This is a genomic window from Tenacibaculum soleae (assembly GCF_001693415.1).
Classification (GTDB): domain Bacteria; phylum Bacteroidota; class Bacteroidia; order Flavobacteriales; family Flavobacteriaceae; genus Polaribacter; species Polaribacter soleae.
Window position 1 is genome coordinate 576,715 of record NZ_MAKX01000001.1, and the last position, 57,671, is coordinate 634,385.

General features: G+C 30.0%; 57 protein-coding genes (1 of these 57 running past the window's edge). 25 read left to right on the top strand and 32 right to left on the bottom strand.

All coding sequences use genetic code 11. The annotated features are described in order from the left end of the window. Positions 1 to 10: 10 nt before the first annotated feature. Positions 11 to 1,066, top strand: coding sequence for a magnesium/cobalt transporter CorA (corA, locus tag BA195_RS02575; RefSeq protein ID WP_068702129.1), 1,056 nt, complete (start codon positions 11 to 13; stop codon positions 1,064 to 1,066). A gap of 71 nt (positions 1,067 to 1,137) precedes the next feature. Here the strand turns inward: corA and BA195_RS02580 are convergent, their stop codons facing one another. From BA195_RS02580 to BA195_RS02620, 9 genes are all read right to left on the bottom strand, one after another. Further along, positions 1,138 to 2,112, bottom strand: coding sequence for a succinylglutamate desuccinylase/aspartoacylase family protein (locus BA195_RS02580; protein ID WP_068702131.1), 975 nt, complete (start codon positions 2,110 to 2,112; stop codon positions 1,138 to 1,140). Then, positions 2,102 to 2,977: a 30S ribosomal protein S6--L-glutamate ligase gene (gene rimK / locus BA195_RS02585; RefSeq protein ID WP_068702133.1), complete on the bottom strand. Its 876-nt coding sequence runs from the start codon at positions 2,975 to 2,977 to the stop codon at positions 2,102 to 2,104. The genes BA195_RS02580 and rimK overlap by 11 nt, the downstream gene beginning before the upstream one ends. Beyond that, on the bottom strand, positions 2,977 to 3,414 hold the full coding sequence (locus BA195_RS02590; protein WP_068702135.1) for an ATP-dependent zinc protease family protein: 438 nt from the start codon (positions 3,412 to 3,414) through the stop codon (positions 2,977 to 2,979). Before BA195_RS02590 ends, rimK begins: the two co-directional genes overlap by 1 nt. Before the next feature lie 144 nt (positions 3,415 to 3,558). Beyond that, positions 3,559 to 4,047: a hypothetical protein gene (locus BA195_RS02595; protein ID WP_068702137.1), complete on the bottom strand. Its 489-nt coding sequence runs from the start codon at positions 4,045 to 4,047 to the stop codon at positions 3,559 to 3,561. After that, positions 4,040 to 5,155 (bottom strand): NTP transferase domain-containing protein, encoded by a 1,116-nt coding sequence (locus BA195_RS02600; RefSeq protein ID WP_068702139.1) that lies wholly within the window; start codon positions 5,153 to 5,155, stop codon positions 4,040 to 4,042. The genes BA195_RS02595 and BA195_RS02600 overlap by 8 nt, the downstream gene beginning before the upstream one ends. Further along, complete coding sequence (gene moaC / locus BA195_RS02605) at positions 5,148 to 5,624, bottom strand: cyclic pyranopterin monophosphate synthase MoaC (protein WP_068702141.1); 477 nt, start codon at positions 5,622 to 5,624, stop codon at positions 5,148 to 5,150. Before moaC ends, BA195_RS02600 begins: the two co-directional genes overlap by 8 nt. A gap of 85 nt (positions 5,625 to 5,709) precedes the next feature. Further along, positions 5,710 to 6,948, bottom strand: a complete 1,239-nt coding sequence (locus BA195_RS02610; RefSeq protein ID WP_068702143.1) for a molybdopterin molybdotransferase MoeA — start codon at positions 6,946 to 6,948, stop codon at positions 5,710 to 5,712. 72 nt (positions 6,949 to 7,020) lie between these two features. Next, positions 7,021 to 8,013, bottom strand: a complete 993-nt coding sequence (moaA, locus tag BA195_RS02615) for a GTP 3',8-cyclase MoaA (RefSeq protein ID WP_084443027.1) — start codon at positions 8,011 to 8,013, stop codon at positions 7,021 to 7,023. Positions 8,014 to 8,080: 67 nt separating this feature from the next. Further along, positions 8,081 to 9,850 (bottom strand): MutS-related protein, encoded by a 1,770-nt coding sequence (locus tag BA195_RS02620; protein ID WP_068702148.1) that lies wholly within the window; start codon positions 9,848 to 9,850, stop codon positions 8,081 to 8,083. 75 nt (positions 9,851 to 9,925) lie between these two features. Between BA195_RS02620 and uvrC the strand changes: the two genes are divergently transcribed. Both uvrC and BA195_RS02630 read left to right on the top strand, forming a co-directional pair. Next, positions 9,926 to 11,719, top strand: a complete 1,794-nt coding sequence (gene uvrC / locus BA195_RS02625; RefSeq protein ID WP_068702150.1) for an excinuclease ABC subunit UvrC — start codon at positions 9,926 to 9,928, stop codon at positions 11,717 to 11,719. Next, positions 11,719 to 13,902: a patatin-like phospholipase family protein gene (locus BA195_RS02630; RefSeq protein ID WP_068702152.1), complete on the top strand. Its 2,184-nt coding sequence runs from the start codon at positions 11,719 to 11,721 to the stop codon at positions 13,900 to 13,902. Before uvrC ends, BA195_RS02630 begins: the two co-directional genes overlap by 1 nt. Positions 13,903 to 13,959: 57 nt before the next feature. On the opposite strand, the gene BA195_RS02635 is transcribed toward BA195_RS02630, so the two are convergent. From BA195_RS02635 to BA195_RS02660, 6 genes are all read right to left on the bottom strand, one after another. Then, positions 13,960 to 15,501 carry an Rne/Rng family ribonuclease gene (locus tag BA195_RS02635; RefSeq protein ID WP_068702154.1) on the bottom strand — a complete coding sequence of 514 codons (1,542 nt, stop codon included), beginning with the start codon at positions 15,499 to 15,501 and terminating at the stop codon, positions 13,960 to 13,962. 298 nt (positions 15,502 to 15,799) lie between these two features. Next, entirely contained in the window at positions 15,800 to 16,090 is a 291-nt protein-coding gene (locus tag BA195_RS02640) for an HU family DNA-binding protein (RefSeq protein WP_068702156.1), read from the bottom strand. A gap of 172 nt (positions 16,091 to 16,262) precedes the next feature. Then, on the bottom strand, positions 16,263 to 17,498 hold the full coding sequence (locus BA195_RS02645; RefSeq protein WP_068702158.1) for a DUF4302 domain-containing protein: 1,236 nt from the start codon (positions 17,496 to 17,498) through the stop codon (positions 16,263 to 16,265). A 5-nt stretch (positions 17,499 to 17,503) separates the two neighbouring features. Beyond that, a complete protein-coding gene (locus tag BA195_RS02650; RefSeq protein ID WP_084443028.1) occupies positions 17,504 to 18,376 on the bottom strand; it encodes a zinc-binding metallopeptidase in 873 nt (290 codons plus the stop codon). Between the two features lie 19 nt (positions 18,377 to 18,395). Further along, positions 18,396 to 19,976: a RagB/SusD family nutrient uptake outer membrane protein gene (locus tag BA195_RS02655; RefSeq protein ID WP_068702162.1), complete on the bottom strand. Its 1,581-nt coding sequence runs from the start codon at positions 19,974 to 19,976 to the stop codon at positions 18,396 to 18,398. A 19-nt stretch (positions 19,977 to 19,995) separates the two neighbouring features. Further along, a complete protein-coding gene (locus BA195_RS02660) occupies positions 19,996 to 23,316 on the bottom strand; it encodes a SusC/RagA family TonB-linked outer membrane protein (protein ID WP_068702164.1) in 3,321 nt (1,106 codons plus the stop codon). A 219-nt stretch (positions 23,317 to 23,535) separates the two neighbouring features. On the opposite strand from BA195_RS02660, the gene mutY reads away from it, so the two are divergent. The 4 genes from mutY to gldD are packed head-to-tail and all read left to right on the top strand — an operon-like array spanning position 23,536 to position 26,909. Continuing rightward, complete coding sequence (gene mutY / locus BA195_RS02665) at positions 23,536 to 24,576, top strand: A/G-specific adenine glycosylase (protein WP_068702166.1); 1,041 nt, start codon at positions 23,536 to 23,538, stop codon at positions 24,574 to 24,576. Between the two features lie 39 nt (positions 24,577 to 24,615). Further along, a complete protein-coding gene (locus BA195_RS02670) occupies positions 24,616 to 25,047 on the top strand; it encodes a single-stranded DNA-binding protein (RefSeq protein WP_068702167.1) in 432 nt (143 codons plus the stop codon). 19 nt (positions 25,048 to 25,066) lie between these two features. Then, positions 25,067 to 26,368, top strand: coding sequence for a gliding motility-associated protein GldE (gldE, locus tag BA195_RS02675; RefSeq protein WP_068702169.1), 1,302 nt, complete (start codon positions 25,067 to 25,069; stop codon positions 26,366 to 26,368). Continuing rightward, positions 26,361 to 26,909 (top strand): gliding motility lipoprotein GldD, encoded by a 549-nt coding sequence (gldD, locus tag BA195_RS02680; protein ID WP_068702172.1) that lies wholly within the window; start codon positions 26,361 to 26,363, stop codon positions 26,907 to 26,909. The genes gldE and gldD overlap by 8 nt, the downstream gene beginning before the upstream one ends. A 1-nt stretch (position 26,910) precedes the next feature. Here gldD and BA195_RS02685 read toward each other — a convergent pair whose 3' ends face one another. From BA195_RS02685 to BA195_RS02695, 3 genes are all read right to left on the bottom strand, one after another. Beyond that, a complete protein-coding gene (locus BA195_RS02685; protein WP_068702173.1) occupies positions 26,911 to 27,693 on the bottom strand; it encodes a hypothetical protein in 783 nt (260 codons plus the stop codon). A gap of 73 nt (positions 27,694 to 27,766) precedes the next feature. Then, positions 27,767 to 28,813: a COX15/CtaA family protein gene (locus tag BA195_RS02690; RefSeq protein WP_068702175.1), complete on the bottom strand. Its 1,047-nt coding sequence runs from the start codon at positions 28,811 to 28,813 to the stop codon at positions 27,767 to 27,769. 85 nt (positions 28,814 to 28,898) lie between these two features. Continuing rightward, positions 28,899 to 29,390 (bottom strand): cation transporter, encoded by a 492-nt coding sequence (locus tag BA195_RS02695; RefSeq protein WP_245662309.1) that lies wholly within the window; start codon positions 29,388 to 29,390, stop codon positions 28,899 to 28,901. Between the two features lie 89 nt (positions 29,391 to 29,479). Between BA195_RS02695 and BA195_RS02700 the strand changes: the two genes are divergently transcribed. Next, positions 29,480 to 30,352 (top strand): DMT family transporter, encoded by an 873-nt coding sequence (locus BA195_RS02700; protein ID WP_068703892.1) that lies wholly within the window; start codon positions 29,480 to 29,482, stop codon positions 30,350 to 30,352. 12 nt (positions 30,353 to 30,364) lie between these two features. Here the strand turns inward: BA195_RS02700 and BA195_RS02705 are convergent, their stop codons facing one another. From BA195_RS02705 to BA195_RS02715, 3 genes are all read right to left on the bottom strand, one after another. Continuing rightward, the gene (locus BA195_RS02705; protein WP_068702179.1) at positions 30,365 to 30,580 is read right to left on the bottom strand and encodes a hypothetical protein; all 216 of its coding nucleotides are present in this window, start codon (positions 30,578 to 30,580) and stop codon (positions 30,365 to 30,367) included. 141 nt (positions 30,581 to 30,721) lie between these two features. Next, on the bottom strand, positions 30,722 to 32,770 hold the full coding sequence (locus BA195_RS02710) for a M16 family metallopeptidase (protein WP_068702182.1): 2,049 nt from the start codon (positions 32,768 to 32,770) through the stop codon (positions 30,722 to 30,724). Positions 32,771 to 32,791: 21 nt separating this feature from the next. Continuing rightward, positions 32,792 to 34,105 carry a M16 family metallopeptidase gene (locus BA195_RS02715; RefSeq protein ID WP_068702184.1) on the bottom strand — a complete coding sequence of 438 codons (1,314 nt, stop codon included), beginning with the start codon at positions 34,103 to 34,105 and terminating at the stop codon, positions 32,792 to 32,794. 204 nt (positions 34,106 to 34,309) lie between these two features. Here BA195_RS02715 and rplU point away from each other — a divergent pair, with 204 nt between their 5' ends. From rplU to atpG, 14 genes are all read left to right on the top strand, one after another. Then, a complete protein-coding gene (rplU, locus tag BA195_RS02725; protein ID WP_068702188.1) occupies positions 34,310 to 34,795 on the top strand; it encodes a 50S ribosomal protein L21 in 486 nt (161 codons plus the stop codon). A gap of 22 nt (positions 34,796 to 34,817) precedes the next feature. Further along, positions 34,818 to 35,078 (top strand): 50S ribosomal protein L27, encoded by a 261-nt coding sequence (gene rpmA / locus BA195_RS02730; RefSeq protein ID WP_068702190.1) that lies wholly within the window; start codon positions 34,818 to 34,820, stop codon positions 35,076 to 35,078. A gap of 355 nt (positions 35,079 to 35,433) precedes the next feature. Next, positions 35,434 to 36,900: a DUF5687 family protein gene (locus BA195_RS02735; protein ID WP_068702192.1), complete on the top strand. Its 1,467-nt coding sequence runs from the start codon at positions 35,434 to 35,436 to the stop codon at positions 36,898 to 36,900. A gap of 26 nt (positions 36,901 to 36,926) precedes the next feature. Then, positions 36,927 to 37,622, top strand: coding sequence for an ABC transporter ATP-binding protein (locus tag BA195_RS02740; protein ID WP_068702194.1), 696 nt, complete (start codon positions 36,927 to 36,929; stop codon positions 37,620 to 37,622). A gap of 147 nt (positions 37,623 to 37,769) precedes the next feature. Then, positions 37,770 to 39,989 (top strand): type IX secretion system periplasmic lipoprotein PorW/SprE, encoded by a 2,220-nt coding sequence (gene porW / locus BA195_RS02745; RefSeq protein WP_068702196.1) that lies wholly within the window; start codon positions 37,770 to 37,772, stop codon positions 39,987 to 39,989. Between the two features lie 23 nt (positions 39,990 to 40,012). Beyond that, entirely contained in the window at positions 40,013 to 40,420 is a 408-nt protein-coding gene (locus BA195_RS02750) for a bactofilin family protein (RefSeq protein ID WP_068702198.1), read from the top strand. Beyond that, positions 40,389 to 40,619, top strand: a complete 231-nt coding sequence (locus BA195_RS02755) for an AtpZ/AtpI family protein (RefSeq protein WP_068702200.1) — start codon at positions 40,389 to 40,391, stop codon at positions 40,617 to 40,619. The genes BA195_RS02750 and BA195_RS02755 overlap by 32 nt, the downstream gene beginning before the upstream one ends. Then, the gene (locus tag BA195_RS02760; protein ID WP_068702202.1) at positions 40,612 to 40,992 is read left to right on the top strand and encodes a DUF6168 family protein; all 381 of its coding nucleotides are present in this window, start codon (positions 40,612 to 40,614) and stop codon (positions 40,990 to 40,992) included. Before BA195_RS02755 ends, BA195_RS02760 begins: the two co-directional genes overlap by 8 nt. A gap of 123 nt (positions 40,993 to 41,115) precedes the next feature. Next, entirely contained in the window at positions 41,116 to 42,237 is a 1,122-nt protein-coding gene (atpB, locus tag BA195_RS02765; protein WP_068702204.1) for a F0F1 ATP synthase subunit A, read from the top strand. A gap of 53 nt (positions 42,238 to 42,290) precedes the next feature. Then, complete coding sequence (gene atpE, locus BA195_RS02770) at positions 42,291 to 42,482, top strand: ATP synthase F0 subunit C (protein ID WP_068702206.1); 192 nt, start codon at positions 42,291 to 42,293, stop codon at positions 42,480 to 42,482. 89 nt (positions 42,483 to 42,571) lie between these two features. Next, complete coding sequence (locus BA195_RS02775) at positions 42,572 to 43,069, top strand: F0F1 ATP synthase subunit B (protein WP_068702208.1); 498 nt, start codon at positions 42,572 to 42,574, stop codon at positions 43,067 to 43,069. Between the two features lie 8 nt (positions 43,070 to 43,077). After that, positions 43,078 to 43,635, top strand: coding sequence for an ATP synthase F1 subunit delta (gene atpH, locus BA195_RS02780; protein ID WP_068702210.1), 558 nt, complete (start codon positions 43,078 to 43,080; stop codon positions 43,633 to 43,635). Positions 43,636 to 43,656: 21 nt separating this feature from the next. Next, positions 43,657 to 45,237, top strand: a complete 1,581-nt coding sequence (gene atpA / locus BA195_RS02785) for a F0F1 ATP synthase subunit alpha (protein ID WP_068702212.1) — start codon at positions 43,657 to 43,659, stop codon at positions 45,235 to 45,237. A 69-nt stretch (positions 45,238 to 45,306) separates the two neighbouring features. Next, on the top strand, positions 45,307 to 46,167 hold the full coding sequence (atpG, locus tag BA195_RS02790) for an ATP synthase F1 subunit gamma (protein WP_068702214.1): 861 nt from the start codon (positions 45,307 to 45,309) through the stop codon (positions 46,165 to 46,167). Between the two features lie 198 nt (positions 46,168 to 46,365). Here atpG and dxs read toward each other — a convergent pair whose 3' ends face one another. Next, the gene (dxs, locus tag BA195_RS02795; protein WP_068702216.1) at positions 46,366 to 48,138 is read right to left on the bottom strand and encodes a 1-deoxy-D-xylulose-5-phosphate synthase; all 1,773 of its coding nucleotides are present in this window, start codon (positions 48,136 to 48,138) and stop codon (positions 46,366 to 46,368) included. A gap of 256 nt (positions 48,139 to 48,394) precedes the next feature. Between dxs and rsmI the strand changes: the two genes are divergently transcribed. Beyond that, entirely contained in the window at positions 48,395 to 49,066 is a 672-nt protein-coding gene (gene rsmI, locus BA195_RS02800) for a 16S rRNA (cytidine(1402)-2'-O)-methyltransferase (protein ID WP_068702218.1), read from the top strand. Here rsmI and BA195_RS02805 read toward each other — a convergent pair whose 3' ends face one another. The 5 genes from BA195_RS02805 to BA195_RS02825 all read right to left on the bottom strand — a co-directional run bounded on the left by BA195_RS02805 (position 49,067) and on the right by BA195_RS02825 (position 52,218). After that, positions 49,067 to 49,765: a hypothetical protein gene (locus BA195_RS02805; RefSeq protein ID WP_068702221.1), complete on the bottom strand. Its 699-nt coding sequence runs from the start codon at positions 49,763 to 49,765 to the stop codon at positions 49,067 to 49,069. Positions 49,766 to 49,770: 5 nt separating this feature from the next. Continuing rightward, complete coding sequence (locus tag BA195_RS02810; RefSeq protein ID WP_068702222.1) at positions 49,771 to 50,409, bottom strand: hypothetical protein; 639 nt, start codon at positions 50,407 to 50,409, stop codon at positions 49,771 to 49,773. A 3-nt stretch (positions 50,410 to 50,412) separates the two neighbouring features. Next, the gene (locus BA195_RS02815) at positions 50,413 to 51,069 is read right to left on the bottom strand and encodes a hypothetical protein (RefSeq protein WP_068702224.1); all 657 of its coding nucleotides are present in this window, start codon (positions 51,067 to 51,069) and stop codon (positions 50,413 to 50,415) included. Positions 51,070 to 51,209: 140 nt separating this feature from the next. Further along, positions 51,210 to 51,878 carry a hypothetical protein gene (locus BA195_RS02820; protein WP_068702226.1) on the bottom strand — a complete coding sequence of 223 codons (669 nt, stop codon included), beginning with the start codon at positions 51,876 to 51,878 and terminating at the stop codon, positions 51,210 to 51,212. A 1-nt stretch (position 51,879) separates the two neighbouring features. Further along, complete coding sequence (locus BA195_RS02825; RefSeq protein WP_068702228.1) at positions 51,880 to 52,218, bottom strand: PadR family transcriptional regulator; 339 nt, start codon at positions 52,216 to 52,218, stop codon at positions 51,880 to 51,882. A 145-nt stretch (positions 52,219 to 52,363) separates the two neighbouring features. Here BA195_RS02825 and BA195_RS02830 point away from each other — a divergent pair, with 145 nt between their 5' ends. Next, positions 52,364 to 53,413: a ferredoxin--NADP reductase gene (locus BA195_RS02830; protein ID WP_068702230.1), complete on the top strand. Its 1,050-nt coding sequence runs from the start codon at positions 52,364 to 52,366 to the stop codon at positions 53,411 to 53,413. A 174-nt stretch (positions 53,414 to 53,587) separates the two neighbouring features. Further along, positions 53,588 to 54,280, top strand: a complete 693-nt coding sequence (locus BA195_RS02835; RefSeq protein ID WP_068702232.1) for a LysE family translocator — start codon at positions 53,588 to 53,590, stop codon at positions 54,278 to 54,280. On the opposite strand, the gene mgtE is transcribed toward BA195_RS02835, so the two are convergent. The 5 genes from mgtE to BA195_RS02860 all read right to left on the bottom strand — a co-directional run. After that, entirely contained in the window at positions 54,267 to 55,616 is a 1,350-nt protein-coding gene (gene mgtE / locus BA195_RS02840; RefSeq protein WP_068702235.1) for a magnesium transporter, read from the bottom strand. The two genes, BA195_RS02835 and mgtE, sit on opposite strands and share 14 nt — an antisense overlap. A gap of 75 nt (positions 55,617 to 55,691) precedes the next feature. Continuing rightward, positions 55,692 to 56,495, bottom strand: a complete 804-nt coding sequence (rsmA, locus tag BA195_RS02845; protein WP_068702237.1) for a 16S rRNA (adenine(1518)-N(6)/adenine(1519)-N(6))-dimethyltransferase RsmA — start codon at positions 56,493 to 56,495, stop codon at positions 55,692 to 55,694. Between the two features lie 43 nt (positions 56,496 to 56,538). Beyond that, a complete protein-coding gene (locus BA195_RS02850; RefSeq protein WP_068702239.1) occupies positions 56,539 to 56,733 on the bottom strand; it encodes a hypothetical protein in 195 nt (64 codons plus the stop codon). 1 nt (position 56,734) lies between these two features. Then, entirely contained in the window at positions 56,735 to 57,064 is a 330-nt protein-coding gene (locus BA195_RS02855) for a DUF4286 family protein (RefSeq protein ID WP_068702241.1), read from the bottom strand. 75 nt (positions 57,065 to 57,139) lie between these two features. Further along, on the bottom strand, positions 57,140 to 57,671 hold the end of the coding sequence (locus BA195_RS02860; protein ID WP_068702243.1) for a tetratricopeptide repeat protein. It continues 1,247 nt past the right edge of the window; only the last 532 of its 1,779 coding nucleotides appear in the window; its start codon lies beyond the right edge, outside the window; the stop codon is at positions 57,140 to 57,142.

Sequence of the window (57,671 nt, forward strand, 5' to 3'; positions counted from 1 at the left end):
ACTTATTTAAATGAGAAAATCTAAATTTAAAAGCAAAATAGGTCTTCCTCCTGGAACAATTACTTATACAGGTACAAAAGAAAATACTCAGTTATTTATTAACACCTTTGATTATACAAAAGATAGTTTAGAGGAAAAAAAAATAAATAAAATTGAAGCTTGTTTTAGTTATAAAGAAACAGATACTACTACCTGGATAAATATAAACGGACTTAATAACACAGAGTCTATTCAAAAAATCGGAAACTATTATAAACTACATCCTTTAATATTAGAGGATATTGTGAATATAAATCAGCGTCCAAAAATAGATGAATATGACGATTATATTTTTGTAGTTTTTAAAATGTTGTACTATGATACAAACCAACATTTAAAAGTAGAACACATTAGTATTATACTTGGTGATAAATATGTACTCTCTTTTCAAGAATCTGAAGAAGATGTTTTTGATGGTATCAGAGAACGGATTAGAGCATCAAAAGGTATTATAAGAAGCAATGGTTCTGATTATTTATTATATGCTTTAATGGATGCTGTGGTAGACAATTATTTTTTAATTATAGAAACCATGGGTGAGAAAGTCGAAAGTTTAGAAGAACTTTTGTTTACAAATCCCAATAACGATACTGTTAAAGAAATACAGGCGTTAAAAAAAGAAGCTTTAAAAATTAGACGCTCTATTTTTCCCTTAAGAGAGATCGTTAGTAAACTTGAAAAAGCTGAAAGTAAACTAGTAAAATCTAAAACGCTAAATTATTTTAGAGATTTATATGACCACACAATTCAGGTTATTGAAACCATAGAAATATATAGAGATATGTTGTGGGGATTGATGGACATGTACATGACAAGTGTTAGTAATAGGATGAACGAGGTAATGAAAGTATTAACTGTAATTTCTACCATATTTATTCCATTAACTTTTATTGCAGGTATTTACGGGATGAATTTTGATAATATTCCAGAATTACATTATGAGAACGGATATTATATTTTGTGGGGCTTTATGATTTTTCTTTTCTTTGGATTGTTATATTTCTTTAAAAGAAAAAAATGGTTTTAAAGCTACTTCCAATCATATTATAAACTTTGATAATTTATAATGTGATTGGAGGTAGGTGCCAATTGTAAGTTTTACAAGTTGTCGTTGGAAACAACAGATTGCTCTATACTTAAATGAAACAAAGCATCTCCTTTATTTACGATAGGTGTTTTATTGATGCAAAAAATATGGCCATTAAATGGCGCATAAACCACTTTTTTAAATTCACCAAAAGGGTCTTGAATAATACCTAAAATCTCTTTCTTTTTTACAAAGGTTCCGTTTTTTGCAACTACTTTAAACATCCCAGAATCTGATGCGCGTAACCATTTTGCTTTATGTACAAAAACGGGAGTAGCCCTAACGGTAATTTCACCTTTAATCATACCTAGATGAATCAATATATTTTTTGTTCCATTTACACCTTCATTAATAATAGTGGGATTTAAATCTTTTGATTTTCCACCTTCAAAAAGCAAAACAGTTTTACCCATTTTATGTAATGTATCTCTTAAAGATTTTTTTATGTTGTTAGAAAAAACAATCATTGGCGGATTAAAAACTTTCGCCAATTCTAAGGCCTTTTCATCACCCTTGCTACATCTTATTTGCGCAATATTGTCTCGATCACCACCACCAGTATGAAAATCTATTACATAATCTACAAAAGGCGCTATTTCTTTGGTAAATTGATAGGCAAACTGACTGGCTAATGAGCCATTTACAGTTCCAGGAAACATTCTGTTTAAATCCCTTCCGTCAGGAAACTCTCTAGTTTGAATTAAATACCCAAAAATATTAAAAACAGGAATACAAATTATAGTTCCTGTTTCAGGTTTGTTAATACCTAAACTGATGATTTCCCTAATAATTCCAACACCATTAGTTTCATCACCATGAATACCCGCAAGTAATAAAACTACAGGGCCTGGCTTGTTAGAGCGCTCAATAATTATAGGAACACTTACAGTTGTTCTGGTATGTAATTTGGCAATTTTTAAATCTAAAACAGTGCGTTGCCCTTTGGGTATTTCTTTCCCTAAAAGAACAAAAGGTTTATTCAACATTTAATTCTAAATAACGTATAATTTCTTTAGCAATATCTTTTCCTGTAGCAGTTTCAATTCCTTCTAAACCTGGAGATGAATTAACCTCTAGTACCAAAGGTCCTTTAGATGATTGCAGCATATCTACACCAGCCACACCTAAACCTAACGCTTTTGTTGCTTTTAAAGCTGTTTTTTCTTCTTCATCTGTTAATTCTATGATAGATGCATTTCCACCTCTGTGTAAGTTAGAGCGAAATTCTCCTTCTTTTCCTTGACGTTTCATAGCTCCAATAATTTTACCGTCTACTACAAAAGCTCTTATATCTGCTCCGCCTGCTTCTTTAATAAATTCTTGAGCAATTACTCTTGCTCCTAAGCCGTTAAAAGCTTCTAATACAGACGTTGCTGCATTTTTTGTTTCTGCTAAAACAACTCCTAAACCTTGAGTACCTTCTAATAATTTTAATACTAAAGGAGCGCCACCTACAGATTCTACAACATGTTCTACATCTTTTGTGTAATTCGTAAAAACAGTTTTTGGTAAACCAACACCAGCTCTTGCTAAAATTTGTAAACTACTTAATTTATCTCTAGATCTTACCAAGCCAATAGACGAAACAGCACTAAAAATTTTCATCATTTCAAATTGACGAATTACAGCTGTACCATAAAAGGTTACCGAAGCACCGATTCTAGGTATAATCGCATCGATATCATCTAAATATTCTCCTTTATAAAATATTTTAGGTGCTTTTTTTTCAATTTCAATATTGCATTTTAAGTGATCTACGACCAAAACTTCATGACCTCTTTTCTCAGCGGCTTCAACTAGCCTACTTGTAGAGTATAATTTTGGGTTTCTAGATAAAATTACAATTTTCATTATTCTTTATATTTTAATTTGTGAGATAAATTCTTTTTTGCTGTGTCTATAATAAATTTTTTATTCAGAAATTTCCTACCTAATAATATCGGAAACTTCATATCCTTTCTTTCTGTTAAAGTTAAGTGGATTGGGAATAATGTATTAAAAATAAATATTTCAGTTTTAATTAAAAAACGTGTTTCAGAAATCCCGTTCGAGCTTTTAACAACTTTAGAGGTATAATTTTTTGTTGTAAATTCCTTATTATTATACAAGGAATGTTCTGGGTCTAATAATGTAAATTTAATAAAATTATCTCCATCAATTTTAATTTCTTCAATTTTTGTACAGTGTATAGAGGATGTATATGCACCTGAATCTATTTTTAAATCTATTCCCGAAAGAGATAATTCAGGAAAATCAGCTTTGTCTATCCTACCAATTACAATTTTCATTTTTATATAAAATATGAATAGTAAAATTACTAATAGTTATTGATAAAAAAATATAAAATTTTCATCAAAAATTAGTGCTATTTATTGTTATTTATTTTCCATTTGAAACATTTAAAATTACACTGTTTTATAAGTATCGTGTTTTTAAAATAACTTGTCAACTGATTTCGTGTAATAATCAATACTTAATTTATCTGCTACATATTTTGCTGTTTCTATAGCATCTTTTTCTAATTTATGAAATGAAACTTTAAAACGATCATTGTTTTTATCCCAAATAATTACTTCGTAAATATCATTATTGTTTAAATAAATAGATACGTAAGTAAGGTCACTTATATTTTGCCATTTTCCGTAACCTAAAGGGCCAACAGAATAGTATTTACGATATGTTTTCGCTTTAAGATTAAAATGATGATTATTTACAACAGAAGCTAACAATGCAAGTGTTATAACATAAATTTCCATTTCTAGAACATGTAAAAAGGAAATGGTATAATTTTCGATAGTTGATATTTGGGTGTTGATAAAAAACTTCACTAAAATAAAAACGGCAAAAGCATAAAGAATGGCAGCCATAAACCGAAAGATAAAATGTTTTTGGCCGCCTTTTATTATTACTAATTTACTCATAGTTTTTAATCTCTTTTTTAGCAATATTAAATTCTTCAGGAGTATTAATATTTCTAATTAAGTTATCATCTACTTGGATAATCTCAATGTCTGCATTAATTAACATTTTTCGTGGGCAAGAATATCCTTGAGCTAAGTATTGTAATAATTTAGTGTACGCCTTTGGTTCGTATATGGTAATTAAAGGCTCTGGAAATTCTTTGTTTTTACCTTTAATTGTTGTGGCTATTTTACTTGGATTCCGTTTTTGTAATAATAATTGAATCAAGGCTTCATTTACAAAAGGAATATCAGTAGCTAAAACTAACCAAGCCGAATTTGGATTTTTTTGAAAAGCAGAACAAATTCCGCCAAAAGGGCCAAGGTTTAAAAAAGTATCATGTATTTCATCGTTTTTTTCTGAGTTTTCGCGTACAGAAAAATAGGTTTTCAAATTATTGTTTTCAAGTAATTCTTTAACATATAATTTTTGAGGTTTCCCGTAATAATCTAACTCAGATTTATCGGTTCCCATTCGGGTACTTTTTCCGCCAATTAAAACCAATCCGTTTACAGGAGCAATATGTTCTTTTATTAAATTTTCAATGTGATTTGTAATATCATTAATATCATTAATGTTATAACTTGTAATGTTTTTTATCTGTGGAAATTTTTCAACCAAACATTCAAAAATTTTGGTATCAGGATTTAGTTTTACAATAAATTGGATGTTGGTAATTTGATCTAAGCGTTTTTTGATAGATGCTTCTTTTTCATCATCTAAAATTAAAATTTGTTTGGCACCTTGATAATGATTACCGTTGATAAACACAAAATCATGATTTACAAATTGCAAGCGTTGTTCAAATTTATTTATTATTGATGTTGTGTTTATTTGCACATTTCCTTCGTGATGAAAAGTATATTCAGTAAAAACATTATCAGCAGCATTTTTAGCATGTGATGCATCAAAATATGCTAAATTATAGTTCGATAATTTTGTAGATACTTTTGTAACTAAATCCGCAATCACTCCACATTTAGTTCCTAAAATAGCAACCTCATTTACGGCATAAGTATCATTTTGTTTTTTAGTAATATTTGCGTGTTTTTGATGCTTTTTACCCATTGTTAATATCTGATTTACCACCTGTTTTTGTTACTAATTTTATTTCTTTAATTACCATTTTTTGACTGATGGCTTTACACATATCATAAATTGTTAAACAAGTTGCCGAAGCGCCCGTTAGAGCTTCCATTTCAACTCCTGTTTTACCTTCGATAGTTACTTTACAAAAAACTTCTAAATTTTCGTTATCAATAATTTCAATGTCAATATCAACGCCATTAATTAATAAGGGGTGACACATCGGAATAATATCAGATGTTTTTTTTACGGCTTGAATCCCTGCAATAATTGCGGTTTGAAAAACAGGGCCTTTTTTGGTGATTAAATCATCATTTTTAAAATGAGAAACTATTTCAGCGCCTAAAAACATGGTTGCTTTTGCAATCGCAGTTCGTTTGGTGATTTTCTTATCAGAAACATTCACCATTTTAGGTTGATTCTGCTCGTTTATGTGGGTGAATTTGTTCATTTTTTATATGCTATGATTCTCGATACGCTTTTATTTCCATTATCATTTCAATAAAACCACTCGAACTGACAATTGTATAGAGAAGTTATCTTTTATATCTAATTATAGGATAAACACTTCCTTGTTTAAATTCGTTTTTTGTTGTTTTTGGTAGTTCTAAAAATCCATCAGCTTTTGTTAAACTAGCTAAATCACCAGAACCATTTCCTCTTATTGGAGTTGCAAATACTTGTCCGTTTGTATTTTCAATTTTAACTTGTAAAAAGTAAGTTAAGTTGGGTTTAAAGTTTACATCTTCAGTTAAAATAGCTGTTTTTTCTTCGGATGAAATTCCGATAGATTTTTTTAACCACGGATAAAAATACACTAAACAATTTACAAAAGTTGAAACCGGATTGCCAGGAAAAGCAAAGGCAACTGTTTTGTTTTTTTTATTCTGATAAACATGCTGCTCACTAATGTTTAAAGCATCACTGGTACCAAACCAAAAAGGTTTTCCGGGTCTTTGAGCAACTTTATGAAACAACTTTTTAACGCCTAATTCACTTAAAACTTCGGGTAAAAAATCGAATTTACCTTTACTTACTGCACCGCTAAAAAGCAATACATCATACTGTTGTAAATAGTTGTTTATTTTTTCTTTTAAAATGGTTTTATCATCGGTAATATGTGCAGTTTCAGAAAAAATGTTTAATTCTTTTAATAAAGCAACTAAAGTATAAACATTACTTCTGCGAATTTGATGGGCTAACGGATTTTCATCAACTTCAACCAATTCATCACCCGTAGAAATAATCATCACTTTGGGTTGTTTGGCAACTTTTATCATCGATTTTCCTACGGTGGCTAAAACTCCAATTTCAGCAGGAGAAATAACAATGTTTTTGTGTATTAAAAGTTGTCCTTGAGTTTTATCAGACCCTTTAACATGAATGTTTTGTTTGTCTTTTATAATATCAACAGTAATGGTGGCAATACCGTTGTTAATAATTACATCTTCATATCTAATTACGGTATCACAATTATTGGGTAATACAGCACCGGTCATTACTTCAATGCAATTTTCACTTTTTTGCATTGTTAATTGCTCGCTTCCGGCAGGTTGAATACCTTCTATGTTAAAATTTCGTTGCCCTTTTTTAAAATAAGAAAAGTTGATGGCAATTCCGTCCATTGCTACACGATTGAATGGCGGAAAATCTCTATCAGCAACAATATCTTCTTTTAAAATTCGACCAACTGATTGTATAAACGGAATTTCTTCTGTTCCGAAATCTTGGGTTTTACTTAATATTATATTTTTTGCTTTTTGTACTGAAATCATATTCTTGATGTTATTATGAAACAAGTTCAGAATAACGTATTGTTATATTTTTAAATTAATTGACACATTAAGTTACCCACCAATAGTACTCATACTTTCAGTAACACTTCCTTTTTTACGGTTTGCTTCGGCTACAAAACCATTTTCAGGTTTTTCTTTTATTAATGATAAAAAGAGTTCTTTTAAATTATCATTACTTGCGCCTTTTCTTATAAAATCACGTAAATTAAAAACACCATCATCAAATAAACAATTTTTAAAAGTACCAGTTGAGGTAATTCTTATTCGATTACAATCGTTACAAATTGTACGTGTAAATGCAGGAATAATTCCGATGCTACCTATGTGATTTTCAATAGAAAAATTTCTAGAAGTAGATGATTTTTCTGAAACTATATTTGTTACAGAATATTCAGATTTTATTTCTTCTAAAATTTTGTGGTAATTCCAATTTTCACCAATTTCTCGCTGTCCTTTTCCATTAAAAGGCATTTCTTCAATAAAACGAACGGCAATATTTTTATCTTTAGTCAATCCAACAAAATCATTAATTTCATCAGTATTAAAACCTGATTGTACCACAACGTTTAGCTTTAAATTTAATGAACTTTGTTCTAATAATTCAAAAGTTTTATACACTTCTGGAAATACATCGCGGCGAGTAATTTTTGCGAATTTATGAGTGTCTAAACTATCAATACTTAAATTTATGTTTTTTATTTTCTCTAATTTTTCTAAAGTTTCAATATGATTAGCAACTAATGCTCCGTTTGTAGTAATATTAATCACCTCTAACAAGTCGTTATAAGATAACATGTCTAAAAACGACATAAAATCTTTACGAGCAAAAGGCTCGCCACCAGTTAGCCTAACTTTATTAACACCTAACTCGGTAAGCACGCGAATAACTCGGTACATTTCTTTATAGGTGAGTAACTCTTTTCGTGGTACAATATCAATGCCGTTAGCAGGCATACAGTATTGACAACGTAGGTTACAACGATCGGTAACAGCAAGTCGCACATAGTTAATTTGTCTGCCAAAATTGTCGATAAGTTTGCTCATCTAACAAATATACGGTTTAATGCTGCAATTTTTTCATGTCATTTATCATAGTTTACGAGAAACAAAATTAAATTATTTCCATCTTTTTTAATAAAAAAGAGGCGTTCATGTTTTTACATACGCCGTTTTTCATCTTGTAATCAAAATTTAACTCGTTATCAATTATTTCAGCATCAAAATAATAGTTTTCAATTGTTTGATATTCTGTTGATAATTCACATAAACTCACATCGTGTGTAGCAATAATTCCAGTTGATTTAGAATTGTTAAGTTTTTCAACAAATTTTTTAGAACCGATTGCTTTGTCTTTACTATTTGTTCCTTTTAATATTTCATCTAAAATGATAAAATAATTTTCTGTTTTAATTTTGTTTACGATAAATTTTAAACGTTTAAGTTCGGCATAAAAGTAAGATTCATCATCGCTTAAAGAATCTGAAGTTCGCATACTTGTAATTAATTTAACCGGATTGTATTTTACTTTTTCAGCACATATTGGTAAACCATTATTAGACATTACAATTGCTAACGAAACAGCTCTTAAAAAAGTGCTTTTCCCTGCCATATTTGCTCCAGTAACAATAAAAAATTCTTCATTATCTATTACAAAATCATTGTCTATTCTTTTAGTGGCATTTAATAAAGAATGTCCTAAATTCACTGCATTTAAAACTGATTTTTCGTTATTTATAATAGGAAATACATATTCAGGTTTATTAAAAACAAAATTTGCTAACGAGTTTTGTGCATCAAAAAAAGAAACAACATTAAACCATTCTTCAACAGTGCTTTTGTAAGTTGTAATCCAATTTTCTATTTTAATGGTATTGCGAATATCCCAAAGAAAAAGTCCGTTACCAATAATAGCAATAATAATGTTATTACGTTGATCGAAAGCATCTAATATTTTAGAAAACTCTTTAAATATAGTAGATGCCTTTTTGTTTTTTTGTTGAATTTTTGCTTGTTTGTTTTTTAATGTCGAATTGGTGAATTCTTCGTTTTCTATTTGCGCTAATAACTGATGGTATTGATTAAAAGTTTCTTTTGCTTTGGTAGTTTCAGTGGCTAATTCTTGAATGTTTTTAAAAAAGAAAGCAGTAGTTATTAAACCAATTATAAACCAGATTAAAAGTACAGAAAACGTAATGACATCAAAACTTAATAAGCCAATTAAAACAATTGAAATAGCAGAAAAAATATACGAAAACAGTGTTAAGAAAGTAGGGAGTTTCTGCTCATAAGAATGCACCCATTTTACAATAATAGGTATTGCTGTTTTTGTGTTTATTAAACTAGCAACAGCTGTAAAATGTTGACGCCATTTTACTTTTAATGCAAGTTCTTGTGTTACTTTTTGTTTTTCTTCAATACTGTTAATATCGTTACTTGTTAAAACAGTAGCTAATAGCTTTTTTCCTTCGTTGGTTGCCGTTCTGTTTATGTATTGAAAGAAAGAGCCAATACCAAACAGATCGATATCATTGCTAAAATAATGCTCGGGGTTTATAAACTCTTTTCCACTCTCTAAGTCAGAAAATGTACCATTTAAAACGGCTATTTCTGTTTTATTAATAGTCAGTTTTGCTTCTATAAGGCTTTTCGTTTGCTTTAAACGTAAGTGTTTTGTTACTAAATAAACAAAAGCGATTAAAGAGATAACACTTATAATAAAGTATAAGTTATTTTTTGTAAAAGCTATATAGGATGATAAAGAAATGGTTAAGAAGGCAAAAAGACGTAGTAAACGAGTTGTAAGTAAACGTTTTTTTAACCCAGTTAAAACGGTATTTAAACTATTGATTTCTTCTTTGTAAAATTGAATAGGTTGTTGCATTGTATGGTAAATAAATATTAGTGTAAATGTACATATAGCTAGGTAAATATCTTTATAAAATTGTATTTTCGTTGTATGCCAACTTCATTAGAACTTCAAGTAAAAACCTTACCTAATTCGCCTGGTGTTTATCAATATTTTGATAAAGAAGATGTGATTATTTATGTTGGTAAGGCAAAAGATTTAAAAAAAAGAGTCTCTTCTTATTTTAACAAAAACCATGAAATTGCTAAAACTCGTATTTTAGTTAGAAAAATTGTTCGTATCGAACATGTTGTTGTTGATACAGAAACAGATGCTTTACTGTTAGAAAATAACCTGATAAAGAAATACAAACCACGTTATAATATTTTATTAAAAGACGATAAGTCCTACCCCTGGATATGTATTAAAAAAGAACGTTTTCCAAGAATATTTTCAACCAGAAGAGTCATAAAGGACGGCTCTGAATATTTTGGGCCTTACACAAACACAAAAACAGTATATGCTTTATTAGATTTAATAAAAGAATTATATCCGCTAAGAACTTGTAAGTATGATTTAAGTAAGTCGAAAGTAGCAGCAGGTAAGTATAAATTGTGTCTCGAATACCATTTAGGTAATTGTAAAGGTCCTTGCGAAGGGAATCAAACTGAAGATAATTACCAAGAAAGTATTAAAGCTGTAAGAGGTATATTAAAAGGTAATTTTAAAGAGAGTTTACAGCATTTAAAGAATATAATGCTAGATTTTGCTTCGGATATGAAATTTGAAGAGGCACAAAAAATAAAAGAAAAACTTGATTCTCTACAAAACTATCAGGCGAAATCTACCATTATAAATCCATCAATTAATAATGTAGATGTTTTTTCTATTATTTCTGATGAAACTCACGGTTATGCAAACTTTTTTAAAGTAATGAATGGCGCAATCGTGCAATCATACACCACAGAAATAAAAAAGAAATTAGAAGAAACTGATAAACAATTGTTAGAGTTGTTTATCATAGAAACGCGTAACCGATTTAACTCGTTGTCAAGAGAAGTTTATGTGCCTTTTAAAGTTAATTTAGGAGAGCAAATAAAAGTGACCGTACCTAAATTAGGAGACAAAAAGCGAATCGTTGAATTGTCAGAAAGAAATGCGAAGTATTATCGTATGGAGCAGTTTAAGCAAATAAAAATTGTAGATCCAGATCGTCATGTAAAACGAATAATGGGGCAGATGCAAAAAGACTTACGTTTGCATGAAGAACCGCGGCATATTGAGTGTTTTGATAATTCAAATATTCAAGGAACCAATCCTGTAGCAGCCTGTGTAGTTTTTAAAGACGGAAAACCGAGTAAAAAAGAATACCGTCATTATAATATTAAAACAGTTGAAGGGCCTGATGATTTTGCATCGATGGAAGAGGTTGTTTTTCGTCGTTACAGGCGTTTGTTAGAAGAAAAGCAACCATTACCACAATTAATTGTTATTGATGGAGGAAAAGGACAATTATCATCAGCATTAAAAAGTTTAGATCTTTTAGGTTTGCGAGGTAAAATTGCCATTATTGGTATTGCAAAACGCTTGGAAGAAATTTATTATCCAGGAGATTCTGTACCGTTATATTTAGATAAAAAATCAGAAAGTTTAAAAATAATTCAGTTTTTAAGAAATGAAGCCCATCGTTTTGGAATTACCTTGCACAGAAATAAACGAAGTAAAAGTGCTATCCAGTCTGAGTTAGAACAAATTCCGGATATTGGTAAGCAAACTATTACCAATTTATTGCGTAAATTTAAGTCTGCTAAAAGAGTAAAAGAAGCTACATTTGAAGAATTAAAAGAAACAGTCGGTTTTTCAAGAGCAAAAAAAATACATGAATTTTATCAAAAAGAAAAATAATGAAAAAGTTGCTTATACTATTATTGTTTACGGTATTTACATGGGCTCAAAACTCACCTAAAGTTGGTTTAGTTTTAAGTGGAGGTGGAGCCAAAGGATTTGCTCATTTGGGGGTTTTAAAAGAACTTGAAAGAGCTGGAGTACATGTAGATTATATTGGTGGTACTAGTATGGGGGCCATTATTGGAGGGTTGTATGCCTCGGGTTATTCTGCGAAACAGATTGAAAAAATCATTTTAGATATTGACTTTATGAAGTTGATACAAGACAAAGTTGATAGAAGCGATAGACCTTTTTTTACCAAAACCAATGGAGAAAAATATGCGATTTCATTACCAATAAAAGAGGGTAAAATTGGTCTTCCTTTAGGATTATCAAAAGGTCAAAATGTTTTAAATTATTTAACAGAGCTATTAGCACCTGTTGATAATATCAACAATTTTTCTAAACTGCCAATACCTTTTTATTGTATTGGAACAGATATTGTTACTGGTAATGAAGTTGTTTTAAATGAAGGCTCTTTACCTTTGGCATTAAGGGCTAGCGCAGCGTTTCCATCATTATTAACCCCTGTTGAAATTGATGGTAAATTGTTAGTAGATGGAGGGGTGGTAAACAACTTTCCTGTTGATATAATGAAAAAGAAAAAGGTAGATATTATTATTGGCGTTAATGTTCAAGGAAAATTAATGAAAGAAGAAGAACTGTCTTCAGTTGCTTCAGTGTTGATGCAAATAGTAAATTTTCAGATGTATAAAAATATTGATAAACAAATTGATATTTTAGATGTTTATCTTAATCCCGATATTTTAGATTATAGCGTTATATCGTTTGATAAAAAAAATGAAATAATAGAAGAAGGGTTAAAAAATGCACAAGAATTTTCAAGTGTTTTTGATAGTGTTGCTAAATTACAAATATCTAAAAATGAACGAATTAAAAATGAAATAAAAGAAAAAAGGTTTTTGGTAGATAGAATTGTTATCAAAGGAAATAAAAATTATACTAAAAATTACATTTTAGGAAAATTACAACTTGAAGAAGGTGATAGTGTTTCGTACAAACAAGTTTCTAAAAAAATTAATAAACTAACCGCAACCAAGAATTTTAATCGAATTAATTATCATCTAAAAAAATCCTTTCAAGGCAAAAAGTTAGAACTTATCGTCAAGGAAGAAAAAATTCATTCTTATTTTAAAATAGGGTTACATTATGATTTGTTATATAAATCGGCAGCATTATTAAATTACACCCATAAAAAATTACTAACACAAAATGATGAGTTGTCTTTTGATGTAGGTTTGGGTGATAGATTACGTTATAATTTAGATTATTTTATAGATAATGGTTTACTACCTAGTTATGGTTTTAAATCACGTTATAATAGGTTTACAAGTGGTTTTTTACATAAAGAAAATTTAATAAATGTTAATTATACTGATTTTACTAATGCTATATATTTTCAAACAACTATTAATGAAAAATTTGCATTTGGTATAGGGGTTGAAAATAAACACGTTAGTTTAAGTTCAGATAATATTTTATCAAATGGTAAAGAAGTTTTCTTTGACAAAAGTAATTATATAAATGCATATTCTTTTTTAAAATTTGATACTTACGATAAAAAAATGTTTCCAACAAAAGGGTTTTATGCAGATGTTGGTTTTAAATGGTATTTATGGTCTGATAGAAATAATAATATTGATTTATTAATAGATGACAGTGATTCGTTTCATCAATTTTCTCAAGTTGAAGGAACTTTAGGTTTTGTAACTAGTTTTTTTAATAAGTTAACACTTCAGCAAACAAGTGAGATTGGATATACTTTAGGTAAAAAATCATCACAGATTTTTGATTACAGATTGGGAGGTTACAATAAAAACTATATTAATAATTTCACCTCTTTTTATGGTTATGATACAGGTGATTTGATTAATCAATCGTATTTAAAAACCATTTTCAATTTCAGATATCAGGTATACCCTAAGCATCATGCTGTTTTTATTGCTAATTATGCTCGTGTAGAAGAAAATATTTTAAAGGATATTTTTGATGATGTGAAATCAGGATATGCTTTAGGTTATAGTGTTGAAACATTTTTAGGCCCAGTTGAATTAAAATATAGTTGGTCGCCTAATCATAATGAAAAATATTGGCTATTTAATTTAGGATTTTGGTTTTAGGGCATAAAAAAACCCGTTTCTTTTAGAAACGGGTTTTTATTTCATAATAAGATTGCCTTACTTACTTTTATTCTTTTTTAAAAAGAATTTATACTGTAAGTATTGGTAAGCATCTCTAGGTAATATTTTAATCCACTTTTTGTGTTGTACAAACCATTTAAAACGAATAGAGTTTACGCCTTTAGTTAAATAAGCAGCTATAAAAGGGTGTACATTTAATGTTATCTCCTTGTATTCTTTATTACTATTTAATATGCGTTCTAATTCAGCTTCCATTTTGTCTATTAAAACAATAGGAGCCTCAACTTCTCCATTTTTATTTGGGTTTGGTTCGCGTGTTTTTATTTCTAATTCAGGTCGTACACGCTGTCTTGTAATTTGTACTAAACCAAATTTACTCGGAGGTAATATTTTATGTTTAGTGCGATCTAAAGACATTGCATCTTTTAAATGCTGATATAATTTCTGTCTGTTTTCAGTAGTCTTCATATCAATAAAATCAACAACTATAATTCCTCCCATATCACGTAATTGTAATTGACGTGCTATTTCTGTGGCAGAAATTAGATTGACTTCTAAAGCAGTTTCTTCTTGGCTTAAAGCTTTATTTGAGCGATTACCACTATTTACATCAATAACATGCAAAGCTTCGGTGTGCTCAATAACTAAATATGCACCTTTACTCATAGAAACTGTTTTACCAAACGATGTTTTTATCTGACGCTCGATACCATATTTTTCAAAAATTGGAGTGTCAGCTTTATGAAGTTTTACAATATTTTCCTTGTCAGGAGATATTTCTTGTAAATATTCTTTGATTTCAATCATTAAATCTTCATCGTTGGTTACAATACTTGTAAAAGAATCGTTCATTACATCTCTTAAAATAGAAGATGCTCTGTTCAACTCACTTAATATTTTTGTTGGGGTATTTTGATTTGCAATACTATTGCACATTTTTTTCCAACGATCAAGTGAATTTTGTAAATCTTTATCTAGTTCTGCTACCTTTTTACCTTGGGCAACAGTACGTAAAATAAGTCCAAACCCTTTTGGTTTGATACTTTTTGCTAATTTTTTTAAACGTTCTTTTTCTTTCGGATCTGCTATTTTTTGAGATACAGAAACTCTGTTAGAAAAAGGAACTAAAACTAAAAATCTACCAGCTATTGATAGTTCCGAGCTAATACGCGGACCTTTGGTAGATATTGGTTCTTTTACAATTTGTACTAATAAATTTTGACCTGATTTTAGTACATCATTAATACTCCCGTCTTTGTTAATATCCTTTTCTGGACGAAAGTTTTTTAAAGTGAATTCTTTATAATTACCTGTGCTTACTTTTTTAATGAATTTATTTAAAGATTGTACTTGTGGACCTAAATCATGATAATGTAAAAAACCATCTTTAGGATACCCAACATTTACAAAAGCGGCATTTAAACCCGTTAATACTTTTCCTATTTTGGCTAGAAAAACATCACCGACTGAAAACTTGTTATCGCTTGTTTCTTTGTTTAATTCAATAAGTCTACCATCTCTTAGTAAGGCGAAATCAATATCAGAAGAATTTGAACGAATTATTAATTCTGTTTTCATTCTGAATATAGTTTTGTGCCTACGTAATAATTTTTACGAAGACGGATTAAAATTTGTAAACAGGTATAATTTTTATACCGTTTTAAGGTGTTAAAACCTTAATGTCAATGAACTTAATAAGCTATAAAAGCAACGAAAAAGTAAGCGTTAGCTTACTTTTTCTTATGACGATTTGCTCTTGCTCTTTTCTTTCTTTTGTGTGTAGAGATCTTTGCTCTCTTTCTTTTTTTACCGCTTGGCATAATTAAAAATGTTTTATAAAGTCTTTATTAGTAAAGACCTTTGGTTAATAATTTTATTATTTTACAGATACTTTAGTTTTAACACCCTCTGTAAACACTTTTGATGGTTTAAAAGCTGGAATGTTATGAGCAGGAATCTTAATAGTTGTATTTTTAGAAATATTTCTACCAGTTTTTTCTGCCCTAGTTTTGATAATAAAACTACCAAAACCTCTTAAATATACATTATCTCCGCTCTCTAATGCATCCTTTACCTCGTCCATAAACGCTTCAACAGTTGCTAAAACATCTGCTTTTTCAATTCCGCTCTTATCTGAAATTTTAGATACGATATCTGCTTTTGTCATTCTATATATATATTTGAAATTATTTTTTGAAATGAGGCTGCAAATATATGATAATTATATCTATTCCAAAAAGTTAAAATAAAAAATAAATTGATGGTATTAAAAATCACAAAAACTCTAAGATTACAAATCCTAGAGTTTTTGTTGTTTATTTTTTAATAAGAGTTATATTCTATCTTAATATGTAAAACCAAACAGTTGGATCTGTTGCACTTGTCAATTGTATTTGCGTTGCCGCAGGATCAGTAGTACTTACTATATAAGGTGAATTATTAGCGATAAAATCAACTAATGGTTCTAAGTGAGTGTAAAATTGCCAGTTATAGGCACCTACGCCTTTAACAATACTAAGTTGTTCGGTTTCGCCAGGAACTCCCCCAAAACCTAATAAATGTTGTGATAAATATGGTCCAGGATCTGAGATAAAAAGAATACCAGGTTTTGTTTCACCACTAATAGTGGTGTTACCAAATATTAAGAAATCTCTTAATGTTTCTGAATATACGGCTGTATTAGCATCTTTTACTTGATTAAACATCGCTAAAAATGCAGGAGAAACAGCCCCAGGAATACTAGTTCCTATTTGCCAATCTTGATTAATGTTAATTGGAGAAAAAAGAACATGTATTATAACATTACCATCTAAAGAAACTAGCTGATTTGCATCTTTGTCTAAAATAAACTCTAATGCTTCATTACCTCCCATTGTAATAGGTTCATATAACTTTATTCCTTTACTGGTATAGTTGTAAGCCATTTCAATTGGATCTTCTCCGCTACCTTGAGGGAAAATTAATTTTGCACCAGTGTTTGGTAATGGTAAATCATTACCATCTAAAGTAACAGCATAAGAAGCAGGAGCTAAATAAGTTTTAATGTCAAGAACTTTGGTTAAGTAATCTTCAGGACTTTCAGTAAGCCTTATCATTCGCATTTTGTTACGAGATTTTGCACCAATTAAGGTAATAAGATCCGTTGTTTTAGAAGTTAATAAAAACTCATAATCCCCTTCAAGTCCATCTGGGTTAGCTTGGTTTGGAGTTGAAAAAAAGTGAGATAATGCACCATAAGTATTAAAAGTTAATACAGGACCGCCATTAGCAATAACGTTGAACATATTTGATTCTCTTGTTGAAAAATCAAATAGTTCCATTACCACTTCAGCAGTTAAATCTTCATTAAATTTCATTCCATAATTAAAACCACCTAAAGATTGTGATCCTTCAGGGTAATATTCTATAATCCATCCATTATCTGATGAAGTTAATAAGTCTCTATATTCTATAACAGAATTTTTAATTCTTTCAGAAGAAGTTTCATTAAATATTGCTTCTTCTGTGTTGTCACATGATACTGTGGCAACAATAAGTAATAGCAATAAAAATGTTTTGTTTATAATATTTTTCATTTTTTTTAATTTATGTTGTCTAAATCTTGTGAACTTAAATTATCGTACCTATCCTGTACTTCTGCACGTAAGTCATCAATATCGAAATCCCAATTGTTTTTTAAATAACTTTTAATTATTGACATTTTACTAGTAATAAGTGAACCTCCAGGACCTGCATTAACAATAATATCAGCCCAATCAGTTTCAGTAGAAAGTACATAATGAGAAATTAATTCTACAAAATCATCACTTACCTGATTACTAGCATAATCACTAATAAAACCAGCCTGTAAAGATTCACCAGGTCCCCATTGAGTACTCCAGTCATCTCCTATATATCCTGCACCAACTATTTCAGTAAAATCGGTAGAAAATGGTATTTTTTGATGTAATACGTGTCCGAATTCATGGTGTATTGTATTGAAGAATAACCTATTTAATGCTTCAACGTCAGTAATATCTAGAGTATTTATATCGTAAAGAGAAATTTTCACCCCCCCTTCAGCAGTACCTAAAAGTCTTGTATTGTTATTGTTATATCCCGCTGAACCTACGAATACAATTTGCTTAGGAAACGTTTCTTTTAAAAAACTTGCAGGAGCTACAGCATTGTATGCATCTAAACATAAATACTTAATAAGGTTTGCTAACCTTATTGACTTTTGGTAGTCAGCAGGAACCAAGGTGTAATTAAAATTACTTTCTACATCTGGTAATTTATATAAAATTTCAATATTGTAAGGCGTTACAAATTCTTTTGTTAAGAATTTATCAAACTGATTTTGATAGCCTAATTCGCTATTAATTGAACTTTTATCAGGGTTTGGTATATCTTTCTCTTGACAATTACTAAAGGTAATGGCAAGAGCTATAACTAAATATTTTATATTTTTCATAATTGTAATAATTTAAGTTTTATCTAGGGTTAGGGGTTAAACCTGCAGAGATAACATCTTGAGGTAATTGTATCGCTTTACGAGCATCGTTAGCTGTTAAAACATCAACAACACTAATTGAACCAGCTGTACCATTTTGGTATCTTACAACACTCATACCATATCGTTTGTTGTCAAACCATCTTAAACCTTCGTGCATTGTAAGTATTCTTCTTAATTGAAGTGTATAGTGTAGCATGTTTTCTTGAGTACCACTTTCTACAGTAAACATAGGTGTTAAGGTTTTTTTCTGAGTAGGAACATCTTCTGTAGAGTAAGTAACAGCATCATAAAATGTATTTACTTGTGCAATAGATGTTTCAGGGCTTGGAACAGCTGAACTAGGCCTATTGTAATTTTTTGTAAATGTATTTAGATCGTCTAACGCGGCATCATATTGTTTTAACATCACATTTGCTTCTGCTCTTACTAATAGTGTTTCATCAGTAGTAAATGGGGCTATGATACTTTTTGAATATCCTGTTAGAGCAACAGGGTCAGTATATTCAAATAAGTAAGGTAACTTCATAAATAAAGTTTTATCTAAGTTTGTCCCTGAATATACAAATGGTCTGTAATGAGGATAAAAAGCAGGGTTGGTGCCTGCTGTCCAAGGTAAAGGAACAGATAAAGATTCTCTCCTAGCAACGGCTCCAGTATGATTAAAACGTGAGCCTGTATAATAGGCTCCAAAATGTACTCCTATTCCAGAAGAAACGGCTTGTGTTAATAAAACACTAGTGTTTTCATAAAACGCTTTAGTTGCAGGGGCTGGGCTTCTAACTACTTGAGCTTGAGCTTGCCAATTTCTTAATATACTTGTTGGGTTTTGAGTTACTACTATTGAAGCATATTCTTTTGCTTTTTCCCAGTTTTCATAGTATAAGTTAAACCTTGCAGCAAATGCGTATGAAGCCTTTACATTAAAGTGATATTTTGGTACGTTATAAATATCATCACGTATAAGCGGCAATGCTTCTTCAATGTCTTTATTTATTTTAGCATACACATCCTTTACGTTACCTCTATCATACTTAGGATTAAGTGTTGTTTCAGGATTTTCTAGAAAAGGGATACCTAAATCAGTATCACTAGTTTGGGTGTTGTAATGTTTACTAAACATATTTACTAATACAAAATGCCCGTAAGCTCTAGTGATTAGAGCTTCACCTTTTTCTGCAGATAGGCTTTCAGGGTTACCTTGATCTTTAATACCTGCTAATGCTTGATTTGCATTTGCAATAGCATTATAACAAGCTGACCAAAGAGAAGCAGGTCCATCATTGTCCGTTTCTGTAACATCTTTCCAATAAGCAACTTGTTCTGTTATTCTATCTGAATAAGGATTGTTTACTCCAGTATCATCAATGTTATCTGAAGATAGTTCTGCTAAAAAGTTTATGGCAGTTGTTGGATATGCAGAGACTAAAATTTTTCTAATCTTATCGTTATTGTCTACTTCAGTTCTATTGTCAGGTAATTCATCTAAAAATTCATTACAAGAAACAACAAAAAGAGATACAAGAAATAGTACAAATAATTTGTTTATATTATTTTTCATTTTATTTATATTTTATAAATTATAACCCTAATTTTAAGGTTAATGTAAATTGCTTCGCTAAAGGACTTGCAACTCCACCAGAATTAAAAAATTCTGGATCTTGTCCGTTTAATTTATCATCAGCATACAATAAAAATAAATTAGTAGCTTGTAGCTTTAAAGAAAAACTTTTAAGACTCAATTTTTCTACAAGATCCGTTGGAAATCTATATGCTAAAGATACTTCTTTAAGACGAATAAAATCTCCTTTGGCAATTCTAACATCAGAATAATTATAAGAATTATAAGCTGTTCTTAAATCATACTGCCCAATTCTGTTTGCTTGCCTTGTTGTAGCAATTACAGGTATATTTGTATGATTTTCATCACCAGGTAACACCCATCTGTTTTCAAATTCTCTTGGTAAAGCATCTAAATCTGAATAAGAAGAACTAAATACTGGGTTTAATCGTATAACATTACCAAATGAATAGGTTGTAAATATATTTAAACGTAAGTTTTTATAGTTAAAAACATTACCAAAACTACCTACATCTGTAGGGTCTGCTGAACCTGAGTATTTTAAGAAATCTAATTTATCTCTTTCTTGAAAATATACATCAGAAACTGTTCTATTGCCATCTTGGTCAAAAAATGTAGGTAAGCCTTCTTCGTTTAATCCTGCAAAAGGAATTGAGAAAATAGACCTTACTGGGTAACCCTCTCTAGCAAAACCATATCCTGTAACTAAATCAATAACTCTTTGTTGAGATTCTAATTTTGTAACTTCATTTTTTGTTTTAGAGTATACAAAACTTGTTTGCCAAGAGAAGTTTTCTGTTTTTATTGGTGTTCCTGATATAGATAATTCTAAACCACTTGATTCCATTTCTGCTACATTACCATATTTTGTAATTTCACCACCAATACCTTGTGTGTTTATAGGACCAATAAGATCAAAATTATTTCTTTGATACCAATCAGCTCCAATACTTAATCGATTGTCAAAAAGACTTGTGTCAAAACCAATGTTTAATTCATGTTTCTTTTCATAGGTAAGTTCGCTGTTTTCTAAAGAACTTACGTATAAAGCACTTTCTTTTACTCCAGAAGTTGGTCTCCATGGGTTAAAACTTCTAATATCTGCTAAAGAGTTTGAAACACTTTCAGGTCCCCTGTCAGCAGTTAAACTGTATGAAGCTCTAAATGTAAGGCTTTCTAATGGGCCTAACTTATCAAAGAAATCTTCTTCATGTACATTCCAAGCACCAGATACATTCCAAGTAGGTAACCATCTTGAACTTGTAGATCTCCCTAATTTGTTTGAACCTTCATAACGGAAAGTACCATTAAGGGTGTAACGTCTTTTCCAAGAATAGGTAGCGTTTCCAAAAAAAGCTAAATTTCTATATTTTGTATTTCCTAAACCATAATAAAGAGCGTTTTCTTCAGCACCTTTTTTGAATAATTTGTAATCATAAAAAGGAATTTCTCCTAAAGAATATTGTAGCCCCCATCCTGTAAAATTAGTTGTACTTCTATCGGCTGAGTTAAGTTCAGCACCAGCGTAAAAGTTTATTGTATGATCGTCTTTAATAACATCTTTATATGAAAATGTTGCCCTAGCATCATAACTTAATAGATCATAATCGGTTTTTCTGTAAATCCCTCCTTCAGGTAAAACAGTAACAGGAATGGCATATTGGTCATCTGGATCTGTATATAAAAATGGGTTAGAGTCTCTAATTATCTCATTATCCATTGCACGGAAAGCGTTTGCTTGATTTGAGAACTCTGTACTATTGTGCTCTAGCGAAGAAGTTTGATATTTTATAGCTCCAAGTAAACTAACGTTCATTTTAGGATTAATTTTGTATTGTAATTCTCCTTGAAACTTTAAGTCTACCATATTAATATCAATATAGTTTTCTTCTAATTCGTCAGCAATATTAAAATCTGTATAATTTCTAGTGTAGTTTTTGTTTGGGTCTAAAGATCTAGAAGAATTTAATGCAAATGAATAAGGATTGATATCAAAATCTCTTTTTACAGTACCTGTTACAACATCAACATCTTGAGATAATGTTCCTGGAGCTTTTTGTTTTCTAAAAGAACCATTACTAATTGTATTTAAAGTTAATTTATCTGAAACTTTAAAAATCGATTTAAAGTTAGCTGTATAACGATTAACACTACTAGCTTTAGTCCATCCCGGATCTACCAAAGCACTTAACGAAGCGTAGTAAGTAGCTCTGTCAGTACCTGAAGACATATTTACAGAATGTGTTTGCATGGCGTTAATATTAAACAACTCATTAAACCAGTTTGTATTTCTTAGTTCAGCTTCTCTTAAAAAGGCAGCTTTAGCTTCTGGGGTGTTTTCAAGAATGAAATTTCCATTAGCATCTAGTTGATTTAGAGATTGATACATTTCTCCGTATACACCACTATCTCTAGCATTTGCAACACTAGCATAATTTAACCACCCTCCAGCACGCATTTCTTCATAAACAGACATTTGCTCTTGAGAATTCATGATATTAAAATCATTATATGAAGGTCTTGTTCTAAAAGTTGTTTCACTAGTATAGTTTATACTACTAACACCTGCTTTACCTTTTTTGGTTGTTATAACAATAACCCCTGCCATTGCTCTTGCACCATAAATAGAGGTAGCTGAACCATCTTTTAAAACCTCAAAACTTTCAATATCATCAGCATTTAAGCCAGCAATAGAAGAACTTATTAAAGTGGTAGCATCTCCTGAAGACAAATCTCCTGCTGAGATATCAATTGCATCTTCTAAAACTATTCCGTCAACAACCCATAAAGGTTTAGAATTACCATAAATTGAAGTAGCACCACGAACTCTAATTCTTGGAGCAGCACCAAACGTTCCAGATACATTTTGTACTGTTACCCCAGCAGCTCTACCTTCAAGTGCTCTACTGATTTCAGGAACACCGTCTAATTTTACATCAGCTGCTTTTATTGATGTAGAAGCTCCTGTAAATAATCTTTTATCAGTAACTGTTATACCTGTAACAACTACTTCTTCTAAAAGGTTACTATCTTCAGTCATAACAACATCTAGTGACGCAGCTGAATTAACCGTTTTTTCTGTTGTTGTCATTCCAACAAAACTAAAAACAAGAGTTTCTTTTAATTTTGTTTTAATTGAGTATTTACCGTCAAAATCTGTTTCAGTACCCCTAGTTGTACCTTTAATTAAAACAGTAACGCCAGGTAATGGGCCTGTTTGATCCGAGACTACACCTGTAATAGTCAGGTTTTCCTGACCATAAGTGAGTTGGAAAGCTAAAATAAAAAACAGTATTAGTGTTTTTGTAATTTTGTGCATAAAATTAAATATTTGAATTAGTATTTGTAAGTCATTCCTTCGTTTTGTTTATAGCAACGGAATTTCCTTGTTTTGGTTTTTGCTATTAATACTTTAAAACAGGTTAATTTATGTTTACCCTACTTTAAAGTTAAAAATTTATTAAAATTAAGTTAAATAAATTAACAAAACAATAAAAATTTAATAATCGTAATTTTGTTTTAAAGTTATAATTTATACATGGATAAAAATCACCTCTTAAACTGGTATTTAAAAAATAAAAGAGATTTACCTTGGCGTAAAATTAAAGATCCTTATATGGTTTGGTTAAGTGAAATTATGTTACAACAAACAAGAGTAGCGCAAGGATTACCTTATTTTATGACCTTTACTAGTGAGTTTAAAACGGTTTTCGACTTAGCAAAAGCAGAAGAAAGTAAGGTTCTTAAACTATGGCAAGGATTAGGATACTATTCAAGAGCAAGAAATTTGCATTTTACGGCAAAATATATAGCCAATGAGCTTAACGGGGTTTTTCCTAATAATTATAAAGAGTTATTAAAGCTTAAAGGAATTGGAGATTATACTGCTTCAGCAATTGCTTCGATATGTTTTAATGAGCCAGTAGCGGTTGTTGATGGTAATGTATACCGTGTTTTAGCGCGTTATTTCGGAATTAAAACACCCATAAATTCTACAAAAGGAATTAAAGAGTTTAAAGAGTTAGCACAAAATTTAATCGATGTATCACAACCAGGAGCTTATAATCAAGCAATAATGGATTTTGGAGCAATGCAATGCAAACCACAAAACCCATTATGTGACACTTGTCCTTTTTCTGAGAGTTGCGTTGCGTTAGCTAAAAAACTAGTTAAAGAGCTTCCTGTAAAAGATAAAAAGTTAAAAATAAAAAAACGATATTTTAATTTTTTAGTTATTGTTACTGATAATGATGAAACAATTATTAAAGAAAGAAAAGGTAAAGGTATTTGGCAAGGTTTATATCAATTTCCGTTGATTGAAACAGAAAAACCAATTTCAGAAATAGCATTAATTGAAAACAAAGATTTTTATGCTCTCTTTCCAGCAAATATAAAATTGTCATTATTTAACACAAAAGACATTGTTCATAAACTATCACACCAGCATTTACACACAAAATTTTGGATTGTAAGAACACGTAATATAACTGAAAAAACAGTTTTATGGAAAGATATTAAAGAGTTTCCAGTACCAATATTGATTGATAAGTTTTTAAATGAATTTATAAATAACAAATAGTAAATTTTGTATATTTGAGATTACACAAAAAAATAAATCATGGCAGGAACAATAAATAAAGTTATTTTAATAGGGCATTTAGGTGACGAATTAAAAATGCATTATTTTGAAGGAGGAAATGCTATTGGTCGTTTTCCACTAGCAACTAACGAAACATATACAAATCGTCAAACAGGTGAAAAAGTAACCAATGTAGAGTGGCATAATATTGTAGTGCGAAATAAATTGGCAGAAATTTGTGAAAAATATTTAACTAAAGGCGATAAAGTATATTGTGAGGGACGTATCAAAACACGCCAGTACGAAGTTGATGGACAAAAACGTTATGCAACCGAAATTCAGGTGCAGGACATGACTTTCTTATCAACAAAAAAAGACCCAAATACTAATGCTGCTAATACAAATCAAGTGTCTCAAAGTACCAATGCTGCTAATGCAACACCACAAAAAGAAGATGATTTACCATTTTAGTTTAATTAAATTTTAAATTTTGGATACAGACCCCAATTCCTTGTTTTTAGTACTGTCAAGTATCGATTTACTAACAGCAGTAAATTGTTTTTTATTACTTTTTTTATTGCTTTGTTCGGCTTTAGTCTCAGGAACTGAGGTAGCCTTTTTTTCTATTTCACAAACCGAATTAGATTCCCTTTCAGCATCTTCAAAAGAAAATAATACCGTTGTAAAACTACTCGAAAACCCTAAAAAGTTATTGGGAACGATTTTAATAACAAATAACTTTATAAACATTCTCATTGTATTAATATTTGCTTCTTTAGGAGAGTTTTTTTTTAGTGGATTATCAAGTGGCGTAAAGTTTTTAATAGAAGTTGTTTTAGTAACCTTTTTAATTTTATTATTTGGTGAAGTGTTACCTAAAGTCTATGCAACCAGAAAATCAATGCAATTTGCAGGTTTTATGGCAAAACCGATTCAGGTTTTAAACGTTTTTTTAACGCCATTAAGTGCTCCGCTTATCAAATTAACAAGTGTTGTAGAAAATAAATTAGGGAACAAAAACAATAATCTTTCTGTAGAGCGTTTATCACAAGCTTTAGAACTAACATCAAGTGGAGCAACCACAAAAGAAGAACAAAAAATTTTAGAAGGAATCGTAAGTTTTGGTAATACTGAAACTGTTCAAATAATGAAACCCAGAACCGATGTTTGTGCTATTTCTGACGATACTTTATATGAAGAAGTTCTAAAAATAATTTTAAAAAATGGATATTCAAGAATACCAGTTTATCATGAAAATATAGACAATATTAGAGGAGTTTTATATGCCAAGGATTTATTAGCGTATTTAAATAAAAAGAGTTTTCAATGGCAAAAATTACTTAGAGAGCCCTTTTTTATTCCAGAAAACAAAAAATTAGACGATTTGTTAAGCGAATTTCAAGAAATGAAAAAACACTTGGCGATTGTAGTAGATGAATATGGCGGAACAAGTGGAATTGTAACACTTGAAGATGTTATTGAAGAAATTGTAGGAGATATAAATGATGAGTTTGATGATGATGATTTAAGTTATTCAAAGCTTGATGAAAACAATTATATTTTTGAAGGTAAAACAACAATAAAAGATTTTTGTCGCGTTTTAGAAGATGATGATGAAGAAAAATTTGAAGAAGCAAAAGGAGAAAGTGAAACCTTAGCTGGTTTTATTTTAGAAGTATCAGGTAAGTTTCCAAAAAAAGAAGAAAAGATAAATTTTAACAAATATATGTTTACTATCGAAGCTCTTGATAAAAAACGTATAAAACAAATAAAAGTAACCCGAAATGCGTAAGTTTTTAGTACTAATAACCGTAGTTTTATTAATTAGTTGTGGTGAAGAAAGTTTACCAAAACCCAAAGCATATTTAAACTTAGAATATCCAGAGTTAGGGTATAATAAATTGAATAAAAGTAGACCATATCGTTTTGATATAGCGAAAAATACTACCTTAAAATCACTGCCAAATCACTGGTTAAAAATACAATACCCTAAACTAAAGGCATCGGTTGATATCACGTACCGACCAATTAATAATAACCTTCGCGAACTGTTAATTGAAGCCGAAAAATTGGTTTTAGAACATACCGTAAAAGCCGACCATATTTCTTGGCGCGATTACACAAATAAAACCACAAAAGTGTACGGAAAAATGTGTGAAATTTCAGGTAATGCAGCCTCACAAGTTCAATTTCATGTTACCGATAGTACCAACCACTTTTTAAAAGGATCACTATTTTTTTACACCAAACCTAATTACGATTCTATATTACCAGCCGTTGAATATATTAAAAAGGATATGATTAAAATGTTAGAAACCTTGGAGTGGAAATAAATTATTTATTTACCTTCTTTTTTATTATCATTTTAATGCCTTTTTTAGATATTATCATGTTCTGTTTGTTGTTAATATCTCTTAAGAAATAATTGTCTTTAGTTTCGCCAAAATAAATTAATGTATTATTTGTAGTTATGGTATCTTTTTCTCGAATTAATTGTAAAGTAAATTTAGAATTACCACTTTTAATCTTTTGAGCTTGGATTCTTTGGTAGAAAAGTGAAAATGAAAAAAAAGTAATAATTACTAAAAACAGTATGTTTTTTATTGAGTTTAGATTTTCATAATACATTGCTTCATGGAACTTAGAGATAATAGTAAACATAAATAATAGTAGAAAAATCACAGTTAATATTAAAACGATTATTCCAGAGTGTTTTTCTAATTCGACATCATAAAAACTAATTCCACAAATGAAAGAATACATAAAATAGTTCATAGATTTCCTTAACCATTTTGGAGTCTTTTTTATGGTGTTTTTTAAATAAAAAGTATTATTAGACGGATCTTTATTTTCAATATATAACATTTTTGAAATTAAAAACGCAAATACGATAAAAACCATAAATAGAATTAATAATTCAGATAGAGGTAAGAATAGATATATAACCTCTTGTAACGAAAGATAATTTTCTATATTGATATCAAATTTCTTGTAATATGCGTTTAGTAAAGTAAAAGAAATTAGAATTAACCCGATGTATACCAAGGGTAAGTAATCCTTTAGTTCCTTTAAAAAAAAATATTGATTTTTATTTTTCAAAGTTGGTTGTTCTTTCATCGCTTTTAATGGTTGTTCTCTGGGTTATTTTAAGTTAAATATCAATGTGCTAATGGTCAGCAGACATTAGGTTTTAAATTTTAACCTTCCTACTCTGTAACCACAAATAAAACTGTAATCCGAATAAAATAGCACCCGAAAGTAAATGTATCGCTTGCGTTCCGATAGGAAAATCAGCATAATACATTAAAATCCCTGTTATGGTTTCTAAAAAAATTAAAAACACAATCCAGTTTACCAATTTGTAACCTAAATCTTTAATTTGATTCAAATAAAAGATACCTAAGTTTACCAACACAATTGCAATGGTAAATGAACGATGAAAATAAAATTTAAAACTAGGGTTTAGTAAGCTGTACTGTTTATTATCAAAACCAAATAGCTTTACTTGTTCATCAATAAATTGGCGTACTTGGGTACCCATAGCTATTTGAATTAAAGAAAATACTACCGAAATAATTAATAATTTATTAAACAACGAACTGTGTTTTTTTAAGGTTGTTTTTTCAAGTGCGTCTGTAGTAGTTTTATCTTTAGAAACAATAAAGTGTAGCCATAATAACAATGCAATAATAACTAAACCGGCTACCATATGAATGGTAATAATGGTTGGTTTTAAGTTAGAATCTACTACGGTTTTACCTAACCAAGCTTCAAAAAGCATTAAAAAGAAAGCGCCGAAAGATAAAAGTGTAATTAGTTTCTTTTCTCTCCAAAATTTAGTGGATACAAAAATTAAAAACAAAAACGGAAAACCAGCCAAAACAGAAGCTAATCGATTGATATATTCTGTCCAAGTATGAAATTTATTAAATTTAGCATAACTGTGCTTAGTGTATTTAACCCAATTGTTTGAGTTAAATTTTTCAGCGGTTTTTAAATCGTTTTCAGCAACAAACAAAGCTTCGTTTTTAACGATTATCATTCCTTTTTCATAAGTTGTATTAGCTTGCCAAGTAATTTGTTCTTCTGATGTTGGAGGGATATAATATCCAAAACACTTTGGCCAATCTGGGCATCCCATTCCAGACCCTGTCATACGAACTACAGAGCCTGCTAAAAAAATAAGATATACAGCAATCAACGAAATTTTTACAATAAGAGGAAAGTGCTTTTTCATCTGAATAAAGTTTTTACAAAGATACTATAAACGTATAAAAAAAGCTTCTCTTTTGAGAAGCTTGATTTTTTTATAGAAATAAAAACTATGCTTTTTTTGTGTCAGCACAACATGGTTTTATACAATCTGTAGCACAGGCAACTTTTTCAGTTTCACTTTTTTTACAAGTTCCTTTTTTTGCACAAGCTTCTTTTTCAGCATCAGTTTTAGCGCTACAAGCTTTTTTAGAAGTTTCAGAAGCTTTGTACATATCACCACTACCAATTCCTTCAACAAAAGCAATTAAATCTGCTTTGTTAGTAACATTAGAGTCGTATTTAATGTTTGCAATACTATCAGTAAAAACAACATTAGCCTCTAAAACCCCTTCTTTTTTAGATAAATCTGAAGCTATTTTTTTAGCACATCCTATTTCACAGGTCATCCCTGAAATACTTAAAGAAAGTTCTTTTGCGTTTGCAGCAACTTCTGTTTTTTCTTCTTTAGAAGTTTCTTCTTTTTTTGTATCGTTTTTACATCCAACAGCTAAAAAACTAATAAAAGTTAAAGCGAATATTATTTTTTGAATTTTCATCATTTTAATTTATTGGGTTATTTAGCAAAGTTATTAATAAATTAAAGTTTATAAACGAAAATGACCGATTTTTGTGATTAAATAACATGAAAATGAGTAATCAACAACGAAAATGGTTGTATTTAATAGTGCTTTCGCTAGTTTGGGGAAGCTCTTTTATTTTAATGAAAAAGGCATTAATTAGTATATCGCCCATACAAGTAGCTGCTTTGCGAACATTTTTTGCTGCTATTTTTGTAATTCTTGTTGGTTTTAAAAGTTTACGAAAAATAAAGAAAAGACACTGGAAATATGTTTTTTTAAGTGCCTTAGTAGGAACTTTTTTTCCTGCTTTTTTGTTTGCATACGCAATTAAAGGGATAGATAGTTCAATAGCATCAATATTAAATTCACTAACGCCTTTTAATACTTTTATTATTGGTGCTTTAGTATTTGGTTTTGCATTTAATAAAAAGCAATTTATAGGAATTTTTATTGGTCTGATTGGAACGCTTATTTTAATATTAAAAGGAGCAGATTTAAATCCAAATCAGAATTATTGGTATGCTTTGTTACCTATTATATCTTCAGTGGGTTATGCGTTTAATGTCAATATTATAAAGAAACATTTACATGAGTTGGATGGGCTAACTATTACTACGGGACATTTTTTGTTAGTAATAATACCTGTTATAATGATATTAGGTTGTACTGGTTTTTTTACAGAATTTGAATTAAATTTAGAAACTAAGTCAGCGCTACTATATATAGTTGTTTTAGCGCTTTTAGGAACGGCAATGGCAAAGGTTATTTTTAATGATTTAGTACATATTTCTTCACCTATTTTTGCATCTTCAGTAACTTATTTAATTCCGATTGTAGCTGTTATTTGGGGAATTATAGATGGTGAAAAATTAGGGGTAATTCAATTATTAGCAGGCGGAATTATTTTACTTGGCGTTTGGATGACCAATAGGGCAAAGTAGCATAGGTTTTGTTTATAGATGCGCTACTATAAAGCCTCTCTTAGTTTTTTTATAATGTTTTCCTCTCCATGTGTAATAACGTTTGTTTTTAATAAATACTACTTTATGGTTTTTAGGAGCCTTTTTAATTGCCACTACTTTGTGAACTCTTGTATTTCTTTTTCTAACCGCACAAGATTGAAGTGTTAAAGAAGAAATCATTAACAAAAGAATGATTTTTTTCATCATTTATATTTTTAAAGTTGTACTTTTTTGACTAGATAAAATGATAAAGGTTTAAAAATGGTTGAAACGTTAAAGATATATCTATAAAAAAAGAGCCAAAACTTTCGCTTTGACTCTCTGTAAATTGTATTAACTGCTTTCTATTTACTGAAAATCAGCATCAGTAACACCTTCGTTAATTTTTATTTCTTTTACTTCGAAATTAATTTTTATTGGTCCCATTGATTGTATCATTAAATGAGGAAATTTAACTCCGTTTACTTCTTTATAGTCGCCATATTCTATAGGAACTTTTACATCTCCTTGAGGGCCTTTTACAACAGCAACTTCTTTAAGTTTTAAGCCTGATTTTATGTTGTAAAAAATTTCTTTTTTATCTAGTTTAATTACATAACTATTTTCACCGTTAATAGGCTCAATTCTATCTAAAATCCCTTTTTTATATGCCTCATCTGCAAAAGGAGCTTTACTATTTTTAGCTTCTTCTAATTCTTTACCAGCTAAGTCTTTTCTTTGTCCACGTACTTCTTGATATCCTTTAGTTCCGTCAAAAACAACTTTTTGCATAACGTTACCCATCATTGAAACAAGTGTTAATGATTTGTTTGGCGCAGCATTTTTTTGCACTAAGCTAACTTGCATTCCTTGTACCTTAGCTTCTGAAGTAATTTTAACAGATTTTACAGCGTTAACTTTATTTTGTCCTCCAATAGCTTTAAAGTAATTGTTAATAACTGAGGTAGCTGTAACACCAGTAGGAATAGGTAATGTCATTGCAGGCTTAGTAGTTGGATTTCCTTCTGTATCGAAATAGTTGATTTTATAATCAGCATTTTTTTCTAAATTCTTTAAAACTTCAATTCCTTTACCAGTAATTATAATACGAGCTTTATCTCCTCTAAAATATTTAATTGCTGCGTTTTGAACATCCTCTAAAGTTACAGCATTAATATTTTTTAAGTAGTTTTCATAAAAATCTGCTGGTAAATTATAAAGAGCAATATTTAGAGCATAACGAGCAGCAGTTGCAGGTTTTTGAACTTCCATTACAAAATTACCAACATATTTAGCTTTTGCATTTTTTAATTCTTCAGCAGATACTTTTTGATAACGAATTTTATTGATTTCTTTTTGTATTTCTACAACCGAACTATCTGTTACCATATTACGAACACTTGCTGTTGCTCTAAATGTTGCAGCATCTCTACTTTGCCTAACACTTGAATATGAGCCATAAGTATATCCTTTATCTTCACGTAAATTCATAAATAAACGCGCAGTTCCGCCGCCACCTAAAATACTGTTTGCTAATAAAGCAGCGTAATAATCTTTATCGCCTAATTTTAATTCGATATTATTTGCAACTACAATTTCTGATTGTACCGCATTTGGCATATTAATAAAGTTAATTTCAGTAGTGCTTACGTTTTTTGGCTTTGCAAACGCAACCGCTGGTACATTTCCTTTTTTCCAGTCACCAAATAACTTTGTTACCAATTTTTTAGTTTCTGATGGATTAATATCTCCAACAATTACTAAATAAGCATTATTTGGTTTGTAATACGTATTAAAATTGTTTTGAATATCAGTAAGTGAAATATTACTGATAGATTCTTTGGTTGTAAACTCACCAAAAGGATGATTTTTACCATAAATTAAAGCATCTTCAACTCTCCTTGCGATAGCGGTTACACTTTTTTCGTTTGATTTTAATCCATCTAAAGTAATTTTAACTTCTTTGTCAAACTCTTCTTGGGTAAATTGAGAGTTTTTAACTCCATCAGCCATTAACTCTAATATTTCTGGAAAGTATTTTTTTAGTGAAGCTGCTGAGGCTCCTGAGCTATAAAAATTAACTCGAGCACCAAGATAATCTACCTTTTCGTTAAACTCATCTTTTGTAATATTAGTCGTTCCGCGTCCTAATAAGCTTCCCATCATATTTGATAAACCAGCTTTGTTACCTTCTGCAACAGCTTTGTTATCAATTGTTAAACTTGCCGATGCTCTAGGTAATTTATGGTTTTCAACCATAATAACCTGTAATCCGTTAGGTAATGTAAATTTATCAACTTTACCTAATTGTACTTTTGGAGCAGGTCCTGGTTTGGGTTGTACGCTTCTATCTATTTGTGCAGTTGTAGCAAAAGACATTGCTATGATTGCGATAAGTGATACTATTTTTGTTTTCATAATATATTATTGTCTTTTGATTTATTTCTTTTTTGGTAAATATTCTAAAACTAATCGTTGGTTAGGATTTAAATATTTTTTAGCAACTGCTTTAATTTCTTCACGAGTAATAGATCGGTAAATATTAATCTCAGTGTTTATTAAATTAGTGTCTCCATATAACACATTATAGCGCGCTAATGAATTTGCAATTCCTTCTACACTTGCATTAGCGTTTACAAAATTGTTTTCGAACTTGTTTTGTAATTTTTGATATGCCTTTTCAGAAATTAAATTAGTTTGAATCTTTACAATTTCCTCGTCAATTTCTTTTGTTAAATCAGTTAAAGATGTTTTTCCTAAAGGAAGTCCGTAAACAATGTAAGTTCCATAATCTTCCTGACTTAAGTTGATGGCACCTGCTTGTAAGGCCATTTTCTTTTGATCTACTAATTTTTTGTATAAAACAGAACTTTTTCCATCACTTAAATATGTTGAAATCATATCTAAAACTCTAGCGTCTCTAGTTTTCATAGATGGAGTTCTGTAGGCATTAATTACTGCCGGAATTTGAATATTAGCATCATATGCTTTTGCATTTATTTGCTTTGTAATAGGATCTTCTTTTAAGAATGATCTCGTTATTTCAGCACCTCTTGGAATAGAACCAAAATAATCTTGCACCATTTTTTTAGTTGTTTTGATATCAATATCACCAGCAACAACTAAAGTAGCGTTGTTAGGAACGTAGAACTTTTTGTTGAAAGCTAAAAACTCGGCTAAAGTAGCATCGTCTAAATGTTTCATCTTTCCAATAGTGGTTCCTTTATATGGGTGTTTTTTAAAAATATTCTTTTTAACATTCTCTAAAAAGCTACCGTAAGGCTGATTATCTACACGTAATCTTTTTTCTTCTTTTACAACTTCATTTTGAGTATCAACACCTCCTTGGTTAATTACTGGATGTAATAAACGTTCAGATTCCATCCACAAACCTAATTCTAAATTATTAGAAGGAAATACTTCGTAATAATAAGTTCTGTCATCGGTTGTATTTGCATTGTTTTTTCCTCCATTTGAAGAAACTATTTTAAACCATTCACCTTTTTTAATATTTTTAGTACCTTCAAATAATAAATGTTCAAAAAAGTGAGCCATTCCTGTTCTGTTAGGTTGTTCATCTTTTGCACCTACATGATACATTACGGCAGTTGTTACTACCGGAGCAGATTTGTCTTGATGCAAAATTACATGCATTCCGTTGTCTAAATCGTACTCTTCAAAATCTACTTTTTGTGCATTGGCTGAAAATCCAATAAACAAAGCAATAGCAAGAGTTGTGATACTTTTTTTCATTGATTAATTTTTAATTTTAACTGATTTTGATATATATGACGTGAAACTAAGTTATTCGTAACATAAAAAATAAAAAAAGATGTATATTTAAAAAATAGTTGTATTAATTTTCTGAACAAGAGGTTGTTTTGATGTAAAAATAGTATATTTGCATCCGCATTTTCATGAAGAAGGTGCATTTAAGTATAACGCAAAACAAAAAGTATGTACGCAATCGTAGAGATAGCAGGGCAGCAATTTAAAGTAGCAAAAGACCAAAAAGTATACGTACACCGTTTACAAGAGGCAGAAGGATCAAAAGTAACTTTTGATAATGTAATGCTAATTGAAGACAAAGGGAACGTAACTATTGGCGCCCCAGCTATAGCAGGTGCAGGAGTAACTGCAACAGTATTAGGTCACTTAAAAGGTGATAAAGTAATCGTTTTCAAAAAGAAAAGAAGAAAAGGTTACAAAAAGAAAAATGGTCACAGACAGTATTTAACTGAAATCCAAATTGAAGGGATTTCTGCATCAGGTGTTAAGAAAGCAGCAGCAAAAACTGAGGCTCCTAAAACTGAAGCAAAATCAGTATCTAAAGATTTAAGTTCAATGACTGTTGCTGAATTAAAAGCTTTAGCTAAAGAAAGCGGTATCACAGGATATACTTCTTTAAAGAAAGCTGAATTAATTGAAGCATTAAGCAAATAATTAACTTTAAAAACTTAGAGAGATGGCTCATAAAAAAGGTGTCGGTAGTTCGAAGAATGGTAGAGAATCAGAATCGAAACGACTAGGAGTAAAGATTTTTGGAGGACAAGCTGCAATTGCAGGTAATATTATCGTTCGTCAAAGAGGAACAACTCACAATCCAGGTGAAAACGTTTACATGGGTAAAGATCATACTTTACATGCTAAAGTTGATGGAGTTGTAAAATTCCAAAAGAAAAGAAATAACAGATCATACGTTTCTATAACTCCTTTCGAGGCTTAAGAAATTTTTGATTTAAGAAATTAAAACTCAAACAACTTGTTGTTTGAGTTTTTTTTGTGCTTAAAAATAAAAATTTTTCACAAAATAAAAAGCACTACATTTAAGTAGTGCTTTTGTTTATTATCATTATTGATTAATCCCCCAATTTATCAATACGACGTCTTTGTGTATTATAGGGCAAATATATAACAGAAACATATTATGAAATTTGACTTTTGTATAAATGGTGTCGTTTTTTGTATTAATGATATAAAATAGAGCAAAACACGATTTTTTTAAAAAATAAAATATGTTTTTTGTAACAAAATTCATTTTATGCATACCAATTAAGTAATCAATTAATACACAACTAAAAATGATTGCACACTTTTTAAAATTAGAATGGAAACAATACTTTCGTTCATCATACTGGGAAAAAGGAATTGCTTTAAAAATAATAATGGGTTTTTTCGTGTTATATATGGTAGCTGTTTTTTTAAGTATTGGAGTAGGAGGATATTTTATATTGAAAAAATCATTTCCAACAGAGGATCCATTACAAATTGTAAACTCAATGTTGGTTTTTGCTATTTTAGGCGATTTAGTTTTTCGTTATTTAATGCAAAAATTACCAGTAATGAATATTAAACCAATGCTAATACTCCCAATCAAAAAAGAAAAGTTGGTGCATTATGTATTGGGAAAGTCTGCTTTTTCAGGATTTAACTTCTTATCCTTGTTTTTTTACATTCCGTTTACAGTTGTTTTAATAACGCAAAATTATAATACAGTTGAGGTTTTAGGATGGTTGTTAGCTATGATTTTTATAATTCAGGCTACTAACTTTTTAAATTTTTTAATCAATAAAAACAACAAAGTATTTGCTTTTATAGCAACGATTTTTGTTTGTTTATTAGGGTTGCAAAACTTTACAGATTTTGATGTGTCAATATATAGTCAAAAAATATTTGACGCTATTGTTTTAAACTCCATTTTAGCAGTTGTACCCTTAATTATAGCAATTGTACTGTATTACTTAAACTTTAAATTATTAAGAGCAAGAGTTTATTTAGATGATTTAGTTGCTATAAAAACCGAAGAAGCAAATACAGCTGATTTATCTTGGACAGAAAAACTAGGAGATATAGCACCGTTTATAAAAAATGACATCCGATTAATTTGGCGAAATAAAAGAACTAAAACAGTTTTTTTAATGTCGTTCTTATTTTTGTTTTATGGTTTGATTTTCTTTACTCAACCTACTTATCAAAAAATGCCAGCAATGTTGATGTTTGCATCCTTATTTGTTTCTGGCGGATTCACGTTAAATTACGGTCAATTCATACCTGCTTGGGATAGCGCACATTACAAAATGTTAATGAGCCAGAGTTTTAGGTATCGAAAATTTTTAGATTCTAAATGGTTTTTAATGGTAGCAATGACTTCAATTTTATATTTTATGAGTGTTCCTTACTTGTATTTTGGTACAAAAATATTCTTAATGATTACTTGTGGGGCAATTTTTAATATTGGCTTTAATTCATTGTTTTTATTGTATGCGGGTTCGTTTAACAGAAAACGAATCGATTTAACCAAAGGAGGTTTTGGTAATACACAAGGTACTAGTGCAACACAGTTTTTAATTATTATTCCGTTAATGTTGTTCCCTATGGCTATATTTTGGGTATTTAATCATTTTGTAGGTTATAATTCAGGGTTTGTAGTAGTTGCTTTGATTGGGTTGTTAGGCTTGGTTTTTAAAAACTATTTTATGAATTTGATTGAAAAAAAATATATCAAAGACAAATATGCAATGATTAATGCCTTTGGAAAAGAAGCGTAAATAATAAAAATTTTAAAGAAAAAACAATGATTACAATAAATACAGTTTCAAAAAAATACGGACAAGCAGAAGTTTTAAATGTTGAAAAGATTGATATTCCTCGTGGGCAAAGTTTTGGCTTGGTAGGAAACAATGGGGCAGGTAAAACAACATTGTTTAATATATTATTAGATTTAATTAGACCAACAACAGGTGAAATTACTAATAATGATGTTGTGGTAAATAAAAGCGAAGATTGGAAAACATTTACAGGATCTTTTATTGATGAATCTTTTTTAATAGGATACTTAACTCCTGAAGAATACTTCGATTTTATTGGTGATTTAAGAGGTATGAATAAAGCTGATGTAGCTTCATTTTTAACACAGTTTACCGAATTTTTTAATGATGAAATTTTAGGAAAGAAAAAATATTTACGTGATTTAAGTAAGGGAAATCAGAAAAAAGCAGGTATCGTAGCTGCTTTAATGGGAAACCCTCAAGTTGTAATTTTAGATGAGCCTTTTGCAAATTTAGATCCAACAACACAAATTCGACTGAAAAAAATTATTAAAGCATTAACTGAAAACAAAGAGGTTACTATACTAGTTTCTAGTCACGATTTAAGTCATGTAACTGAGGTTTGCGAGCGAATAGTAGTGTTAAATAAAGGAACGGTTGTAAAAGATATAAACACATCTCCAGAAACTTTAAAAGAATTAGAAAGTTATTTTTCGGCATAAATAAAAGTAAAAAAGATTTATAGAATCATTCACTTTTAGTTTAAATTTAAAGAGGTGCGTAAAAAATTACCATTTTATTGTTATTTTTACACCTTTACATACAATAAACTCACTAAAATAGTTGTTGTACAGTGAAAGTGTAACTATATGAATAAATCACTTAAATTCTTAGTTTTTAGTATTTTCTTAACCGTCATGTTAGCATGTAGTGTAAAAAAAGATGCTTTTTTAAATCGAAATTTTCACGCATTAACAACCAAGTATAATGTGCTTTTTAATGGTGAGCAAGCTTATTTAAAAGGGCTTGAAGATATTGAAAGTAAGCATGAAGATAACTTTTGGAAACGTTTGCAGATAGAGCCAATTAGTTTTGATGAAAATGTAATCGCAACACCTGTTTTACAACCTGGTACTGGATTTAATGATGATGAAGATAGTGAAGAAGTTTTAACATCATTTGATAAAGCAGAAGAAAAAGCAGTTAAAGCTATCCAGAAGCATTCAATGAATATAAACGGTTATGAAAAAAACAGTCAAATAGATGATGCTTATTTACTTTTAGGAAAATCAAGATATTACACGCAACGCTTTATACCTGCAATAGAATCTTTTAATTATATTATCGTAAACTACCCGAATGCAGATCTAATAAACGAAACAAAAATTTGGAGAGCTAAAACAAATATTCGTTTAGATAATGAAAAGTTAGCAATAGAGTCATTAAAGTTTTTATTAGAAGTTGAAGAAAATGAAGAAGAACTTCCTGATGGTATAAGAGAACAAGCACATACGGCAATGGCAATGGCGTATGAAAAAACCGATACAATTCAAAAAGTTATTGAGCACTTAACGGCGGCATCAAAAATATTTAAAAACAAAGAACAGTCAGCACGTAATATGTTTGTTTTAGGGCAAATTTATAGCGAGCTAGATCGAAGAGATTCTGCACGAATGGTATTTCATAAATTAGCTGAAACAAAAAAAGCGCCTTATAAATATCGTATACGAGCAAATATTGAAATGGCTAAGAATACCGAAAATGATTCGGCATCAATTGTTGTTTTAGCAAAGCTTAAAAAGCTAATTAGAAACCCTGATAATCGTAAATTTTTAAATGCACTTTATTATCAGGCGGGAGTTTTAGAGGTGGGCAGAAATAAAATAGAAAATGCAACTACCTATTTTAAAAAATCAATTTTAGCAAAAAACAACACTAATTATCAAAAAACATATGCTTACGAAGGTTTAGGTAACATTGCCTTTGATAAACAGGATTATTTACTGGCAGGTTTTTATTACGACAGTGTTTTACAAGCTACATCAAAAGAGTTTGATCAAGAAAAACGAATTAGAAGAGTCCGAAGAAAAAACAAAGGATTAACTACTTTAAGAAAATATGAAGACCTGATTAAAAAAAATGACAGTATTTTAAAACTTGTTGCAATGACATCAGAAGAAAGAACATCTTTTTTTGAAAATCATATAGAAAAAATTAAAGAAGCCGACGCAGCTAAACAACAATTATTGCTAAACGCTCAAAACTTTGGAAACTCTTTTGGCGGCGTAGCATCTGTAAGTAGTAATAAAGGAAAGTGGTATTTTTATAATACACAGGCTTTAGATTTTGGAAAAGCTGATTTTCAAAAAGTTTGGGGTACGCGTCCGTTAGAAGATAATTGGAGGTTGTCAGATAAATCAAACAATGTAAATAATAGCAGTGTTGCAGCGACGACTAAGCCAATAATAGATAAACGATATGTATTAGCAACTTATCTAGATGCAATACCTACGAATAAAAATACAATAAGAAATTTAAAAGAAGGTCGTAATGATGCTTTGTATCAACTAGGTTTAATTTATAAAGAGCAATTTAAAAATAGTAGTTTAGCGATCAAAAATTTAGAAAGATTACAAAAAGAGCAATTAAATAATGATTTAGAGTTGCCAATTAATTATCACCTATATCAAATTTATATAAGTGTTAATGATGTTAAAAAAGCAACTTATCATAAAGAAATTATTTTAACAAAATACCCAAAAACTACATTTGCACAAATAATTAAGAATCCCAAAGAAAAACTGATTACCGAAAAAAAGGAAGATATTGTTTCTAAAAAATACAAAGAGGTTTATTATTTATACAAGCAACATAAGTTTCAAGAGGTTGTTAGTGAGATAGATAGTGTGTCTAAAATAAATAAAAATTCGATTTTGATTCCTAAATTTGCACTTTTAAAAGCGTTATCTTTAGGTAAGTATAAAGATAAACAAACCTATATAAAAGCCTTAGAGTTTGTAGCAATAGGCTATGCGAATAAAGAAGAGGGTGTGAAAGCGAAAGAAATATTAGCGCAGTTAAAAAAATAATACAATTAAATTCCCCATAAATTATGTTTAGTAAAGAAAACAAAAAAACTAGTGAAAACAAAGTGTCAGAAAGAAATATAATAGGAAGAAATACTCAGATAATGGGTGATATCATTTCAGAAGGAGATTTTAGAATTGATGGAACTTTAGAGGGAACAATAAAAACAAACGGAAGAGTTATTATTGGAGAAGCAGGTTTTATAAAAGGTAAAGTAGAGTGTGAAAATGCCGATGTTGAAGGTAAATTTTCAGGAGAGTTGTTGGTATCTAACACCTTAACAATAAAAACATCTGCTAATATTAATGGAGATGTTGTTATTGGAAAACTTTCGGTAGAGCCTGGAGCATCATTTAATGCAACATGTGCAATGAAGGGCGCTGTAAAGGAGTTAAATAAAGATGAACAAAAAAGAAAAGAAAAAACCGCTTAATAAATTTATTCAGTTTACAGGTATTGCTTTTCAAATGGGTCTAATCATTTATTTGGGTAACTTACTCGGAGAATGGTTAGACCTCTTGTATTCAAATAAAGATAAGTTATATACGAAATTATGCACTTTATTTGCTGTTTTAGGAGCAATGCTTTCTGTAATTATTCAAGTATCAAAAATTTCAAAAGAAAATGATTAAACGAATTTTATATTTAATTTTAACTGTAATTATTTTATTTTTAGTGAGTTATAGTGTGCATGAATATGTTTTAACTTTAAAAGAAGTAAATTTACCATATTCATTACTTTCGATATATATATTCCACGTAATTGCAACAATTATAATATATGTTTCTTTAGAGTTTTTAGCAGATAATTTACCCAATGAAGCTGGTTATGGATATTTAGCTTTTATGTTGTTAAAAATTGGCTTTTTCTTACTAATATTTCAAGACACTGTGTTTGGTGAGGAGAAATTAGTAAAGCTAGAAAAGGTATCTTTAGTGATTCCTTTATTTATATTCCTAGCAACAGAAGCTATTGTTGTTTCAAAGCTGTTGAACAACAAGTAGTTTACTTTAGATGGTTATTTATAAAACAAAGAAAAAACTAAGATAAAAAAACGGTTTGTAGTTTTAATTAAATGTGTACCTTTGCACCGAAATTTACAGACCAAAAACTATATTTAGCAAGGTATGATGGTAGCAAACAAAACTATCAAGTTTATATTGGCTTTAGCCTTAGTATTTACTTCATTAACATCTTTTTCAAAAGATCAAAGCAATCCGCAAAATGATGGTGGAAGAGTTAATACAGAAAAAGAAATTGATGCTTACATTAAGCATCACCTGGCAGATTCTCACGATTTCTCTCTGTTTTCTTATACAAATGATACAAACGAGCGTGTGCATGTAGGTTTTCCTTTACCTGTAATTGTATGGACAAGTAAGGGGTTAAAAACATTTATGTCTTCAAAGTTTCATCATAACGATGACGGAAAATTGATAGTAGATGCGGGAGATGTTAAATTGACTAAAATTCACAGTAAAATTTATGAGTTAAACGAAGGAGCTAATGAGGTGACTTTTGATGAGGCTCATCATGCAACAAATGCACACAAAGTTTTAGATTTTTCAATCACTAAAAGTATTTTTGGAATGTTTTTAGCAGGGTTGTTAATGCTTTTCGGATTTAGATCTTTAGCAAAAGGATACAAAAAAGGCCCGATTCCAACAGGATTTGCTCGTGTTTTAGAGCCTTTAGTTATCTACGTAAGAGATGAAATAGCAAGACCTAATATTGGTGAAAAGCATTACCGTAAATTTATGGGGTTCTTGTTAACTGTCTTTTTCTTTATTTGGATTTTGAATTTATTAGGGTTAACTCCATTAGGGTTTAACGTTACAGGACAAATAGCTGTGACGGTGTGTTTAGCTTTAATGACTTTCCTAATTGTTCAGTTTAGCGGAAATAAAGATTATTGGAAACATATTTTTTGGATGCCAGGAGTACCTACAGTTATGAAAATTGTTTTAATGCCAATTGAGGTGTTAGGAATGTTTACAAAACCATTTTCATTATTAGTTCGTTTGTTTGCAAATATTACAGCAGGACACTCAGTAGTAATGGGTATTGCAGCATTAATGATTATTTTAAAAGCAAAGTTTGGAACTGCGGGAGCAACCGGAATTTCATTTGTTTTAACCTTATTTTTAACATTAATTGAAGTGTTAGTAGCCTTCTTACAAGCATATATATTTACAATGTTATCATCATTGTTTATAGGTATGGCAGTTGAGGAGCATGATCATCATTAAGGATGATTATTTAGAGTAGAGAATTTGTTTAATTTATATATAAATCAATTATTATGACAGGTCTTAATTTAGTAGGAGCAGGTTTAATCGTAATCGGAGCAGGATTAGGATTAGGTAAAATCGGAGGAAGTGCAATGGAAGCTATCGCACGTCAACCAGAAGCAGCTGGGAAAATCCAGACAGCAATGATTATTATCGGTGCATTATTAGAAGGTTTAGCATTTGGTGCTTTACTTTTAGGATAATAGTATTCGAAAAAAAGTTAATACTCCTGCAACGATTGGTTGCAGGAAGTATTTTAAAAAAAAATTAAACAAAAAAGTAATAAAATATAATGGGAATATTTAACGATTTTTCAGTTGGGTTGTTTTTTATGCAACTTGTAATTTTAAGTGTATTAATTTTCTTATTGGCAAAATTTGCTTGGAAACCAATATTAAGCTCTTTAAATGATAGAGAAGAAGGTATTCAAAATGCATTAGACGAAGCTGAAAACGCTCGTAAAGAACTTCAAAATTTACAAGCTGATAATGATAAATTATTGAAAGAAGCACGTGCAGAGAGAGATTCAATGTTAAAAGAAGCTCGTGATATTAAAGAAAGTATCATTGCAGAGGCAAAAGAAGAAGCACAAGAGCAAACATCTATTATGATTGAAAACGCCAAAGCAACAATCAAACAAGAACAACAAGCTGCAGTCGCTGAATTAAAAAAGAACGTAGCAGAATTATCAATAGGTATCGCTCAATCTGTTGTTAAAAAAGAATTAACTTCTCAAGGAAATCATTTAAAACTTGTTGAAGAAATGTTAGAAGACGTTACTTTAAATTAAGTCAACCGATGAAAGGAACAAGAACAGCATTACGTTACGCAAAAGCAATATTAAATTTAGCTAAAGAAAACAATAATGACTCTTTAGTAAACGATAATATGAAGTTAATCGTTGAAACTATTGCAGGAAGTAATGATTTAGAAACAATGCTTAAAAGCCCTGTAATTAAAGCTGCAGATAAACGCAAGGTTTTAACTGCACTTTTTGGCGATAAAGTAGATACTATTGTAAAAGGTTTATTTAACTTATTAGAAGAAAATAAACGTATGCTAATGTTAGCACCAATTGCAAAGCAATATTCAATTATTTACGATTACGATAAAAGAATACAAATTGCTAAAGTTACTACCGCAGTCGCTTTAACAAAAACTTTAGAAGATAAAATACAAGCTAAGATTGTAGAAATTACAGGAAATAGTGCTAGTATAGAGAATATAGTAAATCCGAATATTATAGGAGGATTTATTTTACGTGTTGGAGATGTGCAATATGATGCAAGTATCTCTAATCAATTTAATGAATTAAGAAGAGAATTTGACAATAGTCATTACATTCCACAAATTTAATTATACATCAAAAGAAATAAGATGGCAGCAATTAAACCAGCTGAAGTTTCAGCAATTTTAAAGGAACAATTAACAAATTTCGAGTCTAAAGCTTCATTAAATGAAGTAGGTACCGTATTACAAGTAGGTGATGGTATTGCTCGTGTATATGGTTTGTCTAATGTACAATATGGTGAATTAGTAGAATTCGATAACGGATTAGAAGGTATCGTGTTAAACTTAGAAGAAGATAATGCAGGTGTTGTATTATTAGGAGCTTCTACATCAGTAAGAGAAGGATCAACTGTAAAACGTACAGAAAGAATTGCTTCTTTAAGAGCTGGAGAAGGAATTGTAGGGCGTGTTGTAAATACATTAGGTCAGCCAATTGATGGTAAAGGACCAATTGAAGGAACAACTTATGAAATGCCATTAGAGCGTAGAGCTCCTGGGGTAATTTATAGAGAGCCTGTAACTGAACCAATGCAAACAGGTATTAAGTCTATTGATGCAATGATTCCAGTAGGTCGTGGTCAACGTGAGTTGATTATTGGTGACCGTCAAACAGGTAAATCAACAGTAGCTATTGATACTATTTTAAATCAAAAAGAATTTTATGATGCAGGGCAACCAGTGTACTGTATCTACGTAGCTATCGGTCAGAAAGCTTCAACAGTAGCAGCTATTGCTAATATGTTAGAAGAAAAAGGAGCTTTAGCATATACAACAATCGTTGCTGCAAATGCATCTGATCCTGCACCAATGCAGGTATATGCACCATTTGCAGGAGCTGCAATTGGAGAATATTTCCGTGATACTGGTAGACCAGCTTTAATTGTTTATGATGATTTATCTAAACAAGCAGTTGCTTACCGTGAGGTATCTTTATTATTAAGAAGACCACCGGGACGTGAGGCATACCCTGGAGATGTATTTTACTTACACTCAAGATTATTAGAACGTGCAGCAAAGGTTATCAACGATGATAAAATTGCTGGTGAAATGAACGATTTACCAGATTCTTTAAAAGGAATCGTAAAAGGTGGAGGTTCTTTAACTGCATTACCAATTATTGAAACACAAGCAGGAGACGTTTCAGCATACATTCCAACAAACGTAATTTCGATTACTGATGGACAGATTTTCTTAGAATCAGATTTATTTAATTCAGGAGTTCGTCCAGCAATTAACGTAGGTATTTCAGTATCACGTGTTGGAGGTAACGCTCAAATTAAATCAATGAAAAAAGTATCTGGTACTTTAAAGTTAGATCAAGCTCAGTATCGTGAATTAGAAGCATTTGCTAAGTTTGGTTCAGATTTAGATGCTGCTACTATGAATGTGATTTCTAAAGGACAACGTAATGTTGAAATTTTAAAGCAAGCACAAAACGATCCTTTTACCGTAGAAGATCAGGTTGCAATTATCTATGCAGGTTCTAAAAACTTGTTAAAAGATGTGCCTGTAAACAAGGTAAAAGAATTTGAAAGAGATTATATCGAGTATTTAAATGCAAAGCACAGAGATACTTTAGATACCTTAAAAGCAGGTAAATTAACTAATGAAGTAACAGATGTGTTAACTTCAGCAGCAGCAGAAGTATCTGCTAAATTTTCAGCTTAATAAAAGATTTTAGTATTAAGTATTGAGAGTATTCTCAGTACTTAATACTTAATGCTAAATACTATTTGTATGGCAAACTTAAAAGAAATACGTAACAGAATTACTTCAATTAAATCAACAATGCAGATTACCTCTGCCATGAAAATGGTATCGGCTGCAAAGTTGAAAAAAGCTCAAGATGCAATTACAGCAATGCGCCCGTATTCATCTAAGCTTACTGAATTATTACAAAGCTTAAGTGCTACTTTAGATAGTAATGCTGGCGGAGCATATTCAACACAAAGAGAGGTAAATAAAGTATTACTAGTTACCGTTACTTCAAACAGAGGTTTATGTGGTGGTTTTAACTCATCTATAGTTAAAGAAACTATTAAAACTATTGATAATAAATACAATGGTGTTACTGTTGATTTATTTACCATTGGTAAAAAAGCACACGATATTTTATCAAAAGAGTACAAAGTTATAGAAAATAGAAATGATATTTTTGATGACTTAACCTTTGATAATGTAGCAGTAATTGCAGAGCAATTAATGGATTTATATGTAGATGGTTCTTACGATAAAATAGAGCTTGTTTACAATCAATTTAAAAATGCTGCAACACAAATACCACAAGTAGAGCAATTTTTACCAATAGAACCAGTAGAAAGCGATGAAAATGTAAATTTAGATTACATCTTTGAGCCTTCTAAAGAAGAAATTGTATTAGAATTGATTCCAAAGTCTTTAAAAACACAATTATACAAAGCAATTCGCGATTCATTTGCTGCTGAACACGGTGCTCGTATGACTGCAATGCATAAGGCTACAGATAATGCAACTGAATTACGTGACGAATTATTATTAACGTATAATAAAGCACGTCAGGCTGCTATTACCAACGAAATTTTAGAAATTGTTGGTGGTGCAGAAGCATTGAATAATTAAGCAAATAGCAATTATTTTATATTAAAAATCGAATCATGAAAGTGATTCGATTTTTTTTATGTTTAAAATCTTGTTCTAAAACAGTTATTTATTATTCTTTGAAGCTAAAACCTGCTTTCACTACTCGCTTTTTTCATACTTCAAAAGAGCTCAAACAAACCGTTCAATCAGGGCTAAGTTATTTAATTGTGTATATTGTTAATATAAAAACTTCTCTACTTCTTTTTGAATAGCTTTAGCATCAATACCACAAATTTCTTGAAGTTGTTTTATAGTTCCATGATGAAAGAAATTATCAGGAATCCCTAAAACTTTAATTATTCCTTTATACTTTTTTTCAACAGCATATTCTAAAATACTAGTACCAAATCCACCTTTAATAGTTCCATCTTCAATAGTGATAATAGTATCAAACTTATTGAAAATAATATTTAGTAAACTAACATCTAAAGGTTTTATAAAACGCATATCATAATGCGCAACGGAATCTTTGTTTTTTAACAGATTTGTAGCCTCAGAAACGTTATTAGCAATTGTGCCAACAGAAAGTATAGCGAGTTTGTTTCCATCTTTTAAACAGGTTCCTTTACCTATTTTAATTTTTTTAAACGGAAGTTGCCAATTTTCTAATTTTCCGTATCCTCTAGGGTACCGAATTGCTATCGGTTTTTTTAAACCTAATTGTGCTGTATATAAAATATTTCGCAATTCAATTTCGTTGCGAGGTGCAAAAATTAATAAGTTCGGAATGCAATTTAAATATGCTAAATCAAATACTCCGTGATGCGTAGCACCATCTTCACCAACCAAACCAGCTCTGTCTAAACAAAATACTACGGGTAAATTTTGTAAAGCAACATCATGAATTATTTGATCATAGGCACGTTGTAAAAAGGTAGAGTAAATATTACAAAAAGGAATCATTCCTTGGGTTGCCATACCAGCCGCCAATGTAACAGCGTGTTGTTCGGCAATACCAACATCAAAAGTACGTTCGGGAAATTCATCTAACATTCGCTTTAATGAGCTTCCGGTTAACATTGCAGGTGTAATACCTACAATTTTATCGTTTTTATGTGTTAGTTCAACAATTGTTTTTCCGAAAACATCTTGAAACTTAGTAAATTTACTCGCTTCTTTTGGCAAAACATCGCCAGAAATTTTATCAAACTTTCCAGGTGCATGATACTTTACTTGATCTAATTCTGCTTGTCGTAAGCCTTTTCCTTTGGTGGTAATTACATGTAAAAATTTAGGTCCTTTTACTTGTTTTAAACGGTTTAATTCTGATATAAGTTCATCAAAATTATGTCCATCAATTGGCCCTGAATAATCAAAGTTTAAGGCTTCAAAAATATTATGTTGCTCAATATCTGATCTTGTTGCTTTAATTCTAGTCAAATAATCTTTTAAAGCACCTACAGAAGGGTCGATTCCAATAGCATTGTCGTTTAAAATGACTAATAAGTTGGCATTGGTATCACCTGCATGGTTTAAAGCTTCAAAAGCCATTCCGCTTGCAATAGAAGCATCACCAATAATAGCGATATGATGCTTATCGTTTCCTTGTAGTTTAGACGCAATTGCCATACCCAAAGCAGCCGAAATTGAAGTTGATGAATGCCCAACCCCAAAAGCATCGTAGGTGCTTTCGCTTCTTTTTGGAAACCCTGAAATACCACCTAGTTGACGATTGGTATGAAAAACATCTTTTCTACCAGTTAAAATTTTATGTCCATAGGCTTGATGACCAACATCCCAAACTAATTGATCGTTTGGAGTATCGAACAAATAATGCAAAGCTATGGTAAGTTCTATTACCCCTAAACTTGCACCTAAATGACCTTCTTTTGTAGCAATTATATCAATAATAAATTCACGTAATTCTTTTGCCAATAAAGGCAATTCATCCGAAGATAATAGCCTTACATCCGAAGGAAAATTTATATTTTGTAATAGCTTTTTTGGCATAGTACAAATGTAATACCTTTTTAAATTCAAAACAGCACCAATACATTGCTAAAAGAGTCAATTTTGTAACTTCGAGTGAATTTTAAGATTGAAATGTATAAAAATTTGTATAGAGAAGTAAATTATGTAGAATTTTTAATTATACATCGATACAATTTTTGTGTCTCAAAATTACTCAAGCTCACAAAACCATAGTTTTTTACATGACATTTGTAAAATTTAAAAAGATACTAAAACTTTGTTGTAGCTTTGCTGTATGAGCAAATTGTATTTGGTACCAACACCTATTGGAAATTTAGAAGATATTACCTTAAGAGCACTTAGAATTTTAAAGGAAGTGGATTTTATTTTGGCGGAAGATACGCGTACAAGCGGAAAATTATTAAAGCATTTTGAGATTGCAACACAAATGTACAGTCATCATATGCATAATGAGCATAAATCGGTTGAAGGTGTTTTAAATAGATTGAAAAATGGTGAAACTTGTGCTTTAATTTCTGATGCCGGAACGCCTGCAATTTCTGATCCTGGATTTTTATTAACGCGTGCTTGTGTACAGCAAGATATTGCGGTGGAATGTTTACCGGGCGCTACAGCTTTTGTACCTGCGTTGGTAAATTCTGGTTTACCGAATGATAAATTTGTTTTTGAAGGATTTTTACCCGTAAAAAAAGGACGTCAAACGCGTTTAACTTTTTTATCAGAAGAAAATCGTACGATGATATTTTATGAGAGTCCGCATAAATTATTAAAAACCTTAACGAATTTTAGCGAGTATTTTGGTGAGGACAGACAAATATCAGTTTCTAGAGAATTGACAAAAATGTTTGAAGAAACCAAGCGAGGAACAGTAAAAGAAGTGTTATCATATTATACGGAAAAACCCGCCAAAGGCGAAATTGTGATTGTTGTTGATGGTAAAAAGTAGTTAAATAAGTTTATATTCAGGATAATGTTCTTCAAGTAACTCTTCTGATTTATTTGGAATAACAATTAATGTAATATACCCAACCAACATTGTAAAAACGATTAAAAATGCCGATAACCACCGGCTAAATTCATTCATTTCTGTAAAACCATTATCGTGTGGTAAAAACAAATCATAAGTATAAAATATAATTAACGCTAAGTTTCCTAAACTTTGCTTTAAATAAATGTCTTCTAACAACCATTTTTTACCCGTTAATGCCACTTTTTTATTGATTTTTCTTTTTGACTGAAATATTTTAATAGTATCTAAAAGGATAACTGTAAAAAAGATTCCAGTATAAATATAATATGCATTTGGTATTTGTTGTAGTAAATAAAATAATACAACGATACAAAACGTAAGTATAATTTTAGGCAACATAAACCATTGTTTTACAAAACTTAAAATAAGCTTGAAGTACTTTTTATTTAATTGTACTATTTTTTGATCAACAACATCCATAAACCCAAATATCCCGAATTTTTTAAAAGAGATATCTCTAGCTTGCTCAAAAGATAAGGTTGGACTTTCTTCCCAAATAAGCTCAATATCATTAGCTAAATGATCTACCAATTCGGTTTGTACATCGTAATGCTCAACATAATGTTGACGTGTGAATTTGTATAATTGCTCTATGTTTTGTTCGGTAAGTTTCATGTCTATTAGATTAGATATTTATACTTATTTTCAATATTTTCTTTTTTCGACTCAAAACTTTTAAACAATAAAAATGTTAAGTAAAGAGCTGTTATTTGAATGTATATAAGCCAGTTATTATTAATACTATTTATCCATATTGGTATATATGCTAACCCAGTAAATAATGAAATATATGTTTGCACAAATTTTATATTTCCATATTTTTTAACCAATTTACTCAAAGAAGAAGTGCCTATAAAAAACATAACTAAAGAAAAACCATACAATAAATAAAGAGTATATTCAGTATTATATTGACTTAAGTTAGGTATTAATGTTAGAATTAAAATAAGAATTATTAAGTTTTTAGGATAAATACTAAGCCTTAAAATATCTTTACTTATCGTTTTAACATCGCCCCAAAATCTTCTTTTTACAATTTTTTCATATTTTTTTTGCAGTGCATCTTTTTTACTCAACATGTATTTAACAAAAACGGTTTGAAAGCGTTGATTTTCGAAAAAAGCATCAGTATCACTTACTTTTTCTTCAATTTCGGAAGCAATATGATCAACCATTTCATAACGGATATCAATATATTCAACACCAATTCCTTCTAAAAAATCGTTAATTCTTTTGGTTTGTTCTTGGGTTAGTTGCATAGTTTATAGAGATAATTCTTTTTTCATATTTTCAACTCTAGTAAGTGCTTTTTTGTATGTTTTATACCCAGCATAAGTAGTAACAAATAAGATAGGTATAAATACTATAAAGGCGGTTATTCGAATTTCAGTAGATAAATCTTTTAGAAATTGAATAGGAAGCATCATCATTAAAAAAGCAAAAGAAAAATAACTTACACCATAATCTAGGTTTACTGACCTTCCATACTTTTTAAATAATTGTTTTGCTGTAACAAAAAAGAAAAAAAGCATTGGTGATATTAATAATCCTAAGCTTATTAATTCGAAAATATTGAAAGCAATAAAATTCGAAATAATGTATAACAAAATTGAAAACAGTACATAAATTGTTATGTTTTTAAATGACTTAAAAACAGCTGTAATTTCTGTAAAATATTCTTTTCTATATTTTCTATTGGCGTTTTGCCAGCCTAAAGTATTTACACCAAATAAACCTCCATTCCAATTTAACTTTCTTAGTGATTTTTCTAATTCAACCTTAAAATCATTAGTTGTAGCATTACTTTCCATGTTAGAAACTATATGATCTACCATTTCAATACGTAAATCCCAGTATTTAATACCTCGTTTTTTTAAACGATTATCTATTTGCTGTATTTGTTCGTTAGTTATCTGCATATAGTCTTAATGAATGTTTTTTGATTTTATAATAACTTGCGCTACGTCAACCTGAACTTGTTTCAGGTTCTCATCATAACATGTTGTTTATTATGATGATGTGATTCTGAAATAAATTCAGAATGACTTTTTAATATCATTTATTCTGTTAAATATTGATATTTTGCATTAATTTTATTCTTTTGACTAAGGAGTACTTTACATAGTAAAAAAACTAAATAAATAAATATTGTGTGTGTATATAATTTCCATAATTCAAAATGCTTTTCAGAATAAATAGTAAAAGGGTTATTTATAATGTATAAAGGGATATATGATATAAAACCAAGTAAAAGTGTATAAGACTGGACTAATTTAATATGACCATATTTTTTAAAAATTCGATGTAATGTATAACCATTATAGGAATAAAGAGCAACGGATAATATAAATAAGACAATTAGAGTGTTTTTTACATTAAACAAACTCAGTGAATAAGTTAATGTGATTAACAGCGTTAAAAAAGTAAGGTTTTTAACTTTAATACCTTCCTTAAAAGCATTAACACTAATTTTTTTAGTATCAGTCCAAAATTTTCTTTTAACTATTTTCTGATACTTTTTTTGCAACGCATCTTTTTTACTCAACATATACTTTACAAAAATGGTTTGAAAGCGTTGATTTTCAAAAAAAGCATCAGTATCACTTACTTTTTCTTCAATTTCAGATGCAATATGATCAACCATTTCGTAACGGATATCAATATAATCAACACCAATTCCTTCTAAAAAATCGTTAATTTTTTTTGTTTGTTCTTGGGTTAACTCCATCTTACTCCAAGCTAAATTTAGGATTCACCAATTGTTGCATTGTATTTAAAAACTCTTGCATTTCTGATAATTTATTAGCGGTTTCTTTGGTGCCGTTTTCGGTAAGTTTATAATATTTACGTAAACGATTACCAACTTTAGCAACTTCTACATCTAACAAACCTTCGGCTTCTAATTTATGTAAGGCAGGATACAAAGCGCCTTCGGTAATCTTTAATTCCCCTTTGGTTAGCTCTTTTACTTTTTGTGTAATTTCATATCCGTACATTTTATCATTTTGTGCCAATAGCTTTAAAATAATAGTTTGTAACGAACCTTTATATAATTTTTGATTTCCCATAATAAATTCTGTTATACCTAAAAAACTTAGGTATACAAATATACATAATTTTCTTATGTATAAAATTCTTAGGTATTATTTTTATGTTATTCCTAACAAAAGGTTCGTTTACTATTGCTTATTTTTGCGTTTATAAAAAGAATAAATGTCTACATTTCATAAACTAACGATAGAAAAAATAATAAAAGAAACTGCCGACGCTGTTTCTATTTTATTTACAGTTCCTGCCCAATTAAAAGAAGCATACACTTATGTTGCAGGTCAATATATTACCATTAAAACGACCCTGAACGATCAAGAAATTAGAAGAGCTTATTCTATTTGTGCCTCACCAAATTCCAATCAAATTAAGGTTGCAGTTAAGGCGGTAGAAAAAGGAGTTTTTTCTACGTATGCAACTACAAAACTAAAAGAAAACACAATTTTAGAGATTTCTGAACCTGAGGGTAAATTTATATTAGAGCCTACGGCGGATAAAAATTACCTTGCTTTTGCTGCAGGTAGTGGAATTACACCTGTTTTATCAATGATAAAAGCTGTATTAGAAAATGAGCCATCATCAACTTTTACATTAATTTTTGGGAATAAAAAGGCAGAAACTACTATTTTTTACGAAGAGTTAAATGCTTTAGAAGATCAGTATAAACAGCAATTTAATTTACATTATATTTTTAGTAAAGAGGTTAAAAGCAATACCAAATTAGGGCGTATCGATAAAAATAATGTAAATGATATTATAAAAGATATTCATAAAGATATTTCTTTTGATGCTGCTTATTTATGTGGGCCAGAGGCTATGATTAATTTAGTATCTGAAACTTTACAAGAAAACGGATTTAACGAAGAGCAAATCAATTTTGAGTTATTTACCGCAAGCACAACATCTGAAGAAATTCCGCTTACCTATCCTGATGGAAAATCGGAAATTACTGTTTTATTAGATGACGAAGAAACTACTTTTGCGATGGAAAAAACCGATACTATTTTATCGGCTTCTTTGCGTAATAAATTAGATGCTCCATATTCTTGTCAAGGAGGTGTTTGTAGTAGTTGTATTGCTAAAGTTACTGAAGGAAAAGCGGTAATGTCTAAAAATTCTATTTTATCTGATGGTGAATTAGAAGAAGGGTTTATATTAACCTGTATGGCACACCCTACAACCCCGAAAGTAGTAGTTGATTTTGATGATGTTTAGTAGTTAATATATATTAACATCTGTATAGTATATAATTTTTAACGTCATTCCGAATTTATTTCGGAATCTCATTACATAACTAAACAATGATTTGTGATGAGAACCTGAAACAAGTTCAGGTTGACGAATGGAGTTTGTCATTTATTACAAATAGTCATAAACACATATTTAATAATGGATTTTTACGATTTTAAAAACGCTTTTTTAGTAGGAGTTTTTATGGCTTTTATGATTGGGCCAGTATTTTTTATGCTATTAAAAACAAGTGTTTTAAAAGGTGCAAGAGCAGCTATAGCTTTTGATATAGGAGTAATTTTAGGAGATATTTCTTTTATGTTAATAGCCTATTTTGGTAGTAGAAGTTTGTTAGAAAAAATAAAAGACGATCCTAGATTATTTTTAATTGGAGGCTTGGTACTTATTGTTTATGGCTTAATAACATATTTAGATAAAAACAATAAAAAGGAAACCGAAGCACCTGATGTAACTTTACCAGAAAGTAATAATTATTTTAAATTATTTTTAAAAGGTTTCTTTTTAAACTTTATAAATATTGGAGTATTGGCTTTTTGGTTAGGTTTAATTGTTGTTGTTGGACCTACCTATGACATGAATCCAAGGTATTTATTTTGGTATTTTGCAACTGTAATTTTAGGATATGCATTTACCGATTTAGGCAAAATTTTACTAGCAAAACAGCTAAAAAGTAAATTAACCCCGTTGGTTATTTATAGAATAAAACGAGGTATGGGAATTTTACTAATTGTTTTCGGAGCTGTTTTAATGCTAAAAGGTTTTATTCCTAAAGAAAAAATTGACGATTTATTAGATAGCGTTAAAATTGAACATTCGGCTAAAAACCAATAATCATTTTAGCAATCCAAAAGTAAATAAGAATTCCAAAAATATCATTACTCGTTGTAATAAAAGGCCCTGTTGCAATAGCAGGATCAATACCTCTTTTATCTAGAAATAACGGAATAAAAGTACCGATTAAACCGGCTACAATTATTACTACAAAAAGCGAAATAGAAATAGCGGTAGCAACATTTAAATCTTGCTCTGTTGCAAAAATAAAGAAGAACAATAAAATAGCTAAAGCCAATCCGTTTACCATTGCTAATGATACTTCTTTTAATAATCGATCGGTAATACTACCTTTAACATCATCATTTGCTAAACCCTGTACAATAATTGCTGATGATTGCACTCCTACATTACCTGCCATGGCGGCGATTAAAGGTGTAAACATAAATAAAATTGCATTTTCGGATATTGCATCTTCAAAAAAGCCCATAATACTTGCGGCACCAACACCACCAATTAACCCTAAAAATAACCAAGGCAAACGTGCTCTTGTAAGTTCTAAAATGGTATCATCAGCTTCTACATCTTGTGTAATACCGGCTGCTAATTGGTAATCTTTATCAGCTTCTTCCTTTATCACATCAACAATATCATCAATGGTAATACGTCCAACCAAAACTCCTAATTCATCAACAACAGGAATGGCTTCTAAATCGTATTTACGCATGATGTTAGCAACGTCTTCGGCTTCATCGGTAACAGTAACAAAATCTACTTTTGGTATGTATACATCGGCAATTGTTGCTTTAGCCTCAGCCATTAATAAGTCTTTTAAAGATAAACGACCTTTTAATTTTCCACTATTATCAATAACGTAAATTGAATGTACTCTGGTAACTTCTTCGGCCTGAATACGCATTTCTTTTACACAACGAGGCACCGACCAGTTTTCGTTAACTTTTACTAATTCTTTAGCCATTAATCCACCTGCAGAATCTTCGTCGTAGCGTAATAATTCTACAATTTCTTTGGCATGTTCATCATCTTCAATTTCTTGCATTACAGCTTTTTTCCTTTTTTCAGGAAGTTCAGCAATAACATCGGCAGCATCATCAGTGTCAAGCTCATCAATTTCTTCCGCAATTTCTTTGGCGGTTAGTTGTTCTAGTATTTTTTCTCGAACATCATCATCAACATCCATTAACACTTCGGCAGTGGTTTCACTGTCTAATAAACGGATGATGTAAACGGCTTCATCAAAGGATAATTCGTCTAATATTTCAGCAATATCAGCATGGTGCATGCCGTTAAATAATTGATTAAGCGCATCGTTATTTTTATTTTCGATGTACTGTGTTACATTATTTAGAAGTTCTTGGGTGATTTCAAATGCCATCTATTGTGATTTTATTGGATAACCGATATTTGAATATTAAAATTCAAAAATACTACATTTTATTTCGAATAAGCTTTACTTATTGTCTTCAGAAATTTTTCTTGTTAATTCAATAAAGCGCTCAACAGAAAGTTGTTCTGGACGCATGGTAAAAATAGGATCTTCTTTTAAAATATCTGAAAGGTTGAAAGATTTTAAACTAGATCGCAACATTTTTCTTCGTTGATTAAAGGCTGTTTTTACGACTCTAAAAAATAACTTTTCATCAACAGGTAAGGTGTAATTTTCTTTTCTGATAAGTCTAATAACACCCGAATCTACCTTTGGTGGTGGATTAAATACTGTTGGCGGAACGGTAAATAAATATTCAACATCATAGAAAGCTTGTGTTAAAACAGACATGATTCCGTATACTTTACTTCCTTCTTTTTCAGCAATTCTTTTAGCTACTTCCTTTTGAAACATTCCAGAAAATTCAGGAACAAACTCCCTGTTTTCAATTGCTTTAAAAACAATTTGAGTTGAAATATTGTAAGGGAAATTACCAATAATAGCAACTTGTTGTTGTTTAAAAGTATCTACAATGTTTTTTTTAAGAAAATCACCTTCAATAATTGTAAAGTTATCTTTGGTAGTGTTTAGTTTTATGTGTTCTAACGGAAAAGTATCATGTAAATATTCTACTGATTCAGAATCGAGTTCCATTACTGTTACTTTTGGTTTTTTAGCTAACAAGTATTTTGTTAAAACTCCCATTCCTGGACCAATTTCTAAAACATTATCATAGCCATTTTCAGTTAACGAATCGGCTATTTTTTTTGCGATGTTTTCATCGGTTAAAAAATGTTGTCCTAAATGTTTTTTTGCTTTTACGGTCATGGTTTAAGGTGTAAAAAGAATTAAAAAAGACTGTTTTAAATAATTATTGATTTGCTGCAGGATCTTTTAAACCTAAAGATAAAAGACCAACTCCAATTCCGAAACCTGTAAAGAAACCACCAACGGTTTCCCAAGGTTCTTTTCCGTACCTATAGTATGCTAAAAATATTCCTAAAACAGTTAAAATAATACCTATGTATAAAATAATTCTTCTGTTTTTATAAATTTTTTCCTTCATGTTAATTACTAGCTACCGTAGGAAAAAACTCTTTAACTATTTTTAATTCGGTACGAAAGGCTAACATTTTATCTGCAAATTTTTGCATGCCCGCAATACGAAGTTTTTCAGCATCATTTTTATAATAGTTATCTAAATTTTCACGAGTTTTAGCTGTGTATTGAACAGAGTAAGTTACGCCACCCATTTCTTCTTCAACTAAAACCTGTGTCATTTTTGCGCTTAAAAAATGGCCAGTTGCTAAAACTTCAGGAATATGATTTTCCATCCAAATTAACCATTCGTTATGAATGCTTTCGTCTATATTTATAGTTACATTGTATATATACATTTTGTTATTTAATGTAAAGATGTAGCAATTATATAATATAGCAATAATTGCTATACTAACTTATTGGTACATTGATTAATTAATTAGGTCGCCTCTTAGTTTTCTAAACTTTTTACGAGCATCTATTAAATAGATGCTAGAAGCGTGGTCAAAAATAATCTTTTGATAGTATTCTTTAGCCTTTTCGAGCTTATTTAATTTTATGTTATACAATTCGGCTAATTGATAATATACATCATCAATATAAATTCCTTTTGTATCTAAAGCAATTATTTTTTCATAGTTCAAAATTGCTTCATCGTACTTTTTTAATTTTGACAATAACGTTGCTTTTTTATACAAAGCTTCGTCTTCAATAGGCTGCCCTTTGTACTTTGTAATAACTTCGTTTAAAAGACTAATTGCTTGCTCGTTTTTATTTTGGAAGGCTAATAAATCGGCCTTTGCGTATTCTTCTAAGCCTGAAGCAATGCTATCTTTTGGTTGATTGTCTGAAATTGTTAAAAACAAATTTGCCGCGTCGTTAGCAATTAATTGTGTTGCTGATCCTTTTAATACTTTTAGCTGTGCTTTTGCCCATTTAAAATCATTTTTAAAATAAGAGGTT

Bases quoted from the DNA above. Each gene is read 5' to 3' on its own strand.
- BA195_RS02610 (WP_068702143.1), bottom strand. From the start codon at position 6,948: ATGATTTCAGTACAAAAAGCAAAAAATATAATATTAAGTAAAACCCAA.
- BA195_RS02740 (WP_068702194.1), top strand. From the start codon at position 36,927: ATGATTACAATAAATACAGTTTCAAAAAAATACGGACAAGCAGAAGTT.
- atpA (WP_068702212.1), top strand. From the start codon at position 43,657: ATGGCAGCAATTAAACCAGCTGAAGTTTCAGCAATTTTAAAGGAACAA.
- BA195_RS02640 (WP_068702156.1), bottom strand. From the start codon at position 16,090: ATGACAAAAGCAGATATCGTATCTAAAATTTCAGATAAGAGCGGAATT.
- BA195_RS02590 (WP_068702135.1), bottom strand. From the start codon at position 3,414: ATGAAAATTGTAATTGGTAGGATAGACAAAGCTGATTTTCCTGAATTA.
- moaC (WP_068702141.1), bottom strand. From the start codon at position 5,624: ATGAACAAATTCACCCACATAAACGAGCAGAATCAACCTAAAATGGTG.
- BA195_RS02750 (WP_068702198.1), top strand. From the start codon at position 40,013: ATGTTTAGTAAAGAAAACAAAAAAACTAGTGAAAACAAAGTGTCAGAA.
- BA195_RS02645 (WP_068702158.1), bottom strand. From the start codon at position 17,498: ATGAAAAATATTATAAACAAAACATTTTTATTGCTATTACTTATTGTT.
- BA195_RS02760 (WP_068702202.1), top strand. From the start codon at position 40,612: ATGATTAAACGAATTTTATATTTAATTTTAACTGTAATTATTTTATTT.
- BA195_RS02685 (WP_068702173.1), bottom strand. From the start codon at position 27,693: ATGAAAGAACAACCAACTTTGAAAAATAAAAATCAATATTTTTTTTTA.
- BA195_RS02805 (WP_068702221.1), bottom strand. From the start codon at position 49,765: ATGAAACTTACCGAACAAAACATAGAGCAATTATACAAATTCACACGT.
- rsmA (WP_068702237.1), bottom strand. From the start codon at position 56,495: ATGACCGTAAAAGCAAAAAAACATTTAGGACAACATTTTTTAACCGAT.
- BA195_RS02825 (WP_068702228.1), bottom strand. From the start codon at position 52,218: ATGGGAAATCAAAAATTATATAAAGGTTCGTTACAAACTATTATTTTA.
- BA195_RS02710 (WP_068702182.1), bottom strand. From the start codon at position 32,770: ATGAAAACAAAAATAGTATCACTTATCGCAATCATAGCAATGTCTTTT.
- atpB (WP_068702204.1), top strand. From the start codon at position 41,116: ATGATGGTAGCAAACAAAACTATCAAGTTTATATTGGCTTTAGCCTTA.
- BA195_RS02670 (WP_068702167.1), top strand. From the start codon at position 24,616: ATGGCAGGAACAATAAATAAAGTTATTTTAATAGGGCATTTAGGTGAC.
- BA195_RS02700 (WP_068703892.1), top strand. From the start codon at position 29,480: ATGAGTAATCAACAACGAAAATGGTTGTATTTAATAGTGCTTTCGCTA.
- BA195_RS02810 (WP_068702222.1), bottom strand. From the start codon at position 50,409: ATGCAACTAACCCAAGAACAAACCAAAAGAATTAACGATTTTTTAGAA.
- BA195_RS02635 (WP_068702154.1), bottom strand. From the start codon at position 15,501: ATGAAAACAGAATTAATAATTCGTTCAAATTCTTCTGATATTGATTTC.
- rpmA (WP_068702190.1), top strand. From the start codon at position 34,818: ATGGCTCATAAAAAAGGTGTCGGTAGTTCGAAGAATGGTAGAGAATCA.
- mgtE (WP_068702235.1), bottom strand. From the start codon at position 55,616: ATGGCATTTGAAATCACCCAAGAACTTCTAAATAATGTAACACAGTAC.
- uvrC (WP_068702150.1), top strand. From the start codon at position 9,926: ATGCCAACTTCATTAGAACTTCAAGTAAAAACCTTACCTAATTCGCCT.
- BA195_RS02580 (WP_068702131.1), bottom strand. From the start codon at position 2,112: ATGTTGAATAAACCTTTTGTTCTTTTAGGGAAAGAAATACCCAAAGGG.
- rsmI (WP_068702218.1), top strand. From the start codon at position 48,395: ATGAGCAAATTGTATTTGGTACCAACACCTATTGGAAATTTAGAAGAT.
- porW (WP_068702196.1), top strand. From the start codon at position 37,770: ATGAATAAATCACTTAAATTCTTAGTTTTTAGTATTTTCTTAACCGTC.
- rimK (WP_068702133.1), bottom strand. From the start codon at position 2,977: ATGAAAATTGTAATTTTATCTAGAAACCCAAAATTATACTCTACAAGT.
- atpG (WP_068702214.1), top strand. From the start codon at position 45,307: ATGGCAAACTTAAAAGAAATACGTAACAGAATTACTTCAATTAAATCA.
- BA195_RS02600 (WP_068702139.1), bottom strand. From the start codon at position 5,155: ATGGGTAAAAAGCATCAAAAACACGCAAATATTACTAAAAAACAAAAT.
- atpH (WP_068702210.1), top strand. From the start codon at position 43,078: ATGAAAGGAACAAGAACAGCATTACGTTACGCAAAAGCAATATTAAAT.
- BA195_RS02715 (WP_068702184.1), bottom strand. From the start codon at position 34,105: ATGAAAAAAAGTATCACAACTCTTGCTATTGCTTTGTTTATTGGATTT.
- mutY (WP_068702166.1), top strand. From the start codon at position 23,536: ATGGATAAAAATCACCTCTTAAACTGGTATTTAAAAAATAAAAGAGAT.
- BA195_RS02655 (WP_068702162.1), bottom strand. From the start codon at position 19,976: ATGAAAAATAATATAAACAAATTATTTGTACTATTTCTTGTATCTCTT.
- gldD (WP_068702172.1), top strand. From the start codon at position 26,361: ATGCGTAAGTTTTTAGTACTAATAACCGTAGTTTTATTAATTAGTTGT.
- dxs (WP_068702216.1), bottom strand. From the start codon at position 48,138: ATGCCAAAAAAGCTATTACAAAATATAAATTTTCCTTCGGATGTAAGG.
- BA195_RS02820 (WP_068702226.1), bottom strand. From the start codon at position 51,878: ATGGAGTTAACCCAAGAACAAACAAAAAAAATTAACGATTTTTTAGAA.
- BA195_RS02835 (WP_068702232.1), top strand. From the start codon at position 53,588: ATGGATTTTTACGATTTTAAAAACGCTTTTTTAGTAGGAGTTTTTATG.
- BA195_RS02620 (WP_068702148.1), bottom strand. From the start codon at position 9,850: ATGCAACAACCTATTCAATTTTACAAAGAAGAAATCAATAGTTTAAAT.
- BA195_RS02630 (WP_068702152.1), top strand. From the start codon at position 11,719: ATGAAAAAGTTGCTTATACTATTATTGTTTACGGTATTTACATGGGCT.
- BA195_RS02595 (WP_068702137.1), bottom strand. From the start codon at position 4,047: ATGAGTAAATTAGTAATAATAAAAGGCGGCCAAAAACATTTTATCTTT.
- rplU (WP_068702188.1), top strand. From the start codon at position 34,310: ATGTACGCAATCGTAGAGATAGCAGGGCAGCAATTTAAAGTAGCAAAA.
- BA195_RS02660 (WP_068702164.1), bottom strand. From the start codon at position 23,316: ATGCACAAAATTACAAAAACACTAATACTGTTTTTTATTTTAGCTTTC.
- BA195_RS02855 (WP_068702241.1), bottom strand. From the start codon at position 57,064: ATGTATATATACAATGTAACTATAAATATAGACGAAAGCATTCATAAC.
- corA (WP_068702129.1), top strand. From the start codon at position 11: ATGAGAAAATCTAAATTTAAAAGCAAAATAGGTCTTCCTCCTGGAACA.
- BA195_RS02775 (WP_068702208.1), top strand. From the start codon at position 42,572: ATGGGAATATTTAACGATTTTTCAGTTGGGTTGTTTTTTATGCAACTT.
- BA195_RS02755 (WP_068702200.1), top strand. From the start codon at position 40,389: ATGAACAAAAAAGAAAAGAAAAAACCGCTTAATAAATTTATTCAGTTT.
- atpE (WP_068702206.1), top strand. From the start codon at position 42,291: ATGACAGGTCTTAATTTAGTAGGAGCAGGTTTAATCGTAATCGGAGCA.
- BA195_RS02650 (WP_084443028.1), bottom strand. From the start codon at position 18,376: ATGAAAAATATAAAATATTTAGTTATAGCTCTTGCCATTACCTTTAGT.
- moaA (WP_084443027.1), bottom strand. From the start codon at position 8,013: ATGAGCAAACTTATCGACAATTTTGGCAGACAAATTAACTATGTGCGA.
- BA195_RS02695 (WP_245662309.1), bottom strand. From the start codon at position 29,390: ATGATGAAAATTCAAAAAATAATATTCGCTTTAACTTTTATTAGTTTT.
- BA195_RS02690 (WP_068702175.1), bottom strand. From the start codon at position 28,813: ATGAAAAAGCACTTTCCTCTTATTGTAAAAATTTCGTTGATTGCTGTA.
- BA195_RS02705 (WP_068702179.1), bottom strand. From the start codon at position 30,580: ATGATGAAAAAAATCATTCTTTTGTTAATGATTTCTTCTTTAACACTT.
- BA195_RS02735 (WP_068702192.1), top strand. From the start codon at position 35,434: ATGATTGCACACTTTTTAAAATTAGAATGGAAACAATACTTTCGTTCA.
- BA195_RS02830 (WP_068702230.1), top strand. From the start codon at position 52,364: ATGTCTACATTTCATAAACTAACGATAGAAAAAATAATAAAAGAAACT.
- BA195_RS02815 (WP_068702224.1), bottom strand. From the start codon at position 51,069: ATGCAGATAACTAACGAACAAATACAGCAAATAGATAATCGTTTAAAA.
- BA195_RS02850 (WP_068702239.1), bottom strand. From the start codon at position 56,733: ATGAAGGAAAAAATTTATAAAAACAGAAGAATTATTTTATACATAGGT.